Here is a 54,953-nt window from a genome sequence, read left to right on the forward strand (position 1 = left end):
GCCACGCCGTCCCCCGCCCCCAGCGCCGCCGGGCCGCCGTCCAGGATCGACAACGAGCGGACCGACCGCGAGCCCCTGGCGTTCCAGGACGTGTTCCCCACCGAGACCATCAAGCTCGGCGGACGGACCTACACCCGCGACCGCTGGTCGCTCAACCGCGAGCCGTCGTACGCGGCCAGGGGCTCCATGCTGCAGGCCCTCGAACGGGAGAAGTGCCGCAAGATCGTCCGCGCGACGTTCATCGAGCGGTCGACCTCGCTGGCCGTCACGTCCGGGATCGCGGTGATGCCGACGAAGGAGGCCGCGCTCCGGGTGAGCCGGGCCGGCGACCCCGCCCGGTACGAGTGGTTCCGCGGCATGGGCGGCAAGAACACCCCGAACCTCGACCGGGCGGGCGGCTACGCCGCCGCGACGGTCCGCGGCCGGTACGTCGCCTACGCCTACGTGCAGTGGGCGAACGGCCAGGAGGCCCGTCCGGGCGACCCGGTGATAAAGCAGGCGGCCCAGCGGTTCCTGGACTACGACCTGCGCCCGATCATGGAGCGCGCCCGCCGCTGACCGGACGCGGCGCGCTCACCGCGCGCCGCGGTCGCCGCTCTGGGACGCCTCCGGCTGCGGCAGGGCCGGGGGCGGTTCCGCGCCGGCGGAGGTGCTCGCCGCGAGCGTCCGGACGCGGCGCGTCTCCTGCGCGCGCCGCGCCAGGCCGTCGTCGCCGGGGTAGCGGATCTCCTCCAGCGACAGCCCGTGCGCGGGCGCCACGTTCACCGCGGAGTCGCGGACGCGCGCCGCGAGCACCTGCGCGGGCCACTCCACCTCGCGCCGGCCGTCCCCGACCATCAGCAGCGCCCCGACGAGCGCGCGGACCATCGAATGGCAGAACGCGTCCGCCTCCACGGTCGCGAGGGCGAGGTAGGGGTCGCGGTCGTCGCGGGCCCACTCGTAGCGCAGCAGCTCGCGGATGGTCGTCGCGCCCTCACGCTTGCGGCAGTACGCGGCGAAGTCGTTCTCCCCGACGAGGAGCCGCGCGGCCTCGTTCATCCGCTGCAGGTCAAGAGGGCGCGGATGCCACAGCACGTCGTGGCGGCGCAGCGGCTCCACGCCGACGGGGTTGTCGCACACCCGGTACACGTACCGGCGCGACAGCGCCGAGAAGCGCGCGTCGAACCCCTCCGGCGCGACCGACACCCGCCACACCCGGACGTCCGGCGGCAGCAGCCCCGCCAGGCGGCGCGGCATCGTCCCGTTGATCGCCGAGTACGCCGCGACCGGGACCACCAGGTGGGCGACCTGCCCCCGGGCGTGGACGCCGGCGTCCGTGCGGCCGGCGACGGTGAGCATGGGGGGCGGGTCCAGGCGCAGCATGCGGGCCAGCGCGTCCTCGATGACGCCCTGCACGGTGCGCTGGTTCGGTTGCCTCGCCCAGCCCGCGAAATCCGACCCGTCGTAGCCGATGTCGAGCCGGAGTCGTACCAGTGCGGTCATGTCAGCCGGTTCGTCCCTCTGCAACGTCGCCGTCCCGTCCCCTTGTGCATGCACGTCGCTGCGCCACTGACCTGACCATGAGATCAAGTCTGGCAAAGATCAAAGCCCGCCGTCCCGAGCGGAACGGCGGGCCCTGACGAATGTCGAGCAAACGCTTGTCGAGCAAACGCTCGGCCAGGTCAAGCGGTGAACTACTCCTTGTCGCCCGCCTTGGCGTCGCCTTCGGACTCGGTGTCCTCGGCCTTGCTCTCCGCGGCCTTGGCGTCCTCGGCGGGCGCGTCGTCGGCCTCGGCCTCGGCCTTGCTGAGGGTGACCTCGCCCTCGGCGGGCAGGTCCTTCTCCTCGACCTTCGGCGCGACCTTGGCCGCCGGCATCGGCTCCGTGACCAGTTCGATCACGGCCATGGGCGCGTTGTCGCCCTTGCGCGGGCCGAGCTTGGTGATGCGGGTGTAGCCGCCGGGCCGGTCCGCGAAGCTCGGCGCGATCTCGGTGAAGAGCTCGTGCACGACGCCCTTGTCGCGGATCGTCCTCGCCACCAGACGCCTGTTGTGCAGGTCGCCCTTCTTCGCCTTGGTGATCAGCTTCTCCGCCAGCGGACGCACCCGCCGGGCCTTGGCCTCGGTGGTCGTGATGCGGCCGTGCTCGAACAGCGACGTCGCCAGGTTGGCCAGGATCAGCCGCTGGTGCGCGGGGCTGCCGCCGAAGCGGGTGCCCTTCGTGGGCTTGGGCATGGTGGTTCCTTCCTGCGCCGGCCGTACCAGGTACCGGCGTCAGCTGGGTCCGTGCGGCCGGGGGACGCGCCCCCGGCCGCCGGGATCGGTTTCGTCAGTACTGCTCGGTCTCGGCGTAGCTCTGGTCGTCGTCGCCGTAGGCGTCCGCCGCCGCGCTCGGGTCGAACCCGGGCGGGGAGTCCTTGAGCGACAGGCCCATGTCGTTGAGCTTCTGCTTGACCTCTTCTATGGACTTCGCGCCGAAGTTGCGGATGTCCAGCAGGTCCTGCTCGGAGCGGGCGACGAGCTCGCCCACCGAGTGGATGCCCTCGCGCTTGAGGCAGTTGTAGGAGCGGACGGTGAGGTTCAGCTCCTCGATCGGCAGGGCCAGGTCCGCGGCGAGCGCGGCGTCCGTCGGGGACGGGCCCATGTCGATGCCCTCGGCCTCGACGTTGAGCTCCCGGGCCAGCCCGAACAGCTCGACGAGGGTCTTGCCGGCGGAGGCCACCGCGTCGCGCGGCAGCATCGCCTGCTTGGTCTCGACGTCCAGGATGAGGCGGTCGAAGTCGGTGCGCTGCTCGACTCGGGTCGCCTCGACCTTGTAGGTGACCTTCAGCACGGGCGAGTAGATGGAGTCGATCGGGATCCGGCCGATCTCCTGGCCCGGCTGCTTGTTCTGCGCGGCCGAGACGTAGCCGCGGCCGCGCTCGACCGTCAGCTCCATCTCCAGCTTGGCCTTGTTGTTCAGCGTGGCGATGTGCAGGTCCGGGTTGTGGACCTCGACACCCGCCGGCGGCGCGATGTCGGCCGCGGTGACCTCGCCCGGGCCCTGCTTGCGCAGGTACATGACGACGGGCTCGTCGTGCTCCGAGGAGACGACGAGCTCCTTCAGGTTCAGGATGATGTCGGTGACATCCTCCTTGACCCCGGGCACGGTGGAGAACTCGTGCAGGACGCCCTCGATGCGGATGCTGGTGACGGCCGCACCGGGGATCGAGGAGAGCAGGGTACGACGCAGCGAGTTGCCGATCGTGTAGCCGAAGCCCGGCTCCAGCGGCTCGATGGTGAACCGCGACCGGTACTCGTCGACCTGCTCTTCGGTGAGAGTGGGACGCTGAGCGATGAGCATGGTGGTGCCTTCTTTCCGCGGTGCCCGCTATTTGACTACCGCGTCTGTGAGTGTTCCCCGACCCGCCGGGAATCCACGGAACGCACCGCGGAATCCCGGCGAGGGTTGAGCCCCTACTTGGAGTAGAGCTCGACGATCAGCTGCTCCTGGACGGGAGCGTCGATCTGCTGCCGGACCGGCATCGAGTGCACGAAGATCCGCATCTTCTCGCCGTCGACCCCGAGCCACGCCGGGACGGGGCGCTCGCCGACCTCGGCCTTGGCGACCTGGAACGGCGTCGACTCGAGCGACTTCGGCTTGACGTCGATGATGTCGGCCTCGCTCACCAGGGCCGACGGGATGTTGACCTTCTTGCCGTTGACCCGGATGTGGCCGTGGCGGATGAGCTGGCGGGCCATGTCGCGGGACTTGGCGAAGCCGCCGCGGTAGACCACGTTGTCGAGCCGGCGCTCCAGCAGCGTGAGCAGGTTGTCACCCGTCTTGCCCTGCTGGCGGTTCGCCTCGACGTAGTAGTTGTGGAACTGCCGCTCCAGGATGCCGTAGATGCGCCGCGCCTTCTGCTTCTCGCGAAGCTGCAGCAGGTACTCGGTCTCCTTGGGCCGACCGCGGCCGTGCTCACCCGGAGGGTAGGGACGGATCTCGATCGGGCACTTGGGGCCCTCGCACTTGCTGCCCTTGAGGAACAGCTTCATCTTCTCGCGGCGGCAGAGCTTGCAGTCCGCACCGGTGTAACGAGCCATTGTTAGATCTCCCCTGCCTCAGACCCGACGACGCTTGGGCGGGCGGCAGCCGTTGTGCGGAACGGGCGTGACGTCCTGGATCGAGCCCACCTCGAGGCCGGTCGCCTGCAGCGACCGGATGGCGGTCTCGCGGCCCGACCCCGGGCCCTTCACGAAGACGTCGACCTTGCGCATGCCGTGCTCCATCGCGCGCCGGGCGGCCGACTCGGCGGCCTGCTGCGCGGCGAACGGGGTGGACTTGCGCGAGCCCTTGAAACCGACGTGGCCCGAGGAGGCCCAGGAGATCACGTTGCCGTTGGGGTCGGTGATCGAAACGATCGTGTTGTTGAACGTGCTCTTGATGTGGGCGTGCCCATGAGCGACGTTCTTCTTTTCCTTGCGGCGCACCTTCTTGGCGCCGACACGGCTCTTAGGAGGCATCTGCTCTCTCTAACTCTTGAGGTCATCGACCCGGACGGGCCGCGGAGGCCCGGCGCGGACTACTTCTTGCCGACCTTCTTCTTGCCGGCCACGGTCTTCTTCTTGCCCTTGCGGGTACGCGCGTTGGTCTGCGTGCGCTGACCGTGCACGGGAAGCCCGCGGCGGTGCCGGATGCCCTGGTAGGACCCGATCTCGATCTTGCGGCGGATGTCGGCCTGGACCTCACGGCGCAGGTCGCCTTCGGTCTTGTAGTTCGCCTCGATCCAGTCGCGGAGCTGCACCAGCTCCTCGTCACCGAGCTGGTGCACCCGGAGGTCGGGGTTGACACCGGTACCCGCGAGGGTTTCCAGCGCCCGCGTCCGGCCGATGCCGAAAATGTAGGTGAGAGCGACCTCCACGCGCTTTTCGCGCGGGAGGTCGACGCCGAGTAGGCGTGCCATCGTGGGCAGTTCCCTTCGTATCGCGGAGGTATGGACGCATCACGTCCGCACACACCCTGCCCGGGTGGCGGCCCCGGCCTCTCGCGGTCCGGGGGTGGCCCCTCCACACGACGGTGCCGCACGTCCCGCGAGGGGGACGTACGGCCATCGATGCGAAGGCTGCGATGCGCTTGGGTTGTCTTGCGGGCTGGGCGTCAGCCCTGGCGCTGCTTGTGGCGCGGGTCGGAGCAGATCACCATGACCCGGCCGTGCCGGCGGATGACGCGGCACTTGTTGCAGATCTTCTTGACGCTCGGCTTGACCTTCACTGGGTCTCCTAAAGCAGGGTCACCCCCGCGCCGCCACGCGCGGGGAAGGCAACCCCAGTGGGATTGATGGGATTCACTTGTACCGGTAGACGATCCGACCGCGCGTGAGGTCGTAGGGGCTCAGCTCCACAACGACGCGGTCGTCCGGCAGGATCCGGATGTAGTGCATCCGCATCTTGCCGCTGATGTGGGCGAGCACCTTGTGCCCGTTGTCGAGCTCCACCCGGAACATGGCGTTCGGGAGGGACTCGATGACGGTGCCCTCGATCTCGATGGCCCCTTCTTTCTTGGGCATGTCCTCCGCGCTTCACTGGTCGGCTCATTGGACTCGGCCCCGGCTCCCGAGGGAGAATCGGCCGCAACCCACCGCCACGACGCGTAAAGCGTCCGGAACAGGGAATCAGGCGGCCGCCGACGGACCGACAAAGGAGTCTACGTCAACCGGTCGCACAATGCGAAATCGACGCATGATACGGGTCGCGAGACCGGTCCCGAGCCAAGCATACCGCGCCCCCGCGTTGTACCTTTCGAGGAGAGAGACGCCCGAGGAGGATCAGCATGCCGAGCTATGACTTCGCGCTGATCCTCAGTCGTCCCCTCTACGAGGACGAGCTGGACCCGCTGTTCGACCGCACGCACGGCGCGGTCACCGTGTCGATCATCAGCGAGCCCGAGCACGCCGAGCGCCCCGGCAACGCGTCCTGCTCCTGGCCCGGCCCCACCCTCGCCGCGGCGATCATGGAGGTGGTCGAGCACGTCGAGGTCAGCGCGCCGGGCGTGCACGTCCTGCAGGTCGAGGCCGACCCGCTGCTGACGATCCGCGACATCGCCGAGCGGGTCGGGCGCTCCCTCGACTCGGTCCGGCACGCGATCACCGGCTCCCGCGGCGTCGCCGGGTTCCCCTCGTCGGAGATGTCGTCCGCCGGGCACCGGCTGTGGCGCTGGTCCAAGATCGCCGCCTGGTACGGGATCGACGACCCGCAGCTCATCGAGGCCAAGCCGACCGTCCAGGCGATCAACGGCTGGCTGGCGCTCCGCGACGTCGTGCCCGACGTCGCGCCCGCCGCCGAAGAGGTCACCTCGGCGCTGTCCCTGGTCATCCCGCACGTCGCCTGACCGCCCCGAAGCGGTCACCAGCCGGACGGGCACCACACGGGGTTCGGCGTGACGTCGGAGTACCAGGCGGACGGTATTACTCGGCCGTCCTGGAGCACATGCGTCTCCGGGCCGTCGGCCGGGTCGAGGCCGGCCCTCCACAGCGAGCGGGCGCACGCGACGTTCTCGGGCTCCACACCCGCGCGCACCTCGGTGAAGTGCAGATGCTGCTGGGCGAGCGCGAGCCCGGCGGCGAACAGCTCCGCCCCGAGCCCGCGGCCCCGGTAGCGAGGCGCCAGGTAGCCGCCCAGCTCGCAGCGGGCCTCCGACTCCGGGGTCAGGAAGAACGCCCCGGCGGGCAGGCCGTACTCCGGGTCGATGGCCAGCATCCCCAGCTCCACGCGGCGGCTCGGCAGCCCGAAGCGGGAACGCCCGGCGCCGACCGGGGCCGCCAGCAGGTGGTCGCGCTCGTCCTCGGGCATGATGTCCTCCGGCGCCCAGCCGAGCCAGCGCTGCGCCTCGGGATCACTGCCGAGGGCCTCGGTGAGCGGAATGTCCGCCATCGTCAGCGAGCGGAGCAGCAGCCGGGGCGTGGTGATCACATGGCGGCCGCCGGAGCAGACCCGGCCAATTCCCTTGGGCCTCCACATCACCGACATGTGCCTCCCTTTCGCCGCGGTTCGCCGTGGGGCAAGGTAGCGGTAGGCCCGCGGCCCGGGCACCCCGCCCGTCCGGCCGCTGCGGCGGGGCCGGGGTCGACAGTGCGGACGCGGGACGCGAAGATCGTCTCGGTGCGCCGGGGGTGGAGCCGGGGGTGCCGCGGCCACGCGTCCGTGATGTGCTGGGGCAAGGGGGAGAGGATCGATGGCGATCATCGCGCAGTTGAGCGACATCCACCTCGCGGCGGGCCGCGACGGTCAGGTGGACGACGGCTCCGGGCCGGTCCGCGCCCTGCGGGCCGCCGTGTCGAGCCTGCTCTCGCTGCCCGCCCGCCCCGACGCCGTCGTCCTCACCGGCGACCTCGCCGACGGGGGCCGGCACGCCGAGTACGCCCGGCTGCACGCGCTGCTGTCCCCGCTGCCGATGCCCGTCTACCCGATGCCCGGCAACCACGACGACCGCGAGGAGATGCGGAAGGTCTTCGACGACCATCCCGCGATGACCGCCGGCGGGTTCGCCCGGCACGACCCCGTCCAGTACGCGGTCGACGTGGCGGGCGTGCGGCTCGTCTGCTGCGACACCACCGTGGACGGGCACCCCCACGGGCACATGAGCGAGGACCGCCTCGCCTGGCTCGACGCGACGCTCGCCGCCGCGCCCGGCACGCCCACGATCGTGGCCACGCACCATCCGCCGTTCCCCATCGGGATCCGCTTCATCGACGAGATGCGGTTCATCGACCCCGCCGGGTTCGCGGCGGTGATCTCCAAGCACCCGCAGGTGGTGCGGGTGATCTCCGGGCACGTGCACCGCGGCTCGGTCGGCTCGCTGGCGGGCACCGTCAGCACCACCTGCCCCAGCACCTACCGGCAGCTGTTCCTCGACCTGACGCAGCCGGGGCGGGCCGCGGTCACCGGAGAGCCGGCCGGGTTCGCCATCCACCTCGTCGAGGAGGACGGCACCGCCACGACGCACTTCGTCCCGACCGGGAACTACCGGCCCCTGATGGACGTGGAGTGACCCCCCGCGCCGTCCATCGCGTCACTCGTGGCGGCGGCCGCCGCCGAACAGCGTGCCGATCAGGAGCATCGCGCCCCAGGGTCCCGCGACCCAGATCCACCACGGATAGACCCAGCCGCTCGACACGGCGATGATCAGCCAGATCGTGAAGTTGATCGCGCTGACCGACGCCCACGCCGCCCACATCGCCCGGTGCTGTGACACCTCCGGCACCCGCGACACCGCACTGGCCGCCAGGTCGGTGCTCTTCGGCTGCGAAGCGGGGACGGGAAGCTGGTAGAGGTCCTCCTCGGGCAGGTCGGCGGTGACCTCCTGGAGCTGCCCGATGGTCTTGGCGTCGTACACCGCCTCCAGCCGCTCGTGCAGCTCGTCCATCGTGATCCGGCCCTCGCCGCAGTGCTCGCGCAGGCTCGCCGCCACCCGGTCACGGTCGGCGTCCGAGGCCCGGATGTCAGGGTTCGGCGCCATCGTCCCCTCCGCTCAGCCAGAAGCTCCAGTTCCCATTATGTAGGGATGATTCCGGTGACGGCCCCTCGCGCGGAGGTCAGTTCCCGCCCCGCGCCGGCGACTTCCCGGAAGCCGTGGCGTACGCCTCGACGCCGAGCTTGGTGAACCACTCGCGGCCCTCGTCGAGGGCCGTCATGACGCGCGGCCCCTCGGGCGTGACCGCGAAGGTGTGCTCGAAGTGCGCCGAGGAGCGCCCGTCGAGCGTGACGACCGTCCAGCCGTCGTCCAGCTCCACGGTGTCCTTCGTGCCGAGGTTCACCATCGGCTCGACCGCGAAGCACATCCCCGGCTCCAGGACGGGCCCGTGCCCCGGCTCGCCGTGGTTCGGGATGAGCGGGTCCATGTGCATCTCGGTCCCGATGCCGTGCCCGCCGTAGCCCTCGACGATGCCGTAGGCGCCCTCAGAGCGAATGTGAGCCTCGATCGCGTGCGACATGTCCGTGAGCCTGGCCCCGGCCCGTCCGGCCGCGAGACCGTGCCACAGGGACGTCTCGGTCACCTCCAGGAGCCGCCGCAGCTCCGCGGTGATCTCCCCCACCGGGACGGTGATCGCCGCGTCGCCGTGCCACCCCTCGACGATCGCGCCGCAGTCGATGGAGATGACGTCGCCGTCCCGCAGCACCTTCCCGCGGTTCGGGATGCCGTGCACGATCTCCTCGTTGATCGACGCGCAGATCGTCCCGGTGAAGCCGTGGTAGCCCTTGAACGACGGCACGCCGCCGTGGTCGCGGATGTGCTGCTCGGCCATCCGGTCCAGGTCGAGGGTGGTGATCCCCGGCCGGACCGCCTCCCGCAGGACCTCGAGGGTCCGGCCGACCAGGAGCCCGGCCGCGCGCATCAGCTCCAGCTGCTCCGCGGTCTTCACCTGGATCGCGGGCCTGCGCCGCTTGAACATCTTCCCGCCCTCACAAACTTCTCCGCCGGGCCCCGCTCCCCGCGGGGACCGGGGCCCATGCCTTGCTCTACTTCTCCAGCGGGCGCAGGGCGGTCAGGGCGCGCTTGGTGACCTCCTCGACCGGGCCGGTCGCGTCGATGCCGACCAGGATGTTCTCGTCGGCGTAGAACTGCACCAGCGGGGCCGTGTCCTGCTTGTAGACCTCCAGGCGGTGCTGGACGACCTCTTCCTTGTCGTCGTCGCGCTGGAACAGGTGACCGCCGCAGTCGTCGCAGATGTCGTCCTGCTTGTCGTCGAAGTCGACGTGCCAGATCCGGCCGCAGCGGTCGCAGGTGCGCCTGCCCGACAGCCGCCGGACGACCTCGTCCTCGTCGACGACCAGCTCGAGCACGATGTCGAGCCGGGCGTCCCACTCGGCGAGGATCTTCTTCAGCGTCTCGGCCTGGGGGACGTTGCGCGGGAAGCCGTCCAGCAGGAACCCGTCGCGGGCGTCGTCCTCGGCGAGGCGGTCGCGCACCATCGCGATCGTCACCTCGTCGGGCACCAGGTCGCCGCGGTCCATGTACTGCTTGGCCTGCCGCCCGAGCTCCGTGCCGCCGCTGACGTTGGCGCGGAAGATGTCACCTGTCGATATCTTCGGGATGGACAGATGAGATGCGATGTACTGGGCCTGCGTCCCCTTGCCCGCACCCGGGGGGCCCACCAGGACGATACGCACTACCGCAGGAAACCCTCGTAGTTGCGCTGCTGCAGCTGACTCTCGATCTGCTTCACGGTATCCAGTCCGACGCCGACGATGATGAGGATGCTCGCGCCACCGAAGGGGAACTCCTGGGTCGCGTTCAGGAGTGCGAACGCCACCATCGGGATCAGGGACACGAGCCCCAGGTACACGGCACCGGGTGTGGTGATCCTGGTCAGCACGAAGTCGAGGTATTCGGCGGTCGGCCGGCCAGGGCGGATACCTGGGATGAATCCACCATACTTCTTCATGTTGTCGGCCACTTCAGTGGGGTTGAAGGTGATCGCCACGTAGAAGTAGGTGAAGAAGATGATCAGGGCGAAGTAGGCCGCCATGTGCCAGGCGTTGTCCTGCTGCAGGTACGGCTGGACCTTCTGCAGCCACTTGGTCTCGGGCCACAGCTGGGTCGCCAGGACGGGCAGGTAGATCAGCGACGACGCGAAGATGATCGGGATGATGCCGGCCTGGTTGACCTTCAGCGGGATGTAGGTCGAGGTGCCGCCGTACATGCGCCGGCCGACCATCCGCTTGGCGTACTGGACGGGGATGCGCCGCTGGGCCTGCTCGACGAACACGACACCGGCCATGATCGCCAGACCGACGATCAGCACCACCGCGAAGATGAAGCCGCCCTTGGCCTTGAAGATGCTCCAGAACTGGGCGGGGAAGACCGCGACGACCTGCGTGAAGATCAGCAGCGACATGCCGTTGCCGACGCCGCGGTCGGTGATCAGCTCGCCCAGCCACATGATGACGGTCGTGCCGGCCACCATGACGACCACCATCATGATGATGGGGAACATGGTCGTCTCGTAGAGGATGTCGTTGGCGCCGGAGACCCCCTGGAACAGCTGGCCGGTGCTCGCCATCGCCACGATGCCGGTCGCCTGCAGGATCGCCAGCCCGACGGTCAGGTAGCGGGTGTACTGGGTGATCTTCGTAGTGCCGGACTGGCCCTCTTTCTTGAGGGCCTCCAGCCGCGGGATCACGACCGTGAGCAACTGGAGAATGATGCTCGCCGTGATGTAGGGCATGATGCCCAGGGCGAAGACCGACAACTGCAGCAGCGCACCGCCGCTGAACAGGTCGACAAGACCGTAGAGCTGGTTGCTCTCCTTGGCCGCATCGGCGGTCTCTTTCAGCACGCTGACGTTCACGTTCGGCGTCGGGACGATCGACCCGAGCCGGAACACCAAGATGATGAACAACGTGAAGAGCAGCTTTTTACGCAGGTCAGGCGTACGGAAAGCCCGAGCGAACGCGGTCAGCACCATTCCTCCTGCGTGACTGGCGAGTTCTTGGCCGCCGAGGGCCGGTTACAGGTCCATGAGTCCTGGCGGAGGATACCTGCTGAGAAACCCGAAGTGTGGAATCTCACGCGGAGCACCTCCGACCGTGTGACTCTAACAGCAGATGACACCGGGGCCGTCCCGCCCGCGGGGAGGACCTCACGGCCCCCGGCGCAAGGCGAACACGGCCCCGGCATCGAAGGTGTCTCTTCCTACAGCTCGTCGGCGGTTCCGCCGGCGGCCGCGATCTTTTCCTTCGCGGCTCCGGAAAAGGCGTGCGCCTTCACCTGAACCGCGACGGAGATGTCGCCGGTGCCGAGTACCTTGACCGGACGGCCGCGGCGCACCGCGCCCTTCGCCGCCAGGTCCTCCGCCGTGACCTCGCCGCCCTCGGGGTAGAGCGCGGCGAGCCGGTCCAGGTTCACGACCTGGAACTCGACCCGGTTCGGGTTCTTGAAGCCCTTCAGCTTCGGAACCCGGCGGATCAGCGGCATCTGGCCGCCCTCGAAACCGACGGGGACGGTGCCGCGGGCCTTGGTGCCCTTGGTGCCGCGGCCCGCGGTCTTGCCCTTGGACGCCTCGCCGCGGCCCTTGCGGGTCTTGGCGCGGTTGGCGCCGGGGGCCGGACGCAGGTCGTGCACCTTGAGCGGCGCGCCGCCCTCGGCGCCGGTTCCCGTGGCGTCGTCCTTCTTACCGAGATCAGCCGCCATGTCAGTCGACCTCCTCGACGGTGACCAGGTGCGCCACCGTCCGGATCATGCCGAGCACCTCGGGGCGGTCCTCGCGGACCACGCTCTGCCCGATCTTCTTCAGGCCGAGGGTGCGCAGCGTGTCACGCTGGTTCTGCTTCTCGCTGATCACCGACTTGGTCTGCGTGATCTTCAGATTGCTCATGAGCTCGCGACCTCCGGCCTGGGCTCGCTGCCCGCGGCGCGGGCCCGCAGCATGGCCGCGGGGGCGACGTCCTCGATCGGCAGGCCGCGCTTGGCCGCGATCTCCTCGGGACGCTTCAGCGCCTTCAGGCCCGCGATCGTGGCGTGCACGATGTTGATCGCGTTGTCGCTGCCCAGCGACTTGCTCAGCACGTCCTGGATGCCGGCGGCCTCCAGCACCGCGCGCACCGGGCCACCCGCGATCACACCGGTACCGGGGCTCGCCGGACGCAGCAGGACCTCGCCCGCCGCGTCCCGCGCCTGCACCAGGTGCGGGATGGTGCCCTGGATCCGCGGCACCTTGAAGAAGTGCTTCTTGGCCTCCTCGACGCCCTTGGCGATCGCCGCGGGCACCTCCTTGGCCTTGCCGTAGCCGACGCCGACGGTGCCGTTGCCGTCACCGACGATCACCAGGGCGGTGAAGCTGAAGCGCCGCCCGCCCTTGACGACCTTGGCGACACGGTTGATCGCCACGACCTTCTCGATGTACGACTGGCCCTTGTCGGCGCCACCGCGGCGGTCGTCGCGGCGATCGCGACGGTCGCCACCCTGACCGCCACCACGCCTCTGCGCTGCCATCAGTGGTTCCTTTCCTCTGCCTTGTACAGGGCCATCAGACTTCGAGGCCCCCTTCGCGCGCACCCTCCGCGACGGCGGCGATGCGGCCGTGGAACTTGTTGCCGCCGCGGTCGAAGACGACCGCGGAGACACCGGCGTCCTGGGCCCGCCGGGCGATGAGCTCGCCGACCTTGCGGGACTTGGCCGTCTTGTCGCCGGAGTCGGCGCGCAGGTCCGCCTCCATCGTCGACGCGCTGGCCAGCGTGTGGCCCTTGTCGTCGTCGATGACCTGGACGAACACGTGCTTGCTGGAGCGGGTCACGACCAGGCGAGGCCGCGCGGCGCTGCCGAGGACCTTCTTCCGGACCCGCAGGTGCCGGCGCCTGCGCGAGAGCGCGCGGCGGCTCGTGGCCTTGCCGGCGAGGGTCTTCGTGCCTGCCATGCCTACTTACCAGCCTTTCCGACCTTGCGGCGGATGTACTCACCCTCGTACCGCACGCCCTTGCCCTTGTACGGGTCGGGCTTGCGCAGCTTGCGGATGTTGGCGGCGACCTCGCCGACCTTCTGCTTGTCGATGCCCTCGACGACCAGCTGGGTCGGCCGCTCCACCGTGAAGGAGATGCCCTCCGGCGGCTCGACGAGGATCGGGTGGCTGTACCCGAGGGAGAACTCCAGGTTCTTGCCCTTGGCCGCCACACGGTAGCCGACACCCTGGATGACCAGGGTCTTCTTGTAGCCGTCGGTGACCCCGACGACCATGTTGTTGATCAGGGTGCGGGTGAGCCCGTGCAGGCCCCGCACCTTGTTGAGGTCGTTCGGGCGGCTCACCGTCAGCGTGCCGTCCTCGAGCTTCACCTCGATGGGCTCGGCGACGGTGTGCGACAGCGTGCCCTTCGGCCCCTTGACGGTGACCTCGCGGCCGTCGATGTTGACCTCGACACCGCCGGGGACGGTGATGGGGTTACGTCCGATTCGAGACATTGCAGAACCCTCCCCTCACCACACGTAGGCGAGGACTTCGCCGCCCACGCCGCGCTTGCCCGCCTGCCGGTCGGTCATCAGGCCGGAGGACGTCGAGATGATCGCGACGCCCAGTCCGCCGAGGACCCGGGGCAGGTTGTCCTTCTTCGCGTACACGCGCAGACCCGGCTTCGAGACGCGCTTGATGCCGGCGATCGAACGCTCGCGGGTCGGGCCGAACTTCAGCTCGATCACGAGCTTCTTGCCGACCTCGGCGTCCTCCACGGTCCAGCCCGAGATGTAGCCCTCCTGCTGGAGGATCTCGGCGATGTGCGCCTTGATCTTCGAGTACGGCATGGCCACGGTGTCGTGGTACGCCGAATTCGCGTTCCGCAGACGCGTCAGCATGTCTGCGATCGGGTCGGTCATCGTCATGGCCTGCTGGCCCTCCTCGCCGCGGTTTCCTCGGGTTGATGCGGCCCGTGGACCTTCGGCGCGGTCATGGGCACCCTCGCGGGTGCCCGATCGGTCATTACTGGCCGGAGCCCGCCCCCGGGGCGTCGTTCCCCCGGGAGGGCGGTCACCAGCTGGACTTCGTGATGCCGGGCAGCTCGCCGCGGTGGGCCATCTCCCGGAAGCACACGCGGCACAGGCCGAACTTCCGGTAGACGGAGCGCGGACGCCCGCAGCGCGAGCACCGAGTGTACGCGCGCACGCCGAACTTCGGCTTCCGCGCCGCCTTGGCGATCAGCGACTTCTTCGCCATATGCTCCTCGCTCAGCTTTCCTTGAAGGGGAAGCCCAGGAGCTTGAGCAGCGCCCGGCCCTCGTCGTCGTTCTTCGCGGTCGTCACGACCGTGATGTCCATGCCCCGCTGGCGGTCGACCTTGTCCGGGTCGACCTCGTGGAACATGACCTGCTCGGTGAGCCCGAAGGTGTAGTTCCCGTTGCCGTCGAACTGCTTCGGCGACAGGCCGCGGAAGTCGCGGATGCGGGGCAGCGCCGTCGACAGGAGCCGGTCCAGGAACTCCCACATCCGGTCGCCGCGCAGCGTGGCGTGCGCGCCGATCGGCATGCCCTCGCGCAGCTTGAACTGCGCGATGGACTTCTTGGCCCGGTTGACGGCCGGCTTCTGGCCGGTGATCAGTGACAGGTCGCGGATCGCGCCGTCGATCAGCTTGGCGTCCCGGGCCGCGTCGCCGACGCCCATGTTGACCACGATCTTGGTCAGCGTGGGGATCTGCATGACGTTCTCGTAGCCGAACTGCTCGCGCATCTGGCCCGCGATCTCCTCGCGGTAGCGCAGCTTGAGCCTCGGCTTCGGGACGGGACGCTCGGTGGCGGTGTCGGTCATGGGTCTCAGATCTCCTTACCGCTACGGCGCGAGATCCGAACCTTCGTGCCGTCCTCGTTGATGCGGTATCCGACCCGTACCGGCTTGCCGTCCTCGACGATGGCGACGTTGCTGACGTGCAGCGGCGCCTCCATCGTGACGCGGCCGCTGTCCCTGCCGGCACGCTGCTGGTCGGCCTTGATGTTCTTGGTGATGAGGTTGACGCCCTCGACGACCACGCGCTCGCGCGCCGGGTAGACGCGCAGGACCTTGCCCGTCGCGCCCTTGTCCTTGCCGGCGAGGACGATGACCTCGTCGCCCTTGCGGATCTTCATCAGAGCACCTCCGGCGCGAGCGAGATGATGCGCATGAACTTCTTCTCGCGCAGTTCACGGCCCACCGGGCCGAAGATTCGGGTGCCGCGGGGGTCCCCGCCGTCCTTGATGAGCACGGCGGCGTTCTCGTCGAAGCGGATGTAGGAGCCGTCGGGGCGCCGGCGCTCCTTGCGGGTGCGCACGACGACGGCCTTGACGATGTCACCCTTCTTCACGCCCGCGGCGGGAAGGGCGTCCTTCACCGTCGCGACGATGATGTCGCCGACTCCCGCGTAGCGCCTACCCGAGCCGCCGAGAACGCGGATGCAGAGGATCTCCTTCGCACCCGTGTTGTCGGCGACCTTGAGTCGCGACTCCTGCTGGATCACGTTGACTCCTGTTCGTCACACCGGTTCTGATCGCCCGCCCGCGGCGGGCGATCAGCCTGGTGGAACCAGTAATTACTTGGCCTTCTCGAGAATCTCGACCACGCGCCACCGCTTGGTGGCCGACAGCGGCCGGGTCTCCATGAGACGGACGCGGTCGCCGACGCCACACTCGTTGGCCTCGTCGTGCGCCTTGTAGTTCTTCGTGCGGCGGATCACCTTGTGGTACCTGCGGTGGGTGACGCGGTCCTCGACGGACACGACCACGGTCTTGTCCATCTTGTCGCTGACCACGAGCCCCTCGAGGACCTTGCGGCTCGGCCGCTTCTCGGTCTGCGTCGTCTGCTCGGTCATTCGTTGTCCTCCGCGGCGTCGTCGACCGTGACGATGCCGAGCTCGCGCTCCCGCATCACGGTGTAGATGCGGGCGATCTCGCGCTTCACGGTGCGCAGCCGCCCGTGGCTCTCAAGCTGGCCGGTGGCGGCCTGGAAGCGGAGGTTGAACAGCTCCTCCTTGGCCTCCTTGAGCTTGGTGACCAGGACGTCCTCGGGCTCGGTCCGCAGGTCGTCGGCGGTCAGTCCCTTGGCCATCAGCCCTCACCCACTTCCCGCTTGACGATCTTGCACTTCATCGGAAGCTTGTGGATCGCGCGCATGAGGGCGGCGCGGGCGACCTCTTCGTTCGGGTACGACAGCTCGAACATCACGCGTCCGGGCTTGACGTTGGCCACCCACCACTCGACCGAGCCCTTGCCGGAGCCCATGCGGGTCTCGGCGGGCTTCTTGGTCAGCGGCCGGTCCGGGAAGATGTTGATCCAGACCTTGCCGCCGCGCTTGATGTGCCGGGTCATCGCGATACGCGCGGCCTCGATCTGCCGGTTCGTCACGTACGCGCCCTCGATGGCCTGGATCCCGTACTCGCCGAACGTGACCCTGGTGCCGCCCTTGGCCATGCCCCTGCGCTTCGGGTGGTGCTGCTTGCGGTGCTTGACCTTGCGAGGGATCAGCATGGGTTACTCAGCTCCCCTCACCCTGCGGAGCAGTCTCGGCCGTCTGCGCCGGCTGCTCGGAACTCTGCTGCTGCTTCGGGGCGCCGCCGCGCTCGCCGCCGCCACCGCCGCCGCGCTCGCCGCCGCGGCCGCCACGGCCACCGCGGCCACCGCCGCGCCGGTCGCCGCGCCGCTCACGGCCGCCACCGCCGCCGGCGGCACGCTGCTGCGCGGCCTGCTGCTCCCGCTCGGCGCGGGTCTGCGCGGCCTCGCCCTTGTAGATCCACACCTTGACGCCGATGCGGCCGAACGTCGTCCGGGCCTCGTAGAAGCCGTAGTCGATGTCGGCGCGCAGCGTGTGCAGCGGGACCTGGCCCTCGCGGTAGAACTCCGACCGCGACATCTCGGCGCCGCCGAGGCGGCCGCCGCACTGCACCTTGATGCCCTTGGCGCCCGACTTCATCGCCGACTGGATCGCCTTGCGCATGGCGCGGCGGAACGCGACCCGGCTGGACAGCTGCTCGGCCACGCCCTGCGCGACGAGCTGCGCGTCGATCTCGGGGTTCTTCACCTCGAGGATGTTCAGCCGGACCTGCTTGCCGGTCAGCTTCTCCAGGTCGCCGCGGAGGCGCTCGGCCTCCGCGCCGCGGCGGCCGATGACGATGCCCGGCCGGGCGGTGTGGATGTTGACCTCGACACGGTCACGGGTCCGCTCGATCTCCACCTTGGAGATGCCCGCCCGGTCCATGCCCTTCTGCAGCATGCGCCGGATCTGGACGTCTTCCTTGACGTAGTCCTTGTAGAGCTTGTCGGCGAACCACACGGACTTGTGGTCGGTGGTGATGCCGAGCCGGAACCCGTGCGGGTTGATCTTCTGACCCACTACCGGGCCCTCCTCGTCTTCTTACCGCCGCCGGCCGTCGACGCAGCTTCATCGCGCGACTCCACGACCACGGTGATGTGGCTCGTGCGCTTGTTGATGCGGTAGGCCCGGCCCTGGGCGCGGGGACGGAAACGCTTGAGCGTCGGCCCCTCGTCCACCCACGCACGGCTCACGACGAGCGTGTCCGAGTCGAGCTTGAAGTTGTGCTCGGCGTTGGCGATGGCACTCGCCAGCACCTTGCCCACCGGCTCACTCGCGGCCTGGGGGGCGAACCGCAGCACCGCCTGTGCCTCCGCGGCTGGCAGGCCGCGGATGAGGTCCACCACGCGGCGGGCCTTCATGGGCGTGACGCGGACGAACCGCGCCTGGGCCCTGGCTTCCATCGCTGTTCCCTCTCTCCGTACGATCTACTGCTCAGCCGCGCCTGCTGCGGCGGTCTTCCTTCACATGGCTGCGGAACGTGCGCGTCGGCGCGAACTCGCCGAGCTTGTGCCCCACCATCGCGTCGGTGATGAACACCGGGACGTGCTTGCGGCCGTCGTGCACGGCGATCGTGTGACCGATCATGTCCGGCACGATCATGGAGCGCCGCGACCACGTCTTGATGACGTTCTTGGTGCCCTTCTCGTTCTGCACGTCCACCTTCTTCATCAGGTGGTCGTCCACGAACGGGCCCTTCTTAAGGCTACGTGGCATGACGAGCGACTCCTACCGCTTCTTCTTGCTGCGACGACGGACGATCAGCCGGTCGCTCGACTTGTTCGCCTGTCGAGTGCGGCCTTCCTTCTTGCCGGCCGGGTTCACCGGGTGCCGACCACCGGAGGTCTTGCCCTCACCACCACCGTGCGGGTGGTCGATCGGGTTCATGGCCACGCCGCGGACGGTCGGGCGCTTGCCCTTCCACCGCATGCGGCCGGCCTTGCCCCAGCTGATGTTCGACTGCTCGGCGTTGCCGACCTCGCCGACCGTCGCGCGGCAGCGCACGTCCACCATCCGCATCTCGCCGGAGGGCATGCGCAGCGTGGCGTACTTGCCCTCCTTGGCCAGTAGCTGGACGCCGGCGCCCGCGCTGCGGGCGATCTTGGCGCCGCCGCCGGGCCGGAGCTCGATGGCGTGGATGACCGTACCGGTCGGGATGTTGCGCAGCGGCAGGCAGTTGCCCGGCTTGATGTCGGCGCCCGGCCCGTTCTCGACGCGGTCGCCCTGCTTGAGGCCGCGGGGAGCGAGGATGTAGCGCTTCTCGCCGTCCACGTAGTGCAGCAGCGCGATCCGCGCGGTGCGGTTCGGGTCGTACTCGATGTGCGCGACCTTCGCCGGGACGCCGTCCTTGTCGTGCCTGCGGAAGTCGATCACGCGGTAGGCGCGCTTGTGCCCGCCGCCCTGGTGCCGGGTCGTGATGCGGCCGTGGTTGTTGCGGCCGCCCTTCTTGGGGAGCGGACGCAGCAGCGACTTCTCCGGCTCGCTGCGCGTGATCTCGACGAAGTCGGCCACGCTGGAGCCGCGACGACCCGGAGTCGTCGGCTTGTAGTTACGGATGCCCATCTTATTCGTTCATCCCTTGTCTGTTCTCCGGTCGCCGGCCGTCAGGCCGTGCCGCCGAAGATGTCGATCCGCTCGCCCTCGGCAAGGCTGACGATGGCGCGCTTGGTGTCCTTGCGCTTCCCGTAGCCGAACCGCGTGCGCTTGCGCTTGCCCTGCCGGTTGAGCGTGTTCACGTTCGTCACCTTGACCCCGAACACCGCCTCGACGGCCTGCTTGATCTGCGTCTTGTTGGCGTCCGGGCGGACGATGAAGGTGTACTTGTTCTCGTCCAGCAGCCCGTAGCTCTTCTCCGAGACGACCGGCGCGATGATGACGTCGCGGGGGTCGGCGATCTTAGTCATGGCAGACCCTCCTTACTTCTTCGCCGCGCGCGAGATGAACTCGTCGTACGCCGCCTTCGTGAAGACGACGTCGTCGTTCACCAGCACGTCGTAGGTGTTGAGCTGGTCGGAGACGAGCACGTGCACGCTCGGCTCGTTGCGCAGGCTCTTCCAGGTCAGCTCGTCCTCGCGGTCCAGGACCACGAGCACGCGCTTGGCCTCGGTGATGTCGCGCAGGGCCTTGAGCGCCGTCTTCGTCTTGGGGGCGTCGCCCTCGATGAGGTTGTCGACCACGTGGATCCGGCCGTACCGGGCGCGGTCCGACAGGGCGCCGCGCAGCGCGGCGGCCTTCATCTTCTTGGGCGTCTTCTGGCCGTAGTCCCGCGGCTGCGGGCCGTGCACGGCGCCGCCGCCGGCGAACTGGGGCGCGCGGGTCGAGCCCTGCCGGGCCCGGCCGGTGCCCTTCTGCCGGTACGGCTTGCGGCCGCCGCCGCGGACCTCGCCGCGGGTCTTGGTCGAGTGCGTGCCCTGCCGCGCCGCGGCCAGCTGCGCCACCACGACCTGGTGGATCAGCGGCACGCTGGTCTTCGCGTCGAAGACCTCCGCGGGCAGGTCGATGTCGAGCTTGGTCGTCACTTGCCCGTCCCCTTCACTGCGTCGCGGACCAGCACCACGCCGCCGTTGGGACCGGGAACCGCGCCCTTGATCAGCAGCAGGTTCTTCTCCGCGTCGACGGCGTGGACGGTCAGGTTCTGCACGGTGGTGCGGGCGTTGCCGTGCCGTCCCGCCATGCGGAGGCCCTTGAAGACGCGACCGGGGGTCGCGCAGCCGCCGATCGAGCCGGGCGAGCGGTGCTTGCGCTGGGTGCCGTGCGAGGCGCCGAGGCCGTGGAAGCCGTGGCGCTTCATGACACCAGCGGTGCCCTTGCCCTTGCTCGTACCGGTGACGTCGATCTTCTGGCCGGCTTCGAAGACGCTGGCGGTGATCTCCTGGCCGAGTTCGTACTCGGTGGTGTCGTCGGCCCGCAGTTCGACGAGGTAGCGGCGCGGCGTGACGCCGGCCTTCTCGAAGTGACCCGTGCGCGGCTTGTTCACCTTGCGCGGGTCGATCTGCCCGAACCCGATCTGGACGGCGGTGTAGCCGTCCTTCTCCTGGTCGCGGATCTGGGTGACGACACACGGCCCGGCCTGGACGACGGTCACCGGAACGATCCGGCCCTCATCGTCGAAGACCTGGGTCATGCCGAGCTTCTCGCCCAGGACGCCCTTCCTCTGCTTACTCATCTCTCGGTGCGTCCCTTAGAGCTTGATCTCGATGTCGACGCCGGCGGGAAGGTCGAGCCGCATGAGCGAGTCGACCGTCTTGGGCGTCGGGTCGATGATGTCGATCAACCGCTTGTGCGTGCGCATCTCGAAGTGCTCGCGGCTGTCCTTGTACTTGTGCGGCGAGCGGATGACGCAGTACACGTTCTTCTCGGTCGGCAGCGGCACCGGGCCCGCGACCTTGGCGCCCGTCCGCGTCACCGTCTCAACGATCTTCTTCGCGGAGGTGTCGATGACCTCGTGGTCGTAGGCCTTGAGCCGGATGCGGATCTTCTGTCCCGCCATGGTGGCCTCGGTGTCCTTTGCTGTAGTGCCGCTGTTTTCTTCGGTGATCGTGGTGCGGCGGCCCGGCTTCGGGTTTCCCCGGCGGCCGGGCCGCCGCGACTACGAGCGTGTTACTTGATGATCTTGGTGACGCGACCCGAGCCGACGGTCCGGCCACCCTCGCGGATGGCGAACTTCAGGCCCTCCTCCATGGCGACCGGCTGGATCAGCTCGACCTTCATTTCGGTGTTGTCGCTCGGCATGACCATCTCGGTGCCCTCGGGGAGGGTGACGACGCCGGTCACGTCCGTGGTCCGGAAGTAGAACTGCGGACGGTAGTTGTTGAAGAACGGCGTGTGCCGCCCGCCCTCGTCCTTGGACAGGATGTAGACCTGAGCCTCGAACTCGGTGTGCGGGGTCGTGGTGCCCGGCTTGATGACGCACTGGCCGCGCTCGACGTCCTCGCGCTTGATGCCGCGCAGGAGCAGGCCGACGTTGTCGCCCGCCTGGCCCTGGTCGAGCAGCTTGCGAAACATCTCGACGCCGGTGACCGTGGTGGTCGTCGACTTCTCCTTGATGCCGATGATGTCGACGGTCTCGTTGACGTTGACGACACCGCGCTCGACGCGGCCGGTGACGACCGTGCCGCGGCCGGTGATCGAGAACACGTCCTCGATCGGCATCAGGAACGGCTTGTCGACGTCGCGCACCGGCTCCGGCACGTTCTCGTCGACGGCGGTCATCAGCTCGACGATCTTCTCGGACCACGCCTCGTCGCCCTGCAGCGCCTGGTAGGCGGAGACGCGGACGACCGGGAGGTCGTCACCCGGGAACTCGTACTCGGTGAGCAGCTCGCGGACCTCGAGCTCGACGAGCTCCAGGATCTCCTCGTCGTCCACCATGTCGCACTTGTTCAGCGCGACGACGATGTAGGGGACGCCGACCTGGCGGGCCAGGAGCACGTGCTCCTTGGTCTGCGGCATCGGGCCGTCGGTCGCGGCGACCACCAGGATGGCGCCGTCCATCTGCGCCGCACCGGTGATCATGTTCTTGATGTAGTCGGCGTGCCCCGGGCAGTCGACGTGCGCGTAGTGGCGGGCCTCGGTCTGGTACTCGACGTGCGAGATCGAGATCGTGATACCGCGCTCGCGCTCCTCCGGCGCCTTGTCGATGTCCTCGAACGGCGTGAAGGGGTTGAGGTCCGGGTACTTGTCGTGGAGCACCTTGGTGATCGCCGCGGTAAGCGTGGTCTTACCGTGGTCGATGTGTCCAATGGTGCCGATGTTCACGTGCGGCTTCGTCCGCTCGAACTTGGCCTTCGCCACTGGTTGCTCCTTGTTGCGATCCTCGGCCGTTAGACGACCGCTTCGATGTAGGTCCTGGTGATCTGAGGGCAGGCCCGGGTCTTATTCGCCCCGCGCCTTGGCGATGATCTCCTGCGCGACGTTCGTGGGAACCTCGGCGTAGGAGTCGAACTGCATGGTGAAGACAGCCCGGCCCTGGGTCTTGCTTCGCAGATCACCCACGTAGCCGAACATCTCGGACAGGGGCACGAGCGCCTTGATGACGCGCATGCCGTGCCGCTCGTCCATGGACTGGACCTGACCGCGGCGGCTGTTGAGGTCGCCGATCACGTCGCCCATGTTCTCCTCGGGCGTGGTGACCTCGACCGCCATCATCGGCTCCAGCAGCCTGGGGGACGCCTTGCGGGCGGCCTCCTTGAAAGCCATGGAACCGGCGACCTTGAACGCCATCTCCGAGGAGTCGACCTCGTGGTAGGCGCCGTCCTGCAGGGTGACCTTGACGCCCACCATCGGGTAGCCGGCGAGGACACCGAACTCCGCGGCCTCCTGGCAGCCCGCGTCGACCGACGGGATGTACTCCCGCGGGATGCGGCCACCGGTGACCTTGTTCTCGAACTCGTACGCGTCGGACCCGCCGCCGAGCGGCTCCAGGTCGATGATCACGCGGCCGAACTGGCCGGAGCCGCCCGTCTGCTTCTTGTGGGTGTACTCGACCTTCTGGACCTTCTTGCCGATCGTCTCGCGGTAGGCGACCTGCGGCTTGCCGACGTTCGCCTCGACCTTGAACTCGCGCTTCATCCGGTCGACGAGGATCTCCAGGTGGAGCTCGCCCATGCCCGAGATGACGGTCTGGCCGGTGTCCTCGTCCGTCCGGACCTGGAAGGACGGGTCCTCCTCGGCCAGCCGCTGGATCGCGGTGCCCAGCTTCTGCTGGTCGGCCTTGGTCTTCGGCTCGATCGCGACGGAGATGACCGGCGCCGGGAAGTTCATCGACTCCAGCACGATCGGGTTCTTGTCGTCGGAGAGCGTCTCACCGGTGGTGGTCTGCTTGAGGCCCATCACCGCGACGATGTCCCCGGCGCCCGCGCGCTCGATCTCGGTGCGCTTGTTGGCGTGCATCCGGTAGATCTTGCCGACGCGCTCCTTGCGCTCCTTGACGGAGTTCATCACGTTCGACCCGGACTCCAGCACGCCCGAGTAGACGCGCACGAAGGTCAGCTTGCCCAGGTGCGGGTCGCTCGCGATCTTGAACGCCAGCGCGGAGAACGGCTCGTCCTCGCTCGGCTTGCGCGTCAGCGCCTGCCCCTCGTCGCGGACGGCGTGGCCCTCGATGGCCTCGACGTCCAGCGGGGAGGGCAGGTACCGGACGATCGCGTCCAGGAGCGGCTGCACGCCCTTGTTCTTGAAGGCCGTGCCGCACAGCACCGGCGTGAGCTTGGCGGCGATCGTCGCGCGGCGGATGCCGGCGTAGAGCTGCTCCACGGTGGGCTCCTCGCCCTCCAGGTACAGCTCCATGATCTCGTCGTCGTTCTCGGCGAGCGTCTCGACCATCTTGTCGTGGTGCTCGCGCGCCGTGTCGGCGTGCGTCTCGGGGATGTCGACGATGTCGTACATCTCGCCGAGCTTGGCCTCTTCGTTCCAGACGAGGGCCTTCATCCGCACCAGGTCGATGACGCCCTTGAAGTCGGCCTCGGCGCCGATCGGCAGCTGCAGCGGCAGCGGCGTCGCGTTGAGCCGGTTCTCGATCATGTCGACGCAGCGGTGGAACTCCGCGCCGACACGGTCCAGCTTGTTGACGAAGCACATGCGGGGCACGTTGTACCGGTCGGCCTGGCGCCACACCGTCTCGGACTGGGGCTCCACGCCGGCGACACCGTCGAACACCGCGACGGCGCCGTCGAGCACCCGCAGGTTGCGCTCCACCTCGACGGTGAAGTCGACGTGCCCGGGGGTGTCGATGATGTTGATCGTGTGGTCGTCGTCGTCCACGGACCAGTGGCAGGTGGTGGCGGCGGAGGTGATGGTGATCCCCCGCTCCTGTTCCTGCTCCATCCAGTCCATGGTGGCAGCGCCGTCGTGGACCTCGCCGATCTTGTAGCTGATGCCCGTGTAGTACAGGATCCGCTCGGTCGTCGTGGTCTTGCCCGCGTCGATATGGGCCATGATCCCGATGTTGCGGACCTTGGCCAGGTCTACACCGGTTTTGGTAGCCACTGTCGTCCTCGCGTCGTCTCGTCGTTGCAGTTCCGCCGGGATTACCAGCGGTAGTGGGCGAAGGCCTTGTTGGACTCCGCCATCTTGTGCGTGTCCTCGCGCTTCTTGACAGACGCGCCAAGACCGTTGCTGGCGTCGAGCAGCTCGTTCATCAGCCGCTCGGTCATGGTCTTCTCGCGGCGCTGCCGGGCGTACACCACCAGCCACCGCAGGGCGAGCGTGGTGCTGCGGGCCGGCCGCACCTCGACGGGGACCTGGTAGGTCGCGCCGCCGACGCGGCGGCTGCGGACCTCCAGGGTGGGCTTGACGTTGTCCAGCGCGCGCTTGAGCGTGACGACCGGGTCGTTGCCGGTCTTCTCGCGGGCGCCCTCGAGGGCGTCGTACACGATGCTCTGCGCGATCGAGCGCTTGCCGTCCAGGAGAATCTTGTTGATGAGCGCGGTGACCAGCGGCGAGTTGTACACCGGGTCAGCGATCAGCTGGCGCTTGCCAGCGGGGCCCTTGCGCGGCATCAGCTCTTCTCCTTCTTCGCGCCGTACTTGCTGCGCGCCTGCTTGCGGTTGCGAACGCCCTGGGTGTCGAGCGAACCGCGGATGATCTTGTAGCGAACACCCGGGAGGTCCTTCACACGTCCGCCGCGCACGAGCACGATCGAGTGCTCCTGGAGGTTGTGCCCGACACCGGGGATGTAGGCCGTGACCTCGATCCCGCTGGTCAGCCGGACACGGGCGACCTTGCGCAGCGCGGAGTTCGGCTTCTTGGGCGTCGTGGTGTAGACGCGCGTGCAGACGCCCCGCCGCTGGGGGCTCTCCTTCAGCGCGGGCGTCTTGTTCTTGGTCACCTTGTCCGTCCGGCCCTTTCGGACCAGCTGCTGGATCGTGGGCACCGCGTCTCCGTCTTCCTCGTACCAAGCCGGTAAGTCTTCATCGCTGCAATCACCACCTCAGGCGAGGCTGTGACCTGCCGGTTTCCCGACCTCTCCGACCCACGCGGTCGGGCGTGTCGCCGCCTCACGGAAGTACAACCGCGCGAAACCGACACAGACCGCCCGGCCCAAAAGGGGCCGAATCAAGCCGGGGAGTTGAATCTCTTCCACCCGGCGTCCCGGCGGCCGAGACCACCAAGCCCACCGACGACGGAAAAGACCCATTGGATGCGGCGCTGGGGCTGGCCTGACTGGACCTCGCCGACGCACACGCATAGCCACCCGCACACAGCGGGCACAAGTGAAGAGGTTACCGACCGCCGAGCCAAAGTGCAAAATGAGGAGCGCACTACAGCGGGCCGCCGTCCGGCGCAAGCCCGCGAGGCCTCGAACGCCTTGTATCCCCGGGATTTTCAACGCCCGGGCGCCCGCGGATGTTCCCGCCGGTGAGGCGGGAAGACCCGTCGGCATTGTGTCCTACGTCCCCGCGGTTGGGGAAGAGTTGAACCGGCTTTTACGCCGGTCCAAAAGGTCCAACCGGTCGCTACAGGACGAAGGCCACGACCACCACCACGAGGATGACCACCACGGCGACGGCTCCGCAGATGAGCAGGAGCATGTTCTTGCCGCCCTTGCCCTTGCCATCCTCGCCCGTCCCGTAGGCGGGCTGCTGGCCGTACTGTCCCTGCTGACCATACTGCGCGGGCTGGCCGGGCTGGCCATAGGCCTGCTGCTGACCGTACTGCTGCTGGCCCTGGGCCTGGCCGGGCTGCTCGCCGGGCTGGCCGTACTGCTGCTGGCCGTACCCCTGCTGCTGCGCCTGCTGGCCGTAGGGCTGCTGCTGCCCGTACTGCTGCTGCTCACCGGGCTGGCCGGGCTGGGCGCCGTACTGCTCCGGCTGGCCGAAGCCGCGCTGCGCCTCGGGCTGGCCGAAGCCCTGCTGCTGCCCGTACTGCTGGCCACCCTGCTGCTGGGCCTGGCCGCCCCACTGCTGCTGGCCGATGTCCATCCGGGTGTGCTCGGCCATGCCCTGCGGCTCGGCCGCCCCCGGCGACTCGGTACGGCCCTGGGACGGGTCGAACACCTCGGTCGCCCGCGAGTCCTCCGCGCCGCCGGCCTCGGCCGGGGGACGGTACAGGTCCTCCACCGGGTTGCCGGTCGGCTGCGAGCCCGCGCCGTACCCGGACTCGGGCGGCGGCACCATCATCGTCCGCTCGCTGTCGACCTGGCCGGGCCGGCCCGGCTGACCGGGCCGGGCGCCGCCGGGCTGCGACGACTCCGGCGACCACGGCTCGGGCGTGGACGGCGGCGTCGGCGCCTGCCACGGCTCGGCCGGCGGCTCCTGCTTGCGCTCGGGGCCGGTCGCGACCGGGATGTCGGTGCCGGGCGACCAGTGCAGCGTCGCCTGGTCGTCCACGACGGGCCGCTGCCGCTCGCCCTCCGGCGCGGCCGCGCCGGGACCGGGGACGATGAGCGTGCGGTCCTCCTGCGACTGCTCGGGCTGCTGCGGCTGTTCGGCGGACTGACCGCCGTACGGGGGCTGCGCCGCGGGCGGCTGCCCGTACTGCGGCTGCTCCTGCGGGCTGCCGTGCACCGGCTGCTGCGGGTACCCGGGCTGCTGCCCGTACGGCGGCGGCTGCTGGCCGTACTGGGGCTGCTCCGGCTGCTGGCCGTAACCGGGCTGGGGCTGCCCGTACTGCGGCTGCTCGCCCGGCGGGGCCGAGGGCTGCTCGCCGTACTGCTGGATCGGCTGCTCGACCATCGTGGGCGGCGGCGGAGGCGGGGCCTGGCGCTCGTCCTCGCGCGGCTCCTGCCGCTGCTCCGGCGGCGGGGTGCCGCCCAGCTGCGGAGCGCCGAACACCACGGTCCGGTCGCCCATCGGCCGGGCGGGGGGCTCCTGGCCCTCCGGCGGCCTGGGCTGGCCCTCGTCCTCCGGCAACGGCCGCTGCGGTCCCTGCGTGCCGTCATTCTCGGTCATCGTCGGGCTCCTTCAGCGCCGTCGTCCCGGGACTCCCCCGGCTCCCGGAAGTTCAGAAGCGCGCGGCGCATAACACGGCCTCCGAACCTTGTCACCCATGCCCCCACGTGGCGATCTCACCATGCGCGGGCGTTTCCGATCCCAGACTGCCCCGACCGCCAGCGGTATCGCAAATCACCATCTGTAGACGCAGGCCGCGCCCGGAACGTTCAGCTCCCGGCGGTACCGGCTTGCGCGTCCTGTCAGGAATGCCCGAGAACGGGGTGCGGGCGGTACGGCGCCTCCAGCCGCGCGACCTCCCCGTCCTCCAGCGTCAGGCCCTCCGCGGCGACCGCGTCCTCCACATGGGCGAGTTTCGTCGCACCCACGATCGGGGCCGTCACCCCGGGCTTGCCGAGCAACCACGCTAGGGCCACCTGCGCGGCCGGCACACCGCGCTCCTTGGCGACCTCGCGAACGGCGTCGACCACGTCGAAGTCGGCCGCTGTATAGAGGGTGTCGCCGAAGGCGTCGTTCTTGGACCGGAGGGTCTTGCGCTCGCCGTCCCGCTCCCGGTTCCCGGCCAGCAGCCCGCGCGCGAGCGGGCTCCACGGAATCATCCCCACGCCCTGGTCGAGGCAGAGCGGCACCATCTCCCGCTCCTCCTCCCGATAGACGAGGTTGTAGTGGTTCTGCATCGCCACGAACTTCGTCCAGCCTCGGGCCTCGGCGACGTGCTGCGCCTTGGCGAACTGCCACGCGTACATGCTGGACGCGCCAATGTAGCGGGCCTTGCCCGACTTCACGACGTCGTGCAGGGCCTCCATGGTCTCCTCGATGGGTGTCTCGTAGTCCCACCGGTGGATTTGGTAGAGATCCACGTAGTCGGTGCCTAGCCGCCGCAACGAGTCTTCGATGCTCGCCAGCACGTGCTTGCGGGACAGGCCCCGGTCGTTCGGCCCCTCCCCCATGGGCATGTAGACCTTGGTGGCCAGGACGTAGTCGTCCCGCCGGGTGAAGAGCCTCCGGAGCAGTCTTCCGGTGATCTCCTCGCTCACCCCCAGCGAGTACGCGTCGGCGGTGTCGAAGAAGGTCACGCCCTCCTCCACGGCCCGCCGGACGATCGGCTCCGCCGCGTCTTCCCTTAGCGTCCACGCGCGGACGGCCGGGTCGCCGTAGCTCATCATCCCCAGGCAGATCCGCGAGACCTTCAGACCTGTCGTACCGAGGCGCACCTGTTCCATACCCGCTCCTCTCAACCCATTCCTGTCAGCCCTTTTCCACGGTGCCCGCCGGCTCCGGCGATCACCACCCCTCCGCGGCGAGTGCCACATATATCCCAAAAGTTGAACAAAAGGCACTTTGGCGTGGTTTGCAGCTTTGCTCGGAGAGGGCACTCCATCGGGACGGGAGTCAGCGGCACGTCCACGCCGCCGAAGGGGGAGGGACTCGATGACTACCAAGACGACCCATCCGTCCACCTCAGGGTCGACACGGGCACGGCTGACATCGGGGTGGCTGACCTTCGCCGGCACGATCGCCCTGGTGGTCGGCACGTTCAACATCATCGCCGGACTGGTCGCGCTGCTCGACGACGAGTACTACCTCGTCGGCCAGAACCAGATCCTGATCTTCGACTACACCACGTGGGGCTGGTTCTGGCTCGCTCTGGGCATCGTCCAGGTCGCGGTCGGTGCGGGGATCGTGGCGGGCAGGATGTGGGCGCGCGTGGTCGGCGTCATCGGCGCCGTCCTGGCGGCGATCGGGCACCTGGCGTTCCTGCAGGCGTTCCCGATCTGGTCGGTGCTGACCATCGCCCTGTGCGTGCTCCTGATCTACGCGCTCACCGCGCCGCCGACCGGCAGCCGGGCCGCCTGAACCCGGTTCCCTCCGGCCGGGGACGGTCGTCCTGCGGGACAGGATCGGCCCTGGCCTGGTCGGCCCGGGGGGCGGCGAAGAGGCGCCGGCGTCCCCTACCGGCTCCACCACCACGCAGCAGAATCTTCCACCCGGGGAACTCCATGGGCCCGTCCATCCGGACGGGCCCATGGTGGGTGTGCGGGGTCAATTGAAGGCTCGGCACTCCACGGTGGCGCGGCGTTCGGTCATGCCCTGCTGCGTCGCCGCGGTCACGCACTCCTGTTGCTTCTGAGTGAGTTCGGGCTGGCCGCACTCGGTGACGCTGGAGTAGGTGCGGCAGTCCTGGCGCGCGGGCTCGGGCTGGGAACCCTGGGCGGCCGTGGCACCGCCCACCCCGGTGAACCCGACGGCCGCGGCGATCAAGGCACCGGTCATGACCTTCTTCACGTGCTTCTCCCCCCGTCGTGCACATCGGCCAACGGGGCTCATCCTGCCCGGGGCCTCCGGCGAACAAACGCCCTCAAACTTCAAATAAAACGACCAAATGCCCAGGTCAGCGAGGGTAGCGGTGGGATTGCCGGTGCCGTGGTGTCCTCCGGGCTACTGGACGACGCCCGTGAGCCGGTCCGGCGGTCAGCGGGCGAACTCGGCGCGGACGCCGAGGAGGCGCACCGGCCGCCGGCCGGTGAACGCGCCGAGCGCGGCGAGGGCGGCCTCCTCGATCCGGTCCGCATCGGTCGCCGGGGTCTTCAGCGTCCGGCCGTGCGTCCGGGTGGTGAACGGCGCGTACCGGACCTTCACGATGACGCGGCCGACTTTCCTCCCGTCACCGGCGGCGTCGCGCGCGACCTGCCGCGCCAGCCGGGCGACCTCGCGGCGGACCTCATCCCAATCGCCCAGATCGTGCTGGTACGTGGTCTCCCTGCCGCGGGAGCGCGGGACGTGCGGCGCATCGCTCACCGGCGAGTTGTCACGGCCCTGGGCGAGCAGCACCAGCCAGGGGCCGATCGTGGGGCCGACCTCCCGGGCGAGGACGTGCGGATCGGCCGCCGCGAGCTCACCGACCGTGCCGATGCCCAGCCCTTCCAAGCGCTTGGCGGTCTTGGCCCCGATGCCCCACAGGGCATCCACCGGCCGGTCGCCGAGCACCTCGAACCAGGTCTCCCCGGTGATCCGGAAGATCCCGGCGGGCTTGCCGAAGCCGGTCGCCAGCTTCGCCTGGAGCTTGTTCTCCCCGATGCCCACCGTGCACTCCAGCCCCGTCGCCGCGCGCACCCGGTCGCGGATCTGCCCGGCCAGCGCCTCCGGATCGCCGTCGAACGCCAGGAACGCCTCGTCCCAGCCGAGTACCTCGACCACGACGCCGAACCCCCGCAAGGTCGCCATGACCTGGGCCGAGACGTCCTCGTAGAGCTCCCTGTCCACGGGCAGGAAGACGGCGTCCGGACATCGCCGGGCCGCCGTCCGGAGCGGCTGCCCGGAGTGGACGCCGCAGGCCCGGGCCTCGTAGGACCCCGTGCTGACCACGCCGCGCTTCGTCGGATCGCCGTCACCCCCGACGACGACCGGCCGCCCGCGAAGCTCCGGATGCCGCAGCACCTCGACGGCGGCGATGAACTGGTCCAGATCCACATGCAGGACCCAACGAGCCACGCCCCCATTGTCCCTCTACCAGCACGAACAGTGCTCGGGCGGGGACCGTCGCCCGCGCCGGGTGCGCCGGTGGCCGGCGTCCGACCGCGCGTCCCCAGACCGGCGAGGCGGCAGCGCGACACCGACAAAGCGCTGCATTGTTCCCGACAGGCCGGAAAATGTGAGCAAATCAGCCTTTAGTTGAATTTGCCCTAGAAGAGACATTCTTTCGCTTTCTGGTGGTAGAGGTGCAAGGGCCAAAGAAAGGATGCACATGCTTACCAATGAACAAATTCCTCAGGTGTTGGACCACCCGCTCTACGACGAGGGCGGTAGCAAGGTCGGCGACGTCAAGCACGTCTTCCTCGACGACGAGACCGGGCGTCCCGAGTGGCTGGGCATCCAGACCGGACTGCTCGGCAACAAGGAGACCTTCGTCCCGACCAGCGGAGCCGAGTGGGTTTCCGACCATGTCGAGGCGGAGTACGAGAAGGACTTCATCAAGCAGGCACCCCACGTGGACGTCGAGGCCGGGCACATATCGGCGGACGAGGAGGAGCAGCTGTACCACTACTACGGCATTGAGCCGGGCGGAAGGCGCGCCCCCGCACAGCCCGGGGAAGCGGCGCCGGAGCGGGGACGTGAGCCCGACGATGCGATGACCCGCTCTGAGGAGCGGCTCCACGTCCACAAGGAGACCCGGGAGAGCGGCCGGGCCAGACTGCGCAAGTACGTGGTCACCGAAGAGCAGGAGATGACCGTCCCGGTCAGCCACGAAGAGGTCCGCGTCGAGCGTGAGCCGATCACCGAGAAGAACCGGGACGCGGCGATGCGCGGATCGGAGATCACCGAGGCCGAGCACGAGGTCACCCTGCACGAGGAGCGGCCGGTGGTGTCCAAGGAGACCACTCCGGTGGAGCGCGTGCGGGCCAGCAAGGAGACCGTCACCGAAGAGGAGACCGTCGGCGGCGAGGTCCGCAAGGAGCGCATCGAGATGGAAGAGGAGGACACAAGACGGCAAGGCCGCCGCGAGCGGTGACCCGTCTCCCGCCCCGGGCCGACCGGGCGGTCCGGGGCGGCTCGCGGATACCTCGCACCCCGCGGCGCCCCGAAGGCCGCGGCGGAAGTGGTGGACGGCCTCCTCAAGCACCGCATGTACCCGTCCCACCTGGTGAGTCGGCGTCTAGTCGCGTCTTGCGCTCAGGCTGCCCTCAGCATTGTTCGTCCGATGTTCCGAGGTCGGCGGCTTCGAGGAGCTGGAGGACTTCGGATCGGAGAGCGGCGGGGTCGGCGCCGAGCTCGCGAAGCAGTCGTGCCGCAGGGCCCGCCGGGTCCGCCAGCAGTTCCGCGAGCAGGTGGGTGGTGCCCGCGAAAGGGTGGCCGAGGCGATGCGCGGACAGGCTGGCCAGGCGTAACGCGGACAGCGCCGTGCGACCTTGGACGGCGTCGCTCACCGGCGCCGATGGCAATGACGGCCAGCCCTCGGTCGGCACGCCGGTCAGGTCGTGCTCGGCATCGTCCGGCGCGGGCTCCAGCCGGACCACCGCCGCCCACGCATCCGGACCCGGACGGAGACCGTGTGCGGCAAGGATCAGGCCGGCCTGGTTCCATCGGCCGAGCTCACCCGTCAGTTGTATGTCGGCCTCGTCGAGCTGCCAGTGCAGGTCGATCACGCTGAACAGGACGTGAGCGGCCGTGACGACGCCGTGGCCGGTCTGCAGGGCCTTGCTGACAGCGTCGCCATCTATCCAAACCAGCATCGGGTGGCCGTAGCGGGCACCGTGCTGACGAAAAGGACGCTGGAGCCCACGGAGGAGCCACCACGCCATGGCCCGCTTGCCCCAACGCGACGACCGTGACCCGGAACCGGGAGGCTGCCCGGAAAGGTCCAGGGCGCCCACCGCCCACGGCGTCTGGCGGTTGTCGTCGTGCCACAGGTCCAGGCCCAGCTCGATGCGTCGCAGGTCCTCATCAGGGACCCAGCGTGTCAGTGACTCGGCGGCCGGGCAGGGAAGCCTCAGCAGGGCCGCCACGAGGTGATGCGGCTCGGCGTATCCGTGCTCCTCGTCCGCGGCCGCGGCGATCGCGTCGTGCACGGCGTACCGGACGGCGGGCGAGAACACCGGCACCGCGCGGCCTTTGCGGCGGTGGTCCGATCCCCCGGAGGAGGCCGCCTGTCCCAGTTGCACGGCGGCTCGGTATGCCACCTCCCGCCCGAAGACCGACTCCCACTCCGTCGAAGGCGGCGGCGGATCGGTCTGCGCGGCCGCACCCCGCCAGCCGGCGTTGTCCACCAGCGGACGCAGGAGTGAACGTCTATCGGAAGTCATGAGGCTGAGTGCCGTGCAGTGCAGGACGAGCTCCGTCCCGATCTCATCGACGCCCGCACGGCACGCACGCCGGTAGGCCCAATAGAGGGCCACCCGGAACGACCCGCTCGCCGGTTCGACCATCGGCATCTCCGATCCCTCCAGCGGACCGTAACCGCTCCAGAGATTCGCCACCGGGTCTTATGACTCATTCGCGCCAGCGAAACTCGCCCTCGTCCTGCACCGACCTTCACGGGCTCCTCTAGTACTTCGGCGGTCATGCGGGGCGGGTTCGGCGCGGCTCAGCTCCTCGCGCTCGCCGTCCGCGCCTGCCAGTCCCGGAGAACGGCGAAGGCCGCCGCCCGCGTGATGCGGACGGCGGCCTTCGCGCGTGGTGCGGACTTAGCGGTTGTACTGGCCGAAGTCGTACTCCTCCAGCGGCACGGCCTCGCCGGAGCCCTGCCCGAAGGCGTACTCGGCGCCGTCGTCGTAGGAGCCGACGGAGTACACCGCCGCCTTCGCCTCCTCGGTCGGCTCGACCCGGACGTTGCGGTACTGCGGCATGCCGGTACCGGCCGGGATGAGCTTGCCGATGATGACGTTCTCCTTGAGGCCGAGCAGCGGGTCGCTCTTGGCGTGCATCGCCGCCTCGGTGAGCACCCGGGTCGTCTCCTGGAAGGACGCCGCCGACAGCCACGACTCGGTCGCGAGCGAGGCCTTGGTGATGCCCATCAGGACGGGGCGGCCGGCGGCGGGCACGCCGCCCTCGGCCACGACGCTCCGGTTCGTCTCCTCGAAGATCGGCCGCTCGACCAGGTCGCCCGGCAGCAGCTCGGTGTCGCCCGACTCGAGGATGTTCACCCGCTTCAGCATCTGGCGGACGATGATCTCGATGTGCTTGTCGTGGATCGACACGCCCTGCGACCGGTAGACCTCCTGGACCTCCTGGACCAGGTGGAGCTGCACGGCGCGGGGACCGAGGATGCGCAGCACCTCGTGCGGGTTGATGGCGCCCGCGATGAGCTGCTGGCCGACGTCGACGCGCTCGCCCTCCCGGACCAGGAGGCGGGACCGCATCGGCACCGGGTAGGCGATCTCGTCGGAGCCGTCGTCGGGGACGACGACGACCTTCCGCGACTTCTCCGTCTCGTCGATCTTGACGGTCCCGGCGACCTCGCTGATCGGGGCGACGCCCTTGGGGATGCGCGCCTCGAACAGCTCCTGGACACGCGGCAGACCGTGCGTGATGTCGCCGCCCGCCACACCGCCGGTGTGGAAGGTGCGCATCGTCAGCTGCGTGCCGGGCTCGCCGATGGACTGCGCGGCGATGATGCCGACGGCCTCACCGACGTCCACCCGCTTGCCGGTGGCCAGCGAACGGCCGTAGCAGGCGGCGCAGACACCGATCTTGGCCTCGCAGACCAGGGCGCTGCGGGTGCGGACCTTGTCCACGCCCGCCTCGACCAGGCGCGACACGACCGCGTCGGACAGGTCGGTGTCGGCCGGGAAGATGACCGTCCCGTCGACGACGACGTCCTCGGCGATCGTGCGGCCGACCAGGCTGGTCTCCGAGGTGGCCAGCTTGACCAGCGAGCCGTCCGGCATCTTGTCGGCGACCTCGAACGGGATCGTGCGGTCGGTGCCGCAGTCGATCTCGCGGACGATGACGTCCTGCGCGACGTCCACCAGGCGCCGGGTCAGGTAACCCGAGTCGGCGGTGCGCAGCGCGGTGTCGGCCAGGCCCTTGCGGGCGCCGTGCGTCGAGATGAAGTACTCGACGACCGACAGGCCCTCGCGGAACGACGACTTGATCGGACGCGGGATGGTCTCGCCCTTGGGGTTGGAGACCAGGCCGCGCATGCCGGCGATCTGGCGGAGCTGGAGCGGGTTGCCGCGGGCACCCGACTGGATCATCATCCAGATCGGGTTGTCCTTCGGGAACGCCTCCTCCATGTCCACCGCGACGTCCGCGGTGGCCTTGTTCCAGATCTCGATGAGCTCCTGCTTGCGCTCGTCGTCGGTGATCAGGCCGCGGTTGAACTCCCGCTGCACCTTCTCCGCGCGCTGCTCGTAGCCGCCCAGGATCTCCGCCTTGTTCGGCGGAGCGAGGACGTCGTCGATCGCGATCGTGACACCGGACCTGGTCGCCCAGTGGAAACCGGTGCCCTTCAGCGCGTCGAGCGAGTTCGCGACCTCGACCTTCGGGTACGTCTCCGCCAGCTCGTTGACGATGGCCGACAGCTGCTTCTTGCCGATCTCGTCGTCGACGAACGGGAAGTCGTCCGGCAGCGTCTCGTTGAACATGGCGCGGCCGAGCGTGGTCTCCAGCCGGTACGGCTGGCCCGGCTCGTAGCCCTCCGGGGCGATCCAGTCGCGCGGCGGCGGGATGTCCTTCAGCCGCAGGCTGATCTTGGCCTGCAGGTCCAGCTCACCCCGGTCGTACGCCATGATCGCCTCGGCGGCCGACCCGAACGCGCGTCCCTCGCCCGCGGCCCCGTCCTTGAGCGTCGTCAGCCAGTACAGGCCGATGACCATGTCCTGGGTGGGCATGGTGACGGGCTTGCCGTCCGACGGCTTCAGGATGTTGTTCGTCGACAGCATCAGGATGCGCGCCTCGGCCTGGGCCTCGGCCGACAGCGGCAGGTGCACGGCCATCTGGTCGCCGTCGAAGTCCGCGTTGAACGCGGTGCAGACGAGCGGGTGGATCTGGATGGCCTTGCCCTCGACCAGCTGCGGCTCGAACGCCTGGATGCCGAGGCGGTGCAGGGTCGGCGCCCGGTTCAGCAGGACCGGGTGCTCGGTGATGACCTCTTCCAGCACGTCCCACACGACCGGGCGGGCCCGCTCGACCATCCGCTTGGCGGACTTGATGTTCTGCGCGTGGTTGAGGTCGACGAGCCGCTTCATCACGAACGGCTTGAACAGCTCCAGCGCCATCTGCTTGGGCAGGCCGCACTGGTGCAGCTTCAGCTGCGGGCCGACCACGATGACCGAACGGCCGGAGTAGTCGACGCGCTTGCCCAGCAGGTTCTGCCGGAACCGGCCCTGCTTGCCCTTGAGCATGTCGGACAGCGACTTCAGCGGGCGGTTGCCCGGCCCGGTGACCGGGCGGCCGCGGCGGCCGTTGTCGAACAGCGCGTCGACGGCCTCCTGCAGCATCCGCTTCTCGTTGTTGACGATGATCTCGGGCGCGCCCAGGTCGAGCAGGCGCTTGAGCCGGTTGTTCCGGTTGATGACGCGGCGGTACAGGTCGTTCAGGTCGGACGTCGCGAAACGGCCGCCGTCGAGCTGCACCATCGGACGCAGGTCCGGCGGGATCACCGGGATGCAGTCCAGCACCATGCCGAGCGGGCTGTTGCGGGTGTTCAGGAACGCCGAGACGACCTTCAGCCGCTTGAGGGCGCGGGCCTTCTTCTGGCCCTTGCCCGTGCGGATGACGTCGCGCAGCTTCTCGGCCTCGGCGTCGAGGTCGAAGTTCTGCAGCCGCGCCTGGATGGCCGCGGCGCCCATGCCGCCCTCGAAGTACTTGCCGAACCGGTCGCGCATCTCGCGGTAGAGCAGCTCGTCGCCCTCCAGGTCCTGGACCTTGAGGTTCTTGAAGCGGCTCCAGACCTCGTCGAGGCGGTCGAGCTCGCGCTGCGCGCGGTCGCGCAGCTGCTTCATCTCCCGCTCGGCGCCGTCGCGCACCTTGCGCTTCTGGTCGGCCTTCGCGCCGGCCTCCTCCAGCTCCGCCAGGTCGCCCTCCAGCTTCTGCTGGCGGGCCTCGACCTGCGCGTCGCGGGCCTGCTCGATCTGCTGGCGCTCCACGGAGATGTGGGCCTCCAGCGTCGGCAGGTCGCGGTCGCGCCGCTCGGCGTCCACGCTGGTGATCATGTAGGCCGCGAAGTAGATGATCTTCTCGAGATCCTTCGGGGCCAGGTCCAGCAGGTAGCCGAGGCGGGACGGGACGCCCTTGAAGTACCAGATGTGCGTGACCGGGGCGGCCAGCTCGATGTGGCCCATCCGCTCACGGCGCACCTTGGCGCGGGTCACCTCGACGCCGCACCGCTCGCAGATGATGCCCTTGAACCGGACGCGCTTGTACTTACCGCAGTAGCACTCCCAGTCGCGGGTAGGACCGAAGATCTTCTCGCAGAAGAGCCCGTCCTTCTCCGGCTTCAGGGTCCGGTAGTTGATCGTCTCCGGCTTCTTCACCTCGCCGTGCGACCACTGGCGGATATCGTCGGCGGTCGCCAGACCGATGCGAAGCTCGTCGAAGAAGTTGACGTCAAGCAACAGTTTTCCCCTTGAGTTGATCAGACCTCTTCGACACTGCTCGGCTCACGCCGGGACAGGTCGATGCCGAGCTCCTCCGCAGCACGGAAGACGTCCTCGTCGGTGTCGCGCATCTCGATGGACATGCCGTCGCTGGAGAGCACCTCGACGTTCAGGCACAGCGACTGCATCTCCTTGATGAGCACCTTGAAGGACTCGGGAATGCCGGGCTCGGGGATGTTCTCGCCCTTGACGATGGCCTCGTACACCTTCACGCGGCCGAGGACGTCGTCGGACTTGATGGTCAGCAGCTCCTGCAGGGCGTAGGCGGCGCCGTACGCCTCCAGCGCCCACACCTCCATCTCACCGAAGCGCTGCCCGCCGAACTGGGCCTTACCGCCGAGCGGCTGCTGGGTGATCATGGAGTAGGGACCGGTCGACCGCGCGTGGATCTTGTCGTCGACCAGGTGGAGCAGCTTGAGGATGTAGATGTAGCCGACCGAGATCGGGTCCTTGTACGGCTCGCCGGTGCGGCCGTCGAACAGCCTCGCCTTGCCGCCCGGGCCGACCAGCCGGTCGCCGTCGCGGTTCGGCAGGGTGGACTCGATCAGGCCGGTGACGTCGCTCTCCTGAGCACCGTCGAACACCGGGGTCGCGGTGTTGGTCCACGGGTCGGCCTCATCGGCGCCGATCGCCTTGAGCGCCCGCTTCCAGTCCGCGTCGTCTCCCTCGATCTTCCAGCCGCGGGAGGCGACCCAGCCGAGGTGGGTCTCCAGGACCTGGCCCACGTTCATGCGCCCGGGGACGCCCAGCGGGTTCAGGACGATGTCGACCGGCGTGCCGTCCTCCAGGAACGGCATGTCCTCGACGGGGAGCACCTTGGAGATGACGCCCTTGTTGCCGTGCCGGCCGGCGAGCTTGTCACCGTCGGTGATCTTGCGCTTCTGCGCGACGTACACCCGGACCAGCTCGTTCACGCCGGGCGGGAGCTCGTCGCCCTCGTCGCGGGAGAACACCCGGACGCCGATGACCTTGCCCTGCTCGCCGTGCGGCACCTTCAGCGAGGTGTCGCGGACCTCGCGCGCCTTCTCACCGAAGATCGCGCGCAGCAGCCGCTCCTCCGGGGTCAGCTCGGTCTCGCCCTTGGGCGTGACCTTGCCGACCAGGATGTCGCCGGGGACGACGTCGGCGCCGATGCGGATGATGCCGCGCTCGTCGAGGTCGGCCAGGACCTCCTCGGAGACGTTCGGGATGTCCCGGGTGATCTCCTCGGGGCCCAGCTTGGTGTCGCGGGCGTCGACCTCGTGCTCCTCGATGTGGATCGAGGACAGGACGTCGTCCTGCACGAGGCGCTGGGACAGGATGATGGCGTCCTCGTAGTTGTGGCCCTCCCACGGCATGAACGCCACGAGGAGGTTCTTGCCAAGCGCCATCTCGCCCTGGTCGGTGCACGGGCCGTCGGCGATGACCTGCCCGAGCTCGACCCGGGCGCCCTCCTCGACGATCGGCTTCTGGTTGAAGCAGGTGCCCTGGTTCGACCGCTTGAACTTGGCGACGCGGTAGGTCGTCCGCGTGCCGTCGTCGTTCATGACGGTGACGTAGTCGGCGGAGACCTCCTCGACGACGCCGGCCTTCTCGGCCGTGATGACGTCGCCGGCGTCGGTCGCGGCGCGGTACTCCATGCCGGTGCCGACCAGCGGCGCCTCGCTGCGCAGCAGCGGGACGGACTGGCGCTGCATGTTGGAGCCCATCAGCGCGCGGTTGGCGTCGTCGTGCTCCAGGAACGGGATCATCGCGGTGGCGACGGAGGTCATCTGCCGCGCCGAGACGTCCATGTACTGGACGTCGCGGGCGGGCACGAGCTCGACCTCGGCGCCCTTCTTGCGGACCAGCACGCGATCGTCGACGAACGTGCCGTCGTCGTTGATCAGCGAGTTGGCCTGCGCGATGATGTAGCGGTCCTCCTCGTCGGCGGTCAGGTAGTCGATCTCGTCGGTGACGATGCCGTCGGTGACGCGCCGGTACGGGGTCTCGACGAACCCGAACGGGTTGACCCGGCCGTACGCCGCGAGCGAGCCGATCAGGCCGATGTTCGGGCCTTCCGGCGTCTCGATCGGGCACATGCGGCCGTAGTGGGACGGGTGGACGTCGCGGACCTCCATGCCCGCCCGCTCGCGCGACAGACCACCGGGGCCCAGCGCGGACAGCCGCCGCTTGTGCGTCAGCCCGGCCAGGGGGTTGGTCTGGTCCATGAACTGCGACAGCTGGCTGGTGCCGAAGAACTCCTTGATGGAGGCGACGACCGGCCGGATGTTGATCAGGGTCTGCGGCGTAATGGCCTCGACGTCCTGGGTGGTCATCCGCTCGCGGACGACGCGCTCCATGCGCGCCAGGCCGAGCCGGACCTGGTTCTGGATCAGCTCGCCCACGGTGCGCAGGCGCCGGTTGCCGAAGTGGTCGATGTCGTCGACCTCGATCGGGACCGGGACCGCGCCGAGGGTGGCCTCCTCCTCGCCGGCGTGCAGCCGCACCAGGTAGTCGATCGTCGCGACGATGTCGTCCTCGGTGAGGGTGCCCTGGTTCATGTCCAGGTCGAGGCCGAGCTTCTTGTTGATCTTGTAGCGGCCGACCTTGGCGACGTCGTAGCGCTTCGGGTTGAAGTACAGGTTCTCCAGCAGCGTCTGCGCGGACTCGCGCGTCGGCGGCTCACCCGGGCGCAGCTTGCGGTAGATGTCGAGGAGTGCGTCGTCCTGGCCGGAGGTGTGGTCCTTCTCCAGCGTGACGTTGATCGACTCGTAGGAGCCGAAGCGCTCGCGGATGCGGGCCTCGTCCCAGCCGAGCGCCTTGAGCAGCACGGTCACCGGCTGCTTGCGCTTGCGGTCGATGCGCACGCCGACGTTGTCGCGCTTGTCGATCTCGAACTCGAGCCAGGCGCCGCGGCTCGGGATGACCCGGCAGCCGTAGATGTCCTTGTCGGACGCCTTGTCGAGCGCCCGGTCGAAGTACACGCCGGGCGATCGGACGAGCTGGGAGACGACCACCCGCTCGGTGCCGTTGATGATGAAGGTGCCCTTCGGGGTCATGAGCGGGAAGTCGCCCATGAACACCGTCTGGCTCTTGATCTCACCGGTGGTGTTGTTGATGAACTCCGCCGTGACGAACATCGGGGCGGAGTAGGTCATGTCCTTGTCCTTGCACTCCTCCACGGAGTACTTGGGCGGCTCGAACCGGTGGTCGCGGAACGACAGCGACATGGTTCCGGAGAAGTCCTCGATCGGACTGATCTCTTCGAAGATCTCCTCCAGCCCCGACTGGGTCGGGACGCTCTTACTTCCGGCCTTCTGGGCCGCCTCGACCCGGGCCTTCCACCTCTCGTTGCCCAGCAGCCAGTCAAAGGAGTTGGTCTGCAGAGCAAGGAGGTCCGGGACTTCGAGCGGCTCCTTGATGCGCGCGAAGGAGACGCGGTTCGGACCGGTTGCGGTATTCGAGGCGTTGCGCGAGGCTGCCAAGAGTGGTCCTTCCGAGGGCTCGCGGCGTAACTGGTGACACGCACGCCAGACGATCCACGACCGAGACCTGCACAAAGGGGTCCAAAAGGGACCACGGCAGGGGTGCTCTCAGCAGCGGATAGTCAGAGGGCAGCGCAAAGGGGCAGTGTAGCCGACTGGTACACCGCTCGCAACTCTAGCGCCGCAGTATGCATCACGTTGCCATGGAGCATCGCTCCTCAACGCCTCTCAGTCAAGAGCGGACTTGGACTTTTCGGCCCCTGACCTGCAGTGAGGAAGGCCATAGTTTAAGGCCTCCGCGCGGGTGGGCCGACGGGCCCCGGGAAGCGGCGAACGGCCGCCCCCGGAGGGGACGGCCGTTCGGTGTTCCCAGGTCGTCCGGCGAACGCCTCGGCGGTCGCGGACCGGTGACCGGGACGGGTCAGGAGATCACGTCGACGTCCTGGGCCAGCCACTTGCCGCCGGTCTCGACCATCGTCATCTTCAGGCGCAGCGACTCGGGGAGGCGCTGGGTCTCGTCGTCCTTGGTGGCCGACGTGCGGTTCGCGTAGACGAGGACGACGACCTTGTCGGGGGTGGCGCTGACGACGCCCGTCTTGAGCACCGTCGTGGTTCCGACGAGCTGCTGCTGGGTCGCGTTCGCCTTGAAGGAGGGCATCTCCTTCTCGTAGTCGCTGCGCAGCTTCCCGGTGGTCATGTCGGCGGCCGTCTTCATGTCGGCGTCGATGGTCCGGAAGTCGTAGGACGACAGCGCCTTGGCGGCCTTGGAGGCGGCCCACGCGCCCTCCCGGCCGGCGGCCTCGACGGCGTTCTGCTCGCGGTCCTTGAGGTACAGCATCGTGGCCGCGGTGCCGAAGGCGATGACGAGGACGGCCAGGACGGCGATAACCGTGTACCCGGAGCGGGTGGCGCCGCCGCGGGCGCCCCCGTCTTCGTCGTCTTCTTCGTCGTCGTCCGCCTCGGCGGCGGCCGGCTTCTTCAGCTTGATCGGCTTGGCGGGCTTGGCGGGCTTCTTCGGCTTCTCGGCTTCGACGGCCTCTTCTTCTTCGGCGTCGTCGTCAGCGTCGTCGTCTTCAGCGTCGGCGTCGGCGTCCAGGTCGACGGAGGATTCCTCGTCGAGGACGTCCTCGTCGGCTTCCGGGTCGTCCACGTCGGCCACAGATGCCCGTGCGGGCTCTGAGGTCTCCTCTGCCGCGTCGGCATCGCCGTCGGGGGTCTCAGAGGCTTCCGGGGCCTTTTTGGCGCGACGGGGCTTCTCAGACGTTCTGCCGGCCTTCTTCGGCTCGGGCTCGTCCGCGGCGGCGGCGTCCGCGGCCTCCTGGGCCAGCCGGGCCGCCTCCCTCGCCTTGGCGGCGGCCTCCTCGGCGAGGCGGGCGGCCTCGGCGGCCTCCTCGGCCTTGCGCGCCTTGTCGTCCGCGGCGTTCTCGTTCTTCCGTGCGGAGCGCTTGCCCCGGCCGAGCATGGTCACGGGACCACCTCCAGTTCGGACACGAGCCACCGGTCATCGACCCGGGTGAGATCCATCAGGTACCTGTAGGCGCGCGCCGCGCCGTCCTTCACCTTGGGGTTGGTGACCGTCCCGTTGAGGGACACCATCACTTCGGCGGAGTCGTCGTCGATGGAGACGACACCGGCCTCGACCTGGTCGACGCTCGACTTGGCCTGGGTCTTGCTGAGCTGGTCCAGGAGCTGCTTCGACTGAGTGCTGAGCTTGTTCTTCAGCTCGCCGGTGGTGCCGGCGACGATCCGGTCGAGGTCCTTCTGGGCGGTCTCGTAGTTGAGCGACATCAGGTTGACGCCCATCTGCCGCGCCGCCTGCGTCGCCTTTGCGCGCTCGTCGGCGTCGTTCTTGCCCTGCCAGGTGCGCGCGCCGAGCACGCCGGTGGCGACGACCAGCGCGACGACGAGCACGCCCAGGACGATCGTGGTGATCTGGGGCCAGCGGCGCCTCATCGGACCCGCCTCACTGGCTCAGGGGTCCGAGCATGAGCCACTTCCACGAGGAATCTCCCAACTCACGAGTACCGGCGGTGCGCTGCATGGCGTACCGCTTGCCGTCGGGCCCGTAGACGGCACCGGTCGTTGGATCGTATCCAGCGAATTCCACTGAGCCGGCCGGATACGAGAGGTAGAGGTTGCCGTTCGCCAGTTGCGCGGTGGGGGCGGCCGCGGTCTTCGCCTCGGCGTCCCCGCCCTTGGCCTGCGCCTTGCCGCCGTCGCCGTCCTTGGCGTAGGCGCCGCCCTCGGGGAAGCCCGCGCCGGCAGTGGCGCCCGGCGGGACCTGCGGGTACGGCGCGATGGCGTCGGCCGGGAAGTTGCGGGAGCCGCGGACGGCGGTGGGCGCGTCCTTCGGCGCCTTGCAGCCGGCGTCCAGGCGGGGCTTCTTCTTGCCCGTGTGCTGCGGCCAGCGCCGCTTCACCTGCTCGTAGCCCTCGGTGCACGCGGGCGGCGAGTCGATGTTCAGCGCGAGGCCCATGTGCTGGGTTCCGTCGCCGGGCGTGACGGTGAAGGCGCCCGCGACGGTCACCGGGTAGAGGATGAACAGCGAGCGCAGGCCCGCCTTGCGCGAGGAGATGACCTGGCCGGTGGTGGTGAGGTTCGCCAGGAGCACGGGCAGCGTCGGCGCGAGCTGGTGGATGGCCTTGTGCGTCTCGTCCACCGCGCCCGGCACGCTGTCGATGGTCCGGCGCAGCGCCGGGTCGTCGTTGCGGAGGGACGTGGTCAGCTCGTTCAGGTTCCGCGCGAAGCCCCGGATGTTGGCGGCCTGCCCGCGCTGGGTGTCCAGGACGGTGACGCTGTTGTCCAGGAGCCGCTTGGTGTCGGGGTAGGACTGGTCGGCGGTCTCCAGGATGCGGTCGGTGTCGTCGAGGAGGGACTGGAGGTCCTCGGCGGAGCCGGAGAACGCCTTGTTCAGCTCGTCCACGATGACGCCGAGGTCCTTGGTGTTCACCGAGCCGACCAGCGCGTCGACGTTGCGCAGCAGCTCGGCGGTGGACACCGGCAGCGTGGTGCGGTCGCGCGGGATCGTGTACGGGTCGCCCTCGTCGAGGTAGGGCCCGCTCTTCCGGGCGGGGACCAGGTCGATGTACTGCTCGCCGACCGCGGACCGGTTCGCCACGACCGCCTTCGTGCCCTCGCGCGGGATCCGCTCGCCGCGCCGGAGCTCCAGCTTGACCCGGATCCCGGTCTCGGTCAGCTCGATCGGCCCGACCCGCCCGACCGGGACGCCCCGGTAGGTGACCTCGGCGTTGCTGAACACGCCGCCGGAGTCGGTGAGGTCGACGTAGGCGACGTACTCGCGGCCGAGGAGGCCGCGGCCGACCCCGATGTAGTTCACCGACACGACCGCCACGCCGACGACGGTGATCACCGCGAAGGCGATCAGCTGGAGGATGATTCCGCGGCTGAGGATCACGAGAGGCTCCCCGTCATCAGGGTCCGCAGACCGCTGTCACCGGATTCCGGGCCGAGTGCGCCGGGGCGGCCCTGCTGGTTCGAGCGGGGCTGGTTCGAACCGGGCTGGTCCGAGCCGGGCCGGCCGCCGTTCCCCGGCAGGCCGGGCAGTCCGCCGGAGCCGCCGCCGGGCGACTGGGGCAGCACGCCCAGCGGCGTGTCGGGCAGGGTCACGTTCGGGACCTGGAGCATGTTGCGCATCTGGTGGCCGCTGCCGAGCGTCTTCTCCAGGTCGGTGCCGCCGAACAGGTTCTGCGCGAGGGACTCGAAGTCGAGGTCGACGCGCAGGTGGACGTTGCCGTAGTCGCCCTCGACGACGTTCTCGAACGTCGCCGGGAACGGGAAGGTGATCAGCGTCTCCAGCGACTTCGGCAGGTCCGAGCCGGCCTTGTTGAGGTTCCGCAGGATCTTGTCGAGGTCCTGCAGGTTGGCGAGCAGGTCGGCCTTGGACTGGTCGATCACGTTGGTGGTGGTGCGGCTGAGCTTGTCCAGCGCGACCAGCATCTTGGTGAGGTCGGCGCGGTTGCGGTCCAGGACCGCGATCGCCGGGCCCGTCTGGTCGATGGTGTTCCGGATCGTCTCGCGCTCGTCCGCCAGCTTCCCGCTGAGCCGGTCGATGCTGTCCAGCGCCCGGGTGATCGCGTGCCGGTTGCGGTCGAGCGTCCCGGTGAAGGTGTTGAGCCGGTGCAGCACCGACTTGATCGTCGCCTCGCGGCCGCCCATCGCGGCCTGCAGCTCGCGGCTGATCGTGGAGACCTGCTCCAGGCCGCCGCCGTTCAGCAGCAGCGACATCGCCGACAGCACCTCTTCGATCTCGGTGCCGCGGGTCGTGCGGGCCAGCGGGATCAGGTCGTTGTTGCCGAGCCGCCCGCTCGGCGGCTCGTTCGCCGGCGGGTCGAGCTGCACGAACTTCTCGCCGAGGAGGCTCGTCTGGCCGATCGTCGCGACGGCGTTGTCGGGCAGCCTGACGTCCTTGCGCACCTTGACGGTGACGACGGCGTACCAGCCGCGGTCGGACCGCGAGTCGCCGGCCAGCTCGATCTTCTCGACCTGGCCGACCGAGACGTCGTTGACCTTGACCGCGGACTGCGGGACGAGGTCCAGCACGTTCGCGAACTCGATCTTCACGGTGGTCGGGTCCGACCCGAGGTCGGGGCCGCCGGGCAGCGGCAGCGACGACACGCCGTCGAACGTGCAGCCCGTCAGGGCCGTCACGCCCGCGAGGGCGACGACGCCGAACAGCCGCGCACGGCCGCCGAAGGCGCGTCCCGCCCGGCGCACCCGCCGTGTCGTGCTCATCGGCCACCTCCAGGCAGCAGCGCGGTGATGTCCCCGGGCGCGCCCTGCGCCGCGGCACCGGTCCCGGCACCGGCGTCCGACCCACCGTTCGACCGGTTCTTCGCCTTGGCGGACTTGGGCGGGCCCTGCGGCCCGTAGGCGTCCGGCGGGATCGGGACCGGGTCGTAGTGCGTGGTCAGCGCGGTGATCCAGGACAGGTCCAGGTGCAGGCCCGTCAGCGCCTTGCCGATGCCGTTGTACGGCTCGACGAAGTCGAGGCACTCCTTGGCGGGCGTCCCCACCGAGTACGCCAGCGAGCAGACCCAGTCGGCCAGGTCGTGGAACTGGCGGAAGTTGGTGCGGGTGTGGACCGTGCCGCTGATCGGGTCGTACGCGCGGGCCAGGTTGTTGATGGCCAGCGGGCCGGCCTGCAGGATCTCGGCGAGGGCGTCGCGCTCCTTCACCAGCACGCCGGTGATCTGCGCGAGCTGCCGGACGCTCGCGGCCAGCTCGCTGCGGTTGTCCTTCACGAACCGCTGGACGTTGCGCAGCGTCGGCGCGAGGGTGTTGAGGGCCGCGCTCAGCTCCTCCTTCTCCCCCGCCAGCTGCGCCGACACCTCGTTGAGGTGCCCGCCGAACGACTTGATCTGCTGGTCGTTGGCCTTCATCGCGTCGGTGATGACGCGCAGGTTCCGGATCGTCTCGGCGATGTCACCGCGGTCGGTGCTCAGGGTGCTGAGCGCCTTGGAGGTGTCCGCGATCGTCTGCCGGATGTCGTCGCCCTGCCCCTCCAGGTTCGAGGCGCCGACCCGCAGCAGCTCCGACAGGGCCCCGGTGCCGTCCTCGCCGGGCGCGTTGGCGCCCTCCGGGCCGAGGGCCTTGGTGAGGTCGTTCAGGCTGCCGCCGATGTCGTCGACCTCCACCGGGACGGCGGTGCGGCTGGTGGTCAGCGTCGCACCGTCCGCCAGGACCCCGCCGCCCTTGTACACCGGCGTGAGCTGGATGTACCGGTCGGCGACGAGCGTCTGGTTGATGATGACCGCCTGCGCGTTGGCCGGCACCTTGTACTTGGCGTCGTACTTCAGCTCGACCTTCACCGCGTCGCCGACGGGGTCGACGCTCGTGACCTCCCCGACGCGGATGCCGAGGATGCGGACGTCGGCGCCCGGATAGAGGCCGACCGTCTTGGTGAAGTACGCCGTCATCCGGCGCTGCTCCGGCTTCTGGAGCACCAGCAGGAGCACGGCGGCCAGCACCGCGACGGCGAGTATCGCGCCGCCGAGTCGGAGGATGGTCCCTGAATTGCGCACGGAAACCTGCCTGCTCACGGGAGGAAGGGCAACGGGTTGTCGCCCGTGACGCCGGTCTGGCCATTGCCGGAAGAACCATTGCCGGAAGAACCATTGCCGGAAGAACCGTTGCCGGACGAGCCGTTGCCGTTGCCGGTACGGCCGCCCTGCTGGTGGGTGCCGCCCCCGCCGCCCGGGCCCTCCCCGATCGAGGCGGGGATCGGCAGGAGGTTCTGGATCCACGAGTCGAACCAGCGGCCGGTGCCGGTCACGTCGGCGAACTGGCGGGCGAAGGGCGCGAACAGCTGGAGGATCCGGTCCAGGTTGTCCTGGTTCTTCAGCAGCACCCGGTTGACCCGCGCCAGGTTGTCCAGCATCGGCCTGAGCTGCTTCTCGTTCTCGTTGATCAGCGCGTTCACCTGCTGGGACAGGGTCACGGTGCGGATCAGCAGCTGGTGGATCACCGCGCGGCGGGCCTGCACCGCCTGCAGCACCTTGTCGCCGTCCTGGACCAGCTCGGCGAAGTCCTGGTTGCGGTCCGCGAGCAGCTGCGAGACGTCCTTGGCCTTGCCGGTCAGCTCGTGCAGCTCCTCGTCGCGGGACGCGATCGTGTTCGACAGCCGCCGCAGGCCCTGCAGCGACGCCCGGACCTCCTCGGGGGAGTTCTCGAACGTCTGCGACAGCACCTCGAACGACTCGGCGACCTGCTCGACGTCGATCGCGCCGACCCGCTGACTCAGCTCGCTGATCGCCGGGACGACCTCGAACGGGACGTGCGTCCGCTCGATCGGGATCGTGCGGCCGAGCTCGCCCTTCCCGCGCGGGATCAGCTCCAGGTAGTGCGAGCCGAGGACCGTCTTGATCTTGATGCTGGCCTCGGTGCGGTCCCCGAGCCGCACCCCGTCGTCGACCCGGAAGGTGACCTTGACGTGGTCTCCGTCCAGGTCCAGGGACTCGACCTCGCCGACCTTGACGCCCGCGATGCGGACCTCCTCGTCGGGCTCCAGCCCCGCCGCCTCCTTGAACTGGGCGGTCCGGGTGGTGCCGCCGGCGATCAGCGGGATGTTCTGCAGGTTCATCGCGAGGACGACCAGCACGATGATGACGGCGAACCCGATGAGGCCGATGGGGACCGGGTTGCGCTCGCGGAACGAGACCCTCATCTACTTGCACCTCGCGTTCTCGTTCACGATCGCCGGCGTCTGGTAGACCGGTCCGCCAGGCAGCCGCACCCGCGCGTCGAGGCCGCAGATGTACATGTTGAACCAGGAGCCGTAGGAGGAGATGTTCACCAGCTTCTCCAGCCGGTTCGGCGTCCGCTGCAGGCCCTCGTCGATGTCCTTGCGGTTCGCGTCGAACGTCCCGGTGAGCTTGCGCAGTCCCGCGATGTCGTTCCGGATGCCGGGCCGCGCGTCGGCGAGCAGGTCCTGCGTGGTGCCGGTCAGGTCGTTGAGCGCGGCCACCGAGTCGAAGATCGCCTTGCGGTCGTCGGAGACGCCGCTGACGAACCCGCGCAGGTCGAGGATCAGCTTGTTGACCTCGTCGTGCCGCTCGTCGATGGTGCCGAGGACGGTGTTCAGGTTGTCGATCACCCGGCCGATGACCTTGTCCCGGTCGGCGAGCGTGCTGGTCAGCGACGCGACGTGCGCGAGCAGGCTGTTGATCGTCCCGCCCTCGCCCTGCAGCACCGTGATGATCTGCATCGCCAGCGTGTTGACGTCCTTGGGCTCCAGGGCCCGGAACAGCGGCCGGAAGCCGTTGAACAGCGTCGTCAGGTCCAGCGCCGGCTTCGTCTGCGAGATCGGGATCGTGTCGCCCGGGTCCAGGTACTCGTTGGCCTGGCCCTCCCCGTCGGCCAGCGCGAGGTACCGCTGGCCCATCAGGTTGCGGTAGCGGATGTGCGCCTGCGTGGACGTCGGCAGCCCCGCCCGGAACGCGCCGTTCTCCTGGACGCTGAACGTCACCTCGGCCTGGTGCCCCTTGTAGAGCTTGATCTCCTCGATCTGGCCGACCCGGACCCCGGCGACGCGGACGTCGTCGTTCTTCAGCAGCCCGGTCACGTCCGAGAAGATCGCCTTGTAGGTCTTGGACGGCCCGAACCGCATGTTGGAGATCGTCATCGCCAGCACGCCGGTCGCCACCGCCGTGACGACCACGAAGGTCAGCAGCTTGATCGCCGCACTCGTCGTCTTCACTTGACCGTCACCACCGATCCCTGCATCAGCGGCCCGAACAGCAGGGACGAGACGTCGGAGACCTCATGGGCGGGGGTCTGCGTCATCGGCCCGACAATGCTCTTGATCTTGTCCTGCTCGCTCATCGACCCCGGGTCGACGAAGATGTTCGACACCGCCCGGCCGCGGCCGCCCGCGGGCGCGTTCGCCGGGTCGGGGTCCTTCCACCACAGGTTGTCCTCGGTGCCGTCCAGCGCCAGGAAGTCCGGGAACGGGACCCGCGGGTTCGGCAGGTTGTAGCAGCGCGGGTTCCGCTGGTCCTTCACCTCGGGCAGCTCCAGCGGGTTCTTGTAGCCCGGCCGCGGCTTGACGATCTCGATCGTCAGGTTGAAGGTCTTGGACCCGTTCCCGCCGGCCACCCGCTCGGCCTCCGGCTTGATCTTCATGAGGCCCGCCAGCACGCACGGCATCGACGGCGAGTACCGGGCGACGAGGCTGAGCACGTCCCGGTTCGCGATGTTGAACCCGACGATCTTCGGTCCGTTGTTGCGCATGAACACGTCGCCGTCCTGCGCCAGCGCGGTCGTCGCCGGGATCAGCCGCTCGATCGTCGCCGTCTTGTCGGTGATCGTCTTGCTGGTCACGTTGAGGTTCCGGAGCGTCTGCAGCAGATCCGGCGCGGCGGCGTGGTAGATGTCGGACACGTCCGCCAGGCCGTGCAGGTCGTGGACGAGCGTCCCCAGCTCCGGGTTGATCTTCTTCAGCAGCGCGTCCGCCTGCTCCAGGTTCTGCCCGATCTGGTCGCCGCGGCCCTGCAGCGCCGTGGCGAGGGCGTTCAGCGTCGCGTTCAGCTCCGCCGGCTTCACCGCCTGCAGCAGCGGCAGCAGGTCGTTCAGCACCTTGTCGATCTCGACGGCGGCGCGGGACCGGTCCTGCTGGATCACGGTTCCCTCGGCCAGCCCCAGCGCGCCCGGCTGCTCCGGGATGTGCAGTTCCACGTACTTCTCGCCGAACAGCGTCTTCGGCAGCAGCCGCGCCTGGACGTTGCCCGGGATCAGCTTCGCCTTGTCCGGGTCGAGCGCCAGGTGCAGCGTCGCGCCCTGCGCCGTCGCGTCGGTGTCGCGCACCTCCCCGACGATCAGGCCCCGCACCTTCACGTCCGAGTGCGGCAGCAGCTGCAGCCCGGCGCGCTCCGCCCGCACCGTCACCTCGGTCACGGGGGTGAACGCCTTGTTGAACAGCGCCACGGTGAGCGCCAGCAACAGGACGATCACCAGCAACATGGAGATCCCGAGCAACCGAAACCGGATACGTTCCGTCATGATTCTGCCGCCCTCTGTGGGGGGGCGACCCCCCACGCCCCCCGGTTCGCTCCGCTCATCCCGGTCACCCCGCGATCCGGACGGTGGTGTCAGTGCCCCAGATCGCCATTCCGAGGAGCAGGTCCGTCACGTTGATGACGACGATGCTGGTGCGCACCGCGCGGCCCACCGCGACGCCGACGCCGGCCGGGCCGCCGCTCGCGTGGTAGCCGTAGTAGCAGTGGATCAGCATGACCAGCACCGAGAATATGATTACTTTTCCGAACGACCACAAGATATCGTTCGGTGGTAGGAACAAATGGAAATAGTGGTCATATGTGCCGGTCGACTGCCCGTAGAAAACCGTCACGATCAGCCGCGTCGCGCCGTACGAGGCCAGCAGGCCCACGATGTACAGCGGGATGACCGCGATCATCCCGGCCAGCATCCGGGTCGTGACGAGGAACGGCATCGACGGGACCGCCATGACCTCCAGCGCGTCGATCTCGTCGGAGATCCGCATCGCGCCGAGCTGGGCGGTGAACCCGCAGCCGACCGTCGCCGACAGCGCCAGCGCCGACACCAGCGGGGCGATCTCGCGGGTGTTGAAGTAGGACGCGACGAAGCCGGTGAACGCCGCCGTGCCGATCTGGTTCAGCGACTCGTAGCCCTGCAGGCCGACCTGGCTGCCGGTGAAGAACGTCATGAATCCGACGATCACCACCGAGCCGCCGATCACCGCGAGGCCGCCGGTGCCGAGGCTCACCTCGGCCAGCAGCCGCAGCACCTCCGTGCGGTAGCGGCGCAGCACCCGGAACGTCCACGCGAACGCGCGGGCGTAGAACGACATCTGGTGTCCGAAGTCGTCCAGCCGCTGCAAAGGCGCGTTCACCGCCTTACTGACGGCTTTCCCTGTCTTTCCCGGAGCTGTACTCATCGCCTCGCCTCCGCTCGGCTGCGAGCGGCCGTCCGCGGCGCCGTCTTCCCTCGTCGCTCCGGTCGCAGGCTCCCTGCGCTCCTCAGTCCAGACGACGCCCGTCCGCTCGCCCTGCTCATCGCCTCGCCTCCGCTCGGCTGCGAGCGGCCGTCCGCGGCGCCGTCTTCCCTCGTCGCTCCGGTCGCAGGCTCCCTGCGCTCCTCAGTCCAGACGACGCCCGTCCGCTCGCCATTACATGCCCTTCGACGGCACGAACTGGAAGTACAGCGCGGAGATCAGGAAGTTCTCCAGGAAGAGCAGCATGAAGGTGATGACCACGGTCTGATTGACCGCGTCACCGACCCCCTTCGGGCCGCCCTTCGCGTTCAACCCCTTGTACGCCGCGACGAGGCCGGCGGTGATGCCGAACACGAACGCCTTGAACTCGGCCTGCAGCAGGTCGGGCAGCTGCGCGATGGCGTTGAACGACGCCAGGTAGGCGCCGGGCGTGCCGTCCTGCAGCATGACGTTGAAGAAGTAGCCGCCCATGAGGCCGACGACCGAGACCAGCCCGTTCAGGAACAGCGCGACGAACGCGCAGGCGAGCATCCGCGGCACCACGAGGCGGTGCAGGGGGTTGATCCCCAGCACCTCCATCGCGTCGATCTCCTCGCGGATCTTGCGGGAGCCGAGGTCGGCGCAGATCGCCGAGCCGGCGGCGCCCGCCACCAGCAGCGAGGTCACCAGCGGGCTGGCCTCCCGGACGATCGCGACGACCGCGGTCGCACCGGTGTAGGACTGCGCGCCGAGCTGCCGGATGAGCCCGCCGACCTGCAGCGACAGGATGCCGCCGAACGGGATGGCGACCAGCATGGTGGGGACCACCGTGACGCTGACGATGAACCACGCCTGCTGGATGAACTCGCGCCACTGGAACGGCCACTTGAACATCGCGCGGCCGGTGTCCAGGCACAGGGCGAAGAAGCGGCCCGGCTCCCGGATCGCGACGTTGGCGGCGCCGTCCCCGATCTTGCGGAACGTCGTGGACGACCCGCCGCCCTTGCCATCCCCTCGCTGGTCCGCGCCGATACCAGGAGTGGACATCAGTACCCTGCACCCGCCCCTTGCTGCCCAGGCGGCGGGTTACCCGGGAAGTGGCCGGGCGCGGCGCCGGGCGGCGGGCCGCCGGCGGGCGCCATCGACGCCACGTACCGCGGCCACTCCTCCACCCAGTTGCGGCCCAGGTCGTCGACGAAGGATCCGGGCGGCGGGGTGACGCCGTGCGCGGCGCACCAGGCGCCGGGGGCGTGCTGCCCCGGGCGGATCCGGCCGTCGCTGGTCATCAGCTGCGGCGGGATCGGCGGCAGCTTGCCCGGGTCGTGGCCCTGCTTGGCCTCGGCCTCCAGCTCGGAGACGTCCTTCTCCTCCGACATGCCGATCGGGCCGATCTTGCGCGCGTTGAGGAACTGCCGGACGACCGGCTCCTCGCTGGACAGCAGCATCTCGCGCGGGCCGAACATCACCAGCTCGCGGCGGAACAGCAGGCCGATGTTGTCCGGAACGGTCCGGGCGGTGTTGATGTCGTGGGTGACGATGAGGAACGTCGCGCCGATCTCGGCGTTCAGGTCGACGATCGTCTGGTTCAGGTACGACGTGCGGACGGGGTCGAGGCCGGAGTCGGGCTCGTCCACCAGCAGGATCTCGGGGTTCAGGACGAGGGCGCGGGCGAGGCCGGCGCGCTTCTTCATCCCGCCGGAGATCTCCCCGGGGAGCTTCTTCTCGGCACCGAGGAGCCCGACGAGCTCGAGCTTCTCCATGACGATCCGCTTGACCTCGGACTCCGACTTCTTCGTGTGCTCGCGGAGCGGGAAGGCCACGTTGTCGTAGATGTTCATCGACCCGAAGAGGGCGCCGTCCTGGAACAGCACGCCGAACAGCTTGCGGGTCTCGTAGAGCTGCGCCTCGGGGAGGTAGGGGAGGTCCCGGTCGCCGACCCAGATGTGCCCGCGGTCCGGCTTGAGCAGCCCGACCAGGGACTTGAGGAAGACCGACTTACCGGTGCCGGAGGGGCCCAGGAGAACGGAGATCTCTCCCGCGGGCAGCGTCAGCGACACGTCCTGCCAGATGGTCTGACGGCCGAAGGACTTGGTCAGGCCCTCGACTCTGATCTCGACGCCCACTCGTCACCTTTCGTCCAGGCCGGGGGGGAATCCCGAACCAATGAGCGAGTAGCTCTAGGCTCTTTGTCGTCACACCGCGTGACCGCCCTCTTGCTACCGTCCAGTAGCCGTGACGGGTGCCACTACCGTAGCGGGACTCCGTCCAAATGGAAGGGGTTCCACTCCAGATCAGCGGCCAAATGCGACGTCGTAAGACAATCGTTACTTACGGCGTCTATGAGACTAGTGGTCCAAGAACCGGAGCCTCAAGCGGGGTCGGGGTGTTCGGCCGGGGAAGAACGGCTCCGTCCGTCCGCCGGGACACCGCGACCCTCGTGTGGCCACAGCGTCAGAGGGGACGCTACGCCGCACGCTGATAAGCGCACAACCCGCCCGGACGCACGCTTTCCGGCATGCGTTTATCACTCCGGTACAACGAAAAGAGGCGGCCGCCCCACCCGTGGTGGGACGACCGCCTCCCGAGGAGCGAACGGAGCCGTACCGGCCCCGGGCTCTGGAACGCCTTACTTGACGGTGACCGTCGCGCCGGCCTTCTCCAGGGCCTCCTTGGCCTTGTCGGCGGCCTCCTTGTTGACCTTCTCCAGCAGCGGCTTCGGCGCGCTGTCGACCAGGTCCTTGGCCTCCTTCAGGCCGAGGCTCGTCAGCGCGCGAACCTCCTTGATGACCTGGATCTTCTTGTCGCCGGCACCCTCGAGGATGACGTCGAACTCGTCCTGCGCGGCGGCCTCCTCGGCGGCCGGGGCGCCGGCCCCGCCCGCGGGGGCGGCCACGGCCGCGACCGGCGCGGCGGCCTTGACGTCGAAGACCTCCTCGAACTGCTTCACGAACTCGGAGAGCTCGAGAAGGGTCATCTCCTTGAACGCGTCGAGCAGGTCGTCGGTGCTGAGCTTCGCCATGATCTTTCCTCCGCTATGGCTTGAAAAACTGGGGATTACGTAACCGCGGGTGCCTACTCGGCGGCCTCGGCGGCCTCGGCGGCCGGCGCGTCGGCGGTCTCGCCCGCCGCCTCGCGCTTGGCGCGCAGCGCCTCGGCCAGCTGCGCCGTCTGCGTCGGCAGGGCGTTGAAGAGCGCGGCCGCGTTGGACAGCGAGCCCTTCATCGCACCGGCGAGCTTCGCGAGGAGCACGTCGCGCGACTCGAGGTCGGCGAGCTTGGTGACC

Annotated in this window: 63 protein-coding genes (1 of these 63 running past the window's edge); 5 read left to right on the forward strand and 58 right to left on the reverse strand. The window is 69.0% G+C overall.

All coding sequences use genetic code 11. The features are described from left to right. The coding region (locus E1266_RS37770; RefSeq protein ID WP_165965924.1) for a hypothetical protein at nt 1-558 on the forward strand (558 nt) is incomplete at its 5' end. A gap of 15 nt (nt 559-573) precedes the next feature. Here the strand turns inward: E1266_RS37770 and truA are convergent. From truA to infA, 8 genes are all read right to left on the reverse strand, one after another. Next, entirely contained in the window at nt 574-1,482 is a 909-nt protein-coding gene (gene truA, locus E1266_RS04180; RefSeq protein ID WP_207945411.1) for a tRNA pseudouridine(38-40) synthase TruA, read from the reverse strand. Between the two features lie 191 nt (nt 1,483-1,673). Further along, nucleotides 1,674-2,213 (reverse strand): 50S ribosomal protein L17, encoded by a 540-nt coding sequence (gene rplQ / locus E1266_RS04185; protein WP_132043913.1) that lies wholly within the window; start codon nt 2,211-2,213, stop codon nt 1,674-1,676. Between the two features lie 94 nt (nt 2,214-2,307). Then, nucleotides 2,308-3,321 carry a DNA-directed RNA polymerase subunit alpha gene (locus E1266_RS04190; RefSeq protein WP_131950911.1) on the reverse strand — a complete coding sequence of 338 codons (1,014 nt, stop codon included), beginning with the start codon at nt 3,319-3,321 and terminating at the stop codon, nt 2,308-2,310. A gap of 113 nt (nt 3,322-3,434) precedes the next feature. Beyond that, nucleotides 3,435-4,061: a 30S ribosomal protein S4 gene (rpsD, locus tag E1266_RS04195; protein WP_132043915.1), complete on the reverse strand. Its 627-nt coding sequence runs from the start codon at nt 4,059-4,061 to the stop codon at nt 3,435-3,437. A gap of 18 nt (nt 4,062-4,079) precedes the next feature. Then, nucleotides 4,080-4,481 (reverse strand): 30S ribosomal protein S11, encoded by a 402-nt coding sequence (rpsK, locus tag E1266_RS04200; RefSeq protein ID WP_067486841.1) that lies wholly within the window; start codon nt 4,479-4,481, stop codon nt 4,080-4,082. A gap of 59 nt (nt 4,482-4,540) precedes the next feature. Continuing rightward, on the reverse strand, nt 4,541-4,921 hold the full coding sequence (rpsM, locus tag E1266_RS04205; RefSeq protein ID WP_132043917.1) for a 30S ribosomal protein S13: 381 nt from the start codon (nt 4,919-4,921) through the stop codon (nt 4,541-4,543). 194 nt (nt 4,922-5,115) lie between these two features. Then, nucleotides 5,116-5,229 carry a 50S ribosomal protein L36 gene (gene rpmJ / locus E1266_RS04210; protein WP_021596712.1) on the reverse strand — a complete coding sequence of 38 codons (114 nt, stop codon included), beginning with the start codon at nt 5,227-5,229 and terminating at the stop codon, nt 5,116-5,118. Nucleotides 5,230-5,302: 73 nt separating this feature from the next. Continuing rightward, the gene (gene infA / locus E1266_RS04215; RefSeq protein ID WP_018657567.1) at nt 5,303-5,524 is read right to left on the reverse strand and encodes a translation initiation factor IF-1; all 222 of its coding nucleotides are present in this window, start codon (nt 5,522-5,524) and stop codon (nt 5,303-5,305) included. Nucleotides 5,525-5,787: 263 nt separating this feature from the next. Between infA and E1266_RS04220 the strand changes: the two genes are divergently transcribed. After that, nucleotides 5,788-6,345 carry a hypothetical protein gene (locus E1266_RS04220; protein WP_132043919.1) on the forward strand — a complete coding sequence of 186 codons (558 nt, stop codon included), beginning with the start codon at nt 5,788-5,790 and terminating at the stop codon, nt 6,343-6,345. Between the two features lie 14 nt (nt 6,346-6,359). Here E1266_RS04220 and E1266_RS04225 read toward each other — a convergent pair whose 3' ends face one another. Beyond that, complete coding sequence (locus tag E1266_RS04225) at nt 6,360-6,983, reverse strand: GNAT family protein (RefSeq protein ID WP_165965925.1); 624 nt, start codon at nt 6,981-6,983, stop codon at nt 6,360-6,362. A gap of 205 nt (nt 6,984-7,188) precedes the next feature. Between E1266_RS04225 and E1266_RS04230 the strand changes: the two genes are divergently transcribed. After that, on the forward strand, nt 7,189-8,004 hold the full coding sequence (locus E1266_RS04230; protein WP_132043923.1) for a phosphodiesterase: 816 nt from the start codon (nt 7,189-7,191) through the stop codon (nt 8,002-8,004). 21 nt (nt 8,005-8,025) lie between these two features. Here the strand turns inward: E1266_RS04230 and E1266_RS04235 are convergent, their stop codons facing one another. The 31 genes from E1266_RS04235 to E1266_RS04385 all read right to left on the reverse strand — a co-directional run bounded on the left by E1266_RS04235 (nt 8,026) and on the right by E1266_RS04385 (nt 28,882). After that, complete coding sequence (locus E1266_RS04235; RefSeq protein WP_132043925.1) at nt 8,026-8,472, reverse strand: DUF1707 domain-containing protein; 447 nt, start codon at nt 8,470-8,472, stop codon at nt 8,026-8,028. A 76-nt stretch (nt 8,473-8,548) separates the two neighbouring features. Then, the gene (gene map / locus E1266_RS04240; RefSeq protein ID WP_132043927.1) at nt 8,549-9,406 is read right to left on the reverse strand and encodes a type I methionyl aminopeptidase; all 858 of its coding nucleotides are present in this window, start codon (nt 9,404-9,406) and stop codon (nt 8,549-8,551) included. A gap of 67 nt (nt 9,407-9,473) precedes the next feature. Continuing rightward, nucleotides 9,474-10,124: an adenylate kinase gene (locus tag E1266_RS04245; RefSeq protein WP_131983845.1), complete on the reverse strand. Its 651-nt coding sequence runs from the start codon at nt 10,122-10,124 to the stop codon at nt 9,474-9,476. Beyond that, complete coding sequence (secY, locus tag E1266_RS04250; protein ID WP_132044023.1) at nt 10,124-11,419, reverse strand: preprotein translocase subunit SecY; 1,296 nt, start codon at nt 11,417-11,419, stop codon at nt 10,124-10,126. The genes E1266_RS04245 and secY overlap by 1 nt, the downstream gene beginning before the upstream one ends. A 230-nt stretch (nt 11,420-11,649) precedes the next feature. After that, nucleotides 11,650-12,147 (reverse strand): 50S ribosomal protein L15, encoded by a 498-nt coding sequence (gene rplO, locus E1266_RS04255; protein WP_132043929.1) that lies wholly within the window; start codon nt 12,145-12,147, stop codon nt 11,650-11,652. Nucleotide 12,148: 1 nt separating this feature from the next. Further along, a complete protein-coding gene (rpmD, locus tag E1266_RS04260; RefSeq protein WP_021596720.1) occupies nt 12,149-12,331 on the reverse strand; it encodes a 50S ribosomal protein L30 in 183 nt (60 codons plus the stop codon). Beyond that, nucleotides 12,328-12,951 (reverse strand): 30S ribosomal protein S5, encoded by a 624-nt coding sequence (gene rpsE, locus E1266_RS04265; protein WP_131952947.1) that lies wholly within the window; start codon nt 12,949-12,951, stop codon nt 12,328-12,330. Before rpsE ends, rpmD begins: the two co-directional genes overlap by 4 nt. Before the next feature lie 31 nt (nt 12,952-12,982). Beyond that, nucleotides 12,983-13,369 (reverse strand): 50S ribosomal protein L18, encoded by a 387-nt coding sequence (gene rplR, locus E1266_RS04270; protein WP_132043931.1) that lies wholly within the window; start codon nt 13,367-13,369, stop codon nt 12,983-12,985. Between the two features lie 2 nt (nt 13,370-13,371). Further along, nucleotides 13,372-13,908, reverse strand: a complete 537-nt coding sequence (rplF, locus tag E1266_RS04275; RefSeq protein ID WP_132043933.1) for a 50S ribosomal protein L6 — start codon at nt 13,906-13,908, stop codon at nt 13,372-13,374. Nucleotides 13,909-13,923: 15 nt separating this feature from the next. Continuing rightward, complete coding sequence (rpsH, locus tag E1266_RS04280) at nt 13,924-14,322, reverse strand: 30S ribosomal protein S8 (RefSeq protein ID WP_132043935.1); 399 nt, start codon at nt 14,320-14,322, stop codon at nt 13,924-13,926. Between the two features lie 145 nt (nt 14,323-14,467). After that, on the reverse strand, nt 14,468-14,653 hold the full coding sequence (locus tag E1266_RS04285; protein ID WP_018657585.1) for a type Z 30S ribosomal protein S14: 186 nt from the start codon (nt 14,651-14,653) through the stop codon (nt 14,468-14,470). An 11-nt stretch (nt 14,654-14,664) separates the two neighbouring features. Beyond that, nucleotides 14,665-15,240 carry a 50S ribosomal protein L5 gene (gene rplE / locus E1266_RS04290; protein WP_132043937.1) on the reverse strand — a complete coding sequence of 192 codons (576 nt, stop codon included), beginning with the start codon at nt 15,238-15,240 and terminating at the stop codon, nt 14,665-14,667. A 5-nt stretch (nt 15,241-15,245) separates the two neighbouring features. Then, a complete protein-coding gene (gene rplX / locus E1266_RS04295) occupies nt 15,246-15,554 on the reverse strand; it encodes a 50S ribosomal protein L24 (protein ID WP_132043939.1) in 309 nt (102 codons plus the stop codon). Further along, the gene (gene rplN, locus E1266_RS04300) at nt 15,554-15,922 is read right to left on the reverse strand and encodes a 50S ribosomal protein L14 (protein ID WP_131952936.1); all 369 of its coding nucleotides are present in this window, start codon (nt 15,920-15,922) and stop codon (nt 15,554-15,556) included. The genes rplX and rplN overlap by 1 nt, the downstream gene beginning before the upstream one ends. Before the next feature lie 72 nt (nt 15,923-15,994). Next, on the reverse strand, nt 15,995-16,273 hold the full coding sequence (gene rpsQ, locus E1266_RS04305; RefSeq protein WP_132043941.1) for a 30S ribosomal protein S17: 279 nt from the start codon (nt 16,271-16,273) through the stop codon (nt 15,995-15,997). Further along, on the reverse strand, nt 16,270-16,509 hold the full coding sequence (rpmC, locus tag E1266_RS04310) for a 50S ribosomal protein L29 (protein ID WP_132043943.1): 240 nt from the start codon (nt 16,507-16,509) through the stop codon (nt 16,270-16,272). Before rpmC ends, rpsQ begins: the two co-directional genes overlap by 4 nt. Next, nucleotides 16,509-16,928, reverse strand: coding sequence for a 50S ribosomal protein L16 (rplP, locus tag E1266_RS04315; protein ID WP_131952933.1), 420 nt, complete (start codon nt 16,926-16,928; stop codon nt 16,509-16,511). Before rplP ends, rpmC begins: the two co-directional genes overlap by 1 nt. A gap of 7 nt (nt 16,929-16,935) precedes the next feature. Further along, the gene (rpsC, locus tag E1266_RS04320) at nt 16,936-17,790 is read right to left on the reverse strand and encodes a 30S ribosomal protein S3 (RefSeq protein WP_132043945.1); all 855 of its coding nucleotides are present in this window, start codon (nt 17,788-17,790) and stop codon (nt 16,936-16,938) included. Further along, the gene (gene rplV / locus E1266_RS04325) at nt 17,790-18,173 is read right to left on the reverse strand and encodes a 50S ribosomal protein L22 (RefSeq protein ID WP_131983865.1); all 384 of its coding nucleotides are present in this window, start codon (nt 18,171-18,173) and stop codon (nt 17,790-17,792) included. Before rplV ends, rpsC begins: the two co-directional genes overlap by 1 nt. 31 nt (nt 18,174-18,204) lie before the next feature. Continuing rightward, a complete protein-coding gene (gene rpsS, locus E1266_RS04330; RefSeq protein WP_067807019.1) occupies nt 18,205-18,486 on the reverse strand; it encodes a 30S ribosomal protein S19 in 282 nt (93 codons plus the stop codon). Nucleotides 18,487-18,498: 12 nt separating this feature from the next. Further along, the gene (gene rplB, locus E1266_RS04335; protein WP_132043947.1) at nt 18,499-19,332 is read right to left on the reverse strand and encodes a 50S ribosomal protein L2; all 834 of its coding nucleotides are present in this window, start codon (nt 19,330-19,332) and stop codon (nt 18,499-18,501) included. A 41-nt stretch (nt 19,333-19,373) separates the two neighbouring features. Further along, nucleotides 19,374-19,673, reverse strand: a complete 300-nt coding sequence (gene rplW / locus E1266_RS04340; protein WP_132043949.1) for a 50S ribosomal protein L23 — start codon at nt 19,671-19,673, stop codon at nt 19,374-19,376. 12 nt (nt 19,674-19,685) lie between these two features. Next, the gene (gene rplD / locus E1266_RS04345; RefSeq protein ID WP_132043951.1) at nt 19,686-20,288 is read right to left on the reverse strand and encodes a 50S ribosomal protein L4; all 603 of its coding nucleotides are present in this window, start codon (nt 20,286-20,288) and stop codon (nt 19,686-19,688) included. Continuing rightward, nucleotides 20,285-20,935, reverse strand: coding sequence for a 50S ribosomal protein L3 (gene rplC / locus E1266_RS04350; RefSeq protein ID WP_132043953.1), 651 nt, complete (start codon nt 20,933-20,935; stop codon nt 20,285-20,287). The genes rplD and rplC overlap by 4 nt, the downstream gene beginning before the upstream one ends. 15 nt (nt 20,936-20,950) lie before the next feature. Further along, nucleotides 20,951-21,259 carry a 30S ribosomal protein S10 gene (gene rpsJ / locus E1266_RS04355; RefSeq protein WP_018657599.1) on the reverse strand — a complete coding sequence of 103 codons (309 nt, stop codon included), beginning with the start codon at nt 21,257-21,259 and terminating at the stop codon, nt 20,951-20,953. A 110-nt stretch (nt 21,260-21,369) separates the two neighbouring features. After that, nucleotides 21,370-22,563, reverse strand: a complete 1,194-nt coding sequence (gene tuf, locus E1266_RS04360; RefSeq protein ID WP_132043955.1) for an elongation factor Tu — start codon at nt 22,561-22,563, stop codon at nt 21,370-21,372. Nucleotides 22,564-22,644: 81 nt separating this feature from the next. Beyond that, on the reverse strand, nt 22,645-24,756 hold the full coding sequence (gene fusA, locus E1266_RS04365) for an elongation factor G (RefSeq protein ID WP_132043957.1): 2,112 nt from the start codon (nt 24,754-24,756) through the stop codon (nt 22,645-22,647). 41 nt (nt 24,757-24,797) lie between these two features. Further along, on the reverse strand, nt 24,798-25,268 hold the full coding sequence (rpsG, locus tag E1266_RS04370) for a 30S ribosomal protein S7 (protein ID WP_021597494.1): 471 nt from the start codon (nt 25,266-25,268) through the stop codon (nt 24,798-24,800). After that, nucleotides 25,268-25,642 (reverse strand): 30S ribosomal protein S12, encoded by a 375-nt coding sequence (gene rpsL, locus E1266_RS04375; protein ID WP_131952923.1) that lies wholly within the window; start codon nt 25,640-25,642, stop codon nt 25,268-25,270. The genes rpsG and rpsL overlap by 1 nt, the downstream gene beginning before the upstream one ends. A 583-nt stretch (nt 25,643-26,225) precedes the next feature. Further along, a complete protein-coding gene (locus E1266_RS38720) occupies nt 26,226-27,659 on the reverse strand; it encodes a hypothetical protein (RefSeq protein ID WP_207945412.1) in 1,434 nt (477 codons plus the stop codon). A gap of 242 nt (nt 27,660-27,901) precedes the next feature. Further along, nucleotides 27,902-28,882, reverse strand: coding sequence for an aldo/keto reductase (locus E1266_RS04385; RefSeq protein WP_132043959.1), 981 nt, complete (start codon nt 28,880-28,882; stop codon nt 27,902-27,904). A gap of 208 nt (nt 28,883-29,090) precedes the next feature. On the opposite strand from E1266_RS04385, the gene E1266_RS04390 reads away from it, so the two are divergent. Continuing rightward, nucleotides 29,091-29,516, forward strand: coding sequence for a hypothetical protein (locus E1266_RS04390; RefSeq protein WP_132043961.1), 426 nt, complete (start codon nt 29,091-29,093; stop codon nt 29,514-29,516). 186 nt (nt 29,517-29,702) lie between these two features. Here E1266_RS04390 and E1266_RS04395 read toward each other — a convergent pair whose 3' ends face one another. Then, nucleotides 29,703-29,945 carry a hypothetical protein gene (locus tag E1266_RS04395; RefSeq protein ID WP_132043963.1) on the reverse strand — a complete coding sequence of 81 codons (243 nt, stop codon included), beginning with the start codon at nt 29,943-29,945 and terminating at the stop codon, nt 29,703-29,705. Nucleotides 29,946-30,131: 186 nt separating this feature from the next. Beyond that, complete coding sequence (locus tag E1266_RS04400) at nt 30,132-31,151, reverse strand: DNA polymerase IV (protein WP_132043965.1); 1,020 nt, start codon at nt 31,149-31,151, stop codon at nt 30,132-30,134. Nucleotides 31,152-31,431: 280 nt separating this feature from the next. Here E1266_RS04400 and E1266_RS04405 point away from each other — a divergent pair, with 280 nt between their 5' ends. Beyond that, the gene (locus tag E1266_RS04405; protein WP_243718221.1) at nt 31,432-32,169 is read left to right on the forward strand and encodes a PRC and DUF2382 domain-containing protein; all 738 of its coding nucleotides are present in this window, start codon (nt 31,432-31,434) and stop codon (nt 32,167-32,169) included. A gap of 172 nt (nt 32,170-32,341) precedes the next feature. Here the strand turns inward: E1266_RS04405 and E1266_RS04410 are convergent, their stop codons facing one another. The 16 genes from E1266_RS04410 to rplJ form a co-directional block, all read right to left on the reverse strand. After that, nucleotides 32,342-33,589: a Clp protease N-terminal domain-containing protein gene (locus tag E1266_RS04410; RefSeq protein WP_132043969.1), complete on the reverse strand. Its 1,248-nt coding sequence runs from the start codon at nt 33,587-33,589 to the stop codon at nt 32,342-32,344. A 252-nt stretch (nt 33,590-33,841) separates the two neighbouring features. After that, nucleotides 33,842-37,714 carry a DNA-directed RNA polymerase subunit beta' gene (locus tag E1266_RS04415; RefSeq protein ID WP_132043971.1) on the reverse strand — a complete coding sequence of 1,291 codons (3,873 nt, stop codon included), beginning with the start codon at nt 37,712-37,714 and terminating at the stop codon, nt 33,842-33,844. Nucleotides 37,715-37,734: 20 nt separating this feature from the next. After that, complete coding sequence (gene rpoB / locus E1266_RS04420; RefSeq protein WP_132043973.1) at nt 37,735-41,202, reverse strand: DNA-directed RNA polymerase subunit beta; 3,468 nt, start codon at nt 41,200-41,202, stop codon at nt 37,735-37,737. 421 nt (nt 41,203-41,623) lie between these two features. Next, a complete protein-coding gene (locus tag E1266_RS37775; RefSeq protein WP_165965926.1) occupies nt 41,624-42,670 on the reverse strand; it encodes a hypothetical protein in 1,047 nt (348 codons plus the stop codon). Then, complete coding sequence (locus E1266_RS04430; protein ID WP_132043975.1) at nt 42,667-43,155, reverse strand: hypothetical protein; 489 nt, start codon at nt 43,153-43,155, stop codon at nt 42,667-42,669. The genes E1266_RS37775 and E1266_RS04430 overlap by 4 nt, the downstream gene beginning before the upstream one ends. A gap of 10 nt (nt 43,156-43,165) precedes the next feature. Further along, nucleotides 43,166-44,617 carry an MlaD family protein gene (locus E1266_RS04435; protein ID WP_132043977.1) on the reverse strand — a complete coding sequence of 484 codons (1,452 nt, stop codon included), beginning with the start codon at nt 44,615-44,617 and terminating at the stop codon, nt 43,166-43,168. After that, nucleotides 44,614-45,954 (reverse strand): MCE family protein, encoded by a 1,341-nt coding sequence (locus tag E1266_RS04440; protein ID WP_132043979.1) that lies wholly within the window; start codon nt 45,952-45,954, stop codon nt 44,614-44,616. The genes E1266_RS04435 and E1266_RS04440 overlap by 4 nt, the downstream gene beginning before the upstream one ends. After that, nucleotides 45,951-47,261, reverse strand: coding sequence for an MCE family protein (locus E1266_RS04445; RefSeq protein ID WP_132043981.1), 1,311 nt, complete (start codon nt 47,259-47,261; stop codon nt 45,951-45,953). The genes E1266_RS04440 and E1266_RS04445 overlap by 4 nt, the downstream gene beginning before the upstream one ends. Then, entirely contained in the window at nt 47,258-48,385 is a 1,128-nt protein-coding gene (locus E1266_RS04450) for an MCE family protein (protein ID WP_165965927.1), read from the reverse strand. Before E1266_RS04450 ends, E1266_RS04445 begins: the two co-directional genes overlap by 4 nt. Then, nucleotides 48,386-49,417: an MCE family protein gene (locus E1266_RS04455; RefSeq protein WP_132043983.1), complete on the reverse strand. Its 1,032-nt coding sequence runs from the start codon at nt 49,415-49,417 to the stop codon at nt 48,386-48,388. Then, nucleotides 49,414-50,679, reverse strand: coding sequence for an MCE family protein (locus tag E1266_RS04460; protein WP_243718222.1), 1,266 nt, complete (start codon nt 50,677-50,679; stop codon nt 49,414-49,416). Before E1266_RS04460 ends, E1266_RS04455 begins: the two co-directional genes overlap by 4 nt. 103 nt (nt 50,680-50,782) lie before the next feature. Then, nucleotides 50,783-51,547, reverse strand: coding sequence for an ABC transporter permease (locus E1266_RS04465; RefSeq protein WP_347876701.1), 765 nt, complete (start codon nt 51,545-51,547; stop codon nt 50,783-50,785). A gap of 318 nt (nt 51,548-51,865) precedes the next feature. Continuing rightward, nucleotides 51,866-52,564, reverse strand: coding sequence for an ABC transporter permease (locus tag E1266_RS04470; protein ID WP_229808653.1), 699 nt, complete (start codon nt 52,562-52,564; stop codon nt 51,866-51,868). Between the two features lie 152 nt (nt 52,565-52,716). Then, on the reverse strand, nt 52,717-53,793 hold the full coding sequence (locus E1266_RS04475) for an ABC transporter ATP-binding protein (protein ID WP_132043991.1): 1,077 nt from the start codon (nt 53,791-53,793) through the stop codon (nt 52,717-52,719). Between the two features lie 503 nt (nt 53,794-54,296). After that, the gene (gene rplL / locus E1266_RS04480) at nt 54,297-54,689 is read right to left on the reverse strand and encodes a 50S ribosomal protein L7/L12 (protein WP_132043993.1); all 393 of its coding nucleotides are present in this window, start codon (nt 54,687-54,689) and stop codon (nt 54,297-54,299) included. A 53-nt stretch (nt 54,690-54,742) separates the two neighbouring features. Then, nucleotides 54,743-54,953: the end of a 50S ribosomal protein L10 gene (rplJ, locus tag E1266_RS04485; RefSeq protein WP_132043995.1), read on the reverse strand. Its footprint extends 359 nt past the window's final position; only the last 211 of its 570 coding nucleotides appear in the window; its start codon lies beyond the right edge, outside the window; the stop codon is at nt 54,743-54,745.

This window comes from Actinomadura sp. 7K534 (genome assembly GCF_004348575.1).
GTDB lineage: Bacteria > Actinomycetota > Actinomycetes > Streptosporangiales > Streptosporangiaceae > Spirillospora > Spirillospora livida.

Excerpts from the sequence above, each read along its gene's own strand:
- truA (WP_207945411.1), bottom strand. The coding sequence starts at position 1,482 with ATGACCGCACTGGTACGACTCCGGCTCGACATCGGCTACGACGGGTCG.
- rplQ (WP_132043913.1), bottom strand. The coding sequence starts at position 2,213 with ATGCCCAAGCCCACGAAGGGCACCCGCTTCGGCGGCAGCCCCGCGCAC.
- E1266_RS04190 (WP_131950911.1), bottom strand. The coding sequence starts at position 3,321 with ATGCTCATCGCTCAGCGTCCCACTCTCACCGAAGAGCAGGTCGACGAG.
- rpsD (WP_132043915.1), bottom strand. The coding sequence starts at position 4,061 with ATGGCTCGTTACACCGGTGCGGACTGCAAGCTCTGCCGCCGCGAGAAG.
- rpsK (WP_067486841.1), bottom strand. The coding sequence starts at position 4,481 with ATGCCTCCTAAGAGCCGTGTCGGCGCCAAGAAGGTGCGCCGCAAGGAA.
- rpsM (WP_132043917.1), bottom strand. The coding sequence starts at position 4,921 with ATGGCACGCCTACTCGGCGTCGACCTCCCGCGCGAAAAGCGCGTGGAG.
- infA (WP_018657567.1), bottom strand. The coding sequence starts at position 5,524 with ATGCCCAAGAAAGAAGGGGCCATCGAGATCGAGGGCACCGTCATCGAG.
- E1266_RS04220 (WP_132043919.1), top strand. The coding sequence starts at position 5,788 with ATGCCGAGCTATGACTTCGCGCTGATCCTCAGTCGTCCCCTCTACGAG.
- E1266_RS04225 (WP_165965925.1), bottom strand. The coding sequence starts at position 6,983 with ATGTCGGTGATGTGGAGGCCCAAGGGAATTGGCCGGGTCTGCTCCGGC.
- E1266_RS04230 (WP_132043923.1), top strand. The coding sequence starts at position 7,189 with ATGGCGATCATCGCGCAGTTGAGCGACATCCACCTCGCGGCGGGCCGC.
- E1266_RS04235 (WP_132043925.1), bottom strand. The coding sequence starts at position 8,472 with ATGGCGCCGAACCCTGACATCCGGGCCTCGGACGCCGACCGTGACCGG.
- map (WP_132043927.1), bottom strand. The coding sequence starts at position 9,406 with ATGTTCAAGCGGCGCAGGCCCGCGATCCAGGTGAAGACCGCGGAGCAG.
- rplO (WP_132043929.1), bottom strand. The coding sequence starts at position 12,147 with ATGGCGGCTGATCTCGGTAAGAAGGACGACGCCACGGGAACCGGCGCC.
- rpmD (WP_021596720.1), bottom strand. The coding sequence starts at position 12,331 with ATGAGCAATCTGAAGATCACGCAGACCAAGTCGGTGATCAGCGAGAAG.
- rplR (WP_132043931.1), bottom strand. The coding sequence starts at position 13,369 with ATGGCAGGCACGAAGACCCTCGCCGGCAAGGCCACGAGCCGCCGCGCG.
- rplF (WP_132043933.1), bottom strand. The coding sequence starts at position 13,908 with ATGTCTCGAATCGGACGTAACCCCATCACCGTCCCCGGCGGTGTCGAG.
- rpsH (WP_132043935.1), bottom strand. The coding sequence starts at position 14,322 with ATGACGATGACCGACCCGATCGCAGACATGCTGACGCGTCTGCGGAAC.
- E1266_RS04285 (WP_018657585.1), bottom strand. The coding sequence starts at position 14,653 with ATGGCGAAGAAGTCGCTGATCGCCAAGGCGGCGCGGAAGCCGAAGTTC.
- rplE (WP_132043937.1), bottom strand. The coding sequence starts at position 15,240 with ATGACCGACACCGCCACCGAGCGTCCCGTCCCGAAGCCGAGGCTCAAG.
- rplX (WP_132043939.1), bottom strand. The coding sequence starts at position 15,554 with ATGAAGATCCGCAAGGGCGACGAGGTCATCGTCCTCGCCGGCAAGGAC.
- rpsQ (WP_132043941.1), bottom strand. The coding sequence starts at position 16,273 with ATGACCGAGCAGACGACGCAGACCGAGAAGCGGCCGAGCCGCAAGGTC.
- rpmC (WP_132043943.1), bottom strand. The coding sequence starts at position 16,509 with ATGGCCAAGGGACTGACCGCCGACGACCTGCGGACCGAGCCCGAGGAC.
- rplP (WP_131952933.1), bottom strand. The coding sequence starts at position 16,928 with ATGCTGATCCCTCGCAAGGTCAAGCACCGCAAGCAGCACCACCCGAAG.
- rplV (WP_131983865.1), bottom strand. The coding sequence starts at position 18,173 with ATGGAAGCCAGGGCCCAGGCGCGGTTCGTCCGCGTCACGCCCATGAAG.
- rpsS (WP_067807019.1), bottom strand. The coding sequence starts at position 18,486 with ATGCCACGTAGCCTTAAGAAGGGCCCGTTCGTGGACGACCACCTGATG.
- rplB (WP_132043947.1), bottom strand. The coding sequence starts at position 19,332 with ATGGGCATCCGTAACTACAAGCCGACGACTCCGGGTCGTCGCGGCTCC.
- rplW (WP_132043949.1), bottom strand. The coding sequence starts at position 19,673 with ATGACTAAGATCGCCGACCCCCGCGACGTCATCATCGCGCCGGTCGTC.
- rplC (WP_132043953.1), bottom strand. The coding sequence starts at position 20,935 with ATGAGTAAGCAGAGGAAGGGCGTCCTGGGCGAGAAGCTCGGCATGACC.
- rpsJ (WP_018657599.1), bottom strand. The coding sequence starts at position 21,259 with ATGGCGGGACAGAAGATCCGCATCCGGCTCAAGGCCTACGACCACGAG.
- rpsG (WP_021597494.1), bottom strand. The coding sequence starts at position 25,268 with ATGCCGCGCAAGGGCCCCGCTGGCAAGCGCCAGCTGATCGCTGACCCG.
- E1266_RS38720 (WP_207945412.1), bottom strand. The coding sequence starts at position 27,659 with ATGACCGAGAATGACGGCACGCAGGGACCGCAGCGGCCGTTGCCGGAG.
- E1266_RS04385 (WP_132043959.1), bottom strand. The coding sequence starts at position 28,882 with ATGGAACAGGTGCGCCTCGGTACGACAGGTCTGAAGGTCTCGCGGATC.
- E1266_RS04390 (WP_132043961.1), top strand. The coding sequence starts at position 29,091 with ATGACTACCAAGACGACCCATCCGTCCACCTCAGGGTCGACACGGGCA.
- E1266_RS04410 (WP_132043969.1), bottom strand. The coding sequence starts at position 33,589 with ATGCCGATGGTCGAACCGGCGAGCGGGTCGTTCCGGGTGGCCCTCTAT.
- E1266_RS04430 (WP_132043975.1), bottom strand. The coding sequence starts at position 43,155 with ATGAGGCGCCGCTGGCCCCAGATCACCACGATCGTCCTGGGCGTGCTC.
- E1266_RS04440 (WP_132043979.1), bottom strand. The coding sequence starts at position 45,954 with ATGAGCACGACACGGCGGGTGCGCCGGGCGGGACGCGCCTTCGGCGGC.
- E1266_RS04450 (WP_165965927.1), bottom strand. The coding sequence starts at position 48,385 with ATGAGGGTCTCGTTCCGCGAGCGCAACCCGGTCCCCATCGGCCTCATC.
- E1266_RS04460 (WP_243718222.1), bottom strand. The coding sequence starts at position 50,679 with ATGTTGCTGGTGATCGTCCTGTTGCTGGCGCTCACCGTGGCGCTGTTC.
- E1266_RS04465 (WP_347876701.1), bottom strand. The coding sequence starts at position 51,547 with ATGTCGTTCTACGCCCGCGCGTTCGCGTGGACGTTCCGGGTGCTGCGC.
- E1266_RS04470 (WP_229808653.1), bottom strand. The coding sequence starts at position 52,564 with ATGTTCAAGTGGCCGTTCCAGTGGCGCGAGTTCATCCAGCAGGCGTGG.
- rplL (WP_132043993.1), bottom strand. The coding sequence starts at position 54,689 with ATGGCGAAGCTCAGCACCGACGACCTGCTCGACGCGTTCAAGGAGATG.